Source organism: Neorhizobium turbinariae, assembly GCF_023223505.1.
Lineage (GTDB): Bacteria > Pseudomonadota > Alphaproteobacteria > Rhizobiales > Rhizobiaceae > Neorhizobium > Neorhizobium turbinariae.
Map to the genome: position 1 here is coordinate 1 of NZ_JALPRY010000018.1, position 57,671 is coordinate 57,671.

Below are 57,671 nucleotides of genomic sequence, written 5' to 3' on the forward strand. Positions count from 1 at the left end.
CGGATGAGGGGCAGGCTCATCTTGGCAGGATGAGCGCAAGTTAATGAGGCAACGGCCAGTTCAGCGACCGCGGCCCGGAATGAAACGGAAAACGCCGCAAGCGGCCTAGAGTTCGACGACCTTGCCGCCTTCGATCGTGACGCGGCGGTCCATGCGGCCGGCAAGTTCGTGGTTATGGGTGGCGATCAGTGCGGCAAGGCCAGACTGGCGAACCAAGGCCTCCAGGGCATCGAAGACATAGGATGCCGTTTCCGGATCGAGATTGCCGGTCGGCTCATCGGCCAGCAGCACACGCGGGGCATTGGCGACGGCGCGGGCAATCGCGACACGCTGCTGCTCGCCGCCCGACAGTTCGGAGGGGCGGTGATCGGCGCGGTGCCCGATGCGCATGTAATCGAGAAGCTGCCCTGCCCGCTCCTTGGCCTCCGCCTTCGAAAGCCCGGCGATGAGCTGCGGCATCATGATGTTCTCGACCGCAGAGAATTCCGGCAGCAGGTGGTGGAACTGGTAGACGAAGCCGATTTCGGAGCGGCGGATGGCGGTGCGTTCGTTATCGGGCAGGCCGTTGCAGGACTGGCCACCGATATAGACCTCGCCGTCATCCGGGTGCTCGAGCAGGCCAGCGAGATGCAGCAGCGTCGACTTGCCGGTGCCGGACGGCGCGACAAGCGCCACGATCTCACCGCTGCGAAGCTCGAAATCGGCGCCCTTGAGGATCGTCAGCGTCGTTTCGCCCTGGCCATAGTGACGTTCGACGCCAGAAAGCTTCAGGACGGTTTTGCGAGGTGGCATCGGGCGTTCTGTTCCTATTCGTATCGGAGGGCCTGGACGGGGTCGAGCCTGGAGGCTCGCCATGCCGGCAGGATGGTCGCGATGAAGGAGAGCGTCAGCGCCATGAGGACAACCGATACGGTCTCGCTCAGGCTCATTTCAGCGGGCAGCTGGCTCAGGAAATAAAGTTCGGGATCAAACAGCACCGTGCCGGAGACCCAGGAGAAGAACTGGCGGATCGACTCGATGTTGAGGCAGACGACAACGCCGAGTAGGACGCCGGCGAAGGTGCCAACGATGCCGATCGCAGCACCCGTCATGAAGAAGATGCGCATGATGGCGCCCGATCCCGCCCCCATGGTGCGCAGGATGGCGATATCGCTGCCCTTGTCCTTCACCAGCATGATGAGGCCCGAGATGATGTTGAGCGCTGCGACAAGCACGATCAGCGTCAGGATCATGAACATCACGTTGCGCTCCACCTGGAGGGCGGAGAAGAAGGTCTGGTTGCGCTGGCGCCAGTCGGTGATGAAGATCTGCCGCCCCGCCGCCGCCTCGACGAGTGGCCGCAACCCGTCGACATTGTCGGGATTGTCGATGAAGAGCTCGATCGACTGCACAAGCCCGTCGGCGTTGAAATAGATCTGCGACTCCTCGAGCGGCATGTAGATGATGGTCGCATCATATTCCGACATTCCGATTTCGAAGATGCCGGACACCGGATAGGACTTGACGCGCGGCGTGACCCCCATCGGCGTCACGTCCCCTTCGGGCGAAATCAGCGTGATTTGGTCACCGGCATTCAGCCCGAGTTGGGCGGCAAGGCGCGAGCCGACCAGCACGCCCTCGCCCGAGGCGAAACCGACCATGTCGCCCGACTTGATGTTGGTCGAGACCTCGGTGAGTTTTTCGATGTCTTCGGGACGCACGCCCCGAACCAGCGCGCCGGAGCCTGCACCACCGCGACCCGATGCAAGCGTCTGCCCTTCCACGAGCGGCAGGGCCATGCGCACGCCCGGGACGGCTGCGAATTTTTGTGTGAGCTCCGCATAGTTCGTCAGCGGGCCGTCAATCGGCTGGACGATCATGTGGCCGTTGATGCCGAGGATGCGTGAGATGAGCTCGGTGCGAAAGCCGTTCATCACCGCCATGACGATAATGAGGGTGGCCACGCCCAGCATGATGCCGATGAAGGAAAAGCCGGCAATGACGGAGATGAAGGCTTCCTTGCGCCGGGAGCGCAGGTAACGCCAAGCCACCATGCGCTCGAATGCCGAAAATGGTCCCGCAGATGCAGCGCGTGCCGCCTCGCCACTTCCAGTCTCTGCCGCGACGCCCGCCATTCCGTCTCCTTCAGCGCGTAGGGCGCGCAATAACCCGCGCCCATCTCGTGATCCGAACCCGCCGGATCAGCGACCGGCGAGCTTGTTCATTGCCGCTTCGACGGTCAGCGTTTCGCGCTCGCCCGTCTTGCGATCCTTGACTTCCACTTCGCCGTTGGCGGCGGAGCGAGGTCCGACGATCACCTGGTACGGCACGCCGATGAGGTCGGCGGTGGCGAACTTGGTGCCTGCCCGCTCGTCCGTGTCGTCGTAGAGCACGTCCTTGCCGATGGTCGCGAAGCCGCCATAGAGCGTTTCACAGATCCGGTCGCAGGCTTCGTCGCCGGGCTTCATGTTGATGACCATCACGTCAAAGGGAGCGACGGAGGCCGGCCAGATGATTCCGTTCTCGTCATGCGATGCTTCGATGATGGCGGGAACAAGGCGTGTCGGGCCGATGCCATAGGAACCCATGTGGACAAGGTGTTCCTTGCCGTCCGGACCCTGCACCTTGGCGCCCATCGGCTCGGAATACTTCGTGCCGAAATAGAAGATGTGGCCGACTTCGATGCCGCGGGCCGAAAGACGATCGCTCTCGGGGATGGCGTTAAAAGCTTCCTCGTCATGCATCTCCGACGTTGCGGCATAAACCGAGGTCCACTTGTCGAAGATTGCCTGCAGCGCGGCGACATCATCGAAATTGGTGTCGGTGCCGGGAATGTCGAAGTTGACGAAATCCTTGTGCGAGAAGACTTCCGACTCGCCCGTGTCGGCGAGAATGATGAATTCGTGCGACAGGTTGCCGCCGATCGGGCCGGTATCGGCACGCATCGGGATGGCGCGCAGGCCAAGCCGCGCGAAGGTGCGCAGATAGGCGGTGAACATCTTGCGGTAGGAGTGCTCGGCGCCTTCCTTCGTCAGGTCGAAGGAATAGGCATCCTTCATGAGGAATTCGCGCGACCGCATGGTGCCGAAACGCGGACGGATCTCGTCGCGGAACTTCAGCTGGATGTGGTAGAGGTTGAGCGGCAGGTTCTTGTAGGACTTGACGTAGGACCGGAAGATGTCCGTGATCATTTCCTCGTTGGTGGGGCCGTAGAGCATCGGCCGGTCCTGGCGGTCCTTGATGCGCAGCATTTCCTTGCCGTAGGCATCGTAACGGCCGCTTTCCTGCCAGAGTTCGGCCGACTGCAGCGTCGGCATGAGGAGCTCGATGGCGCCGGAACGGTTCTGTTCCTCGCGGATGATGTTGTTGACCTTGTCGAGAACGCGCTTGCCGAGCGGCAGCCAGGAATAGATCCCCTGGCTCTGCTGGCGGATCATGCCCGCACGCAGCATCAGCCGGTGCGAAACGATCTCGGCCTCCTTAGGATTTTCCTTCAGGATGGGCATGAAATAGCGGGAAAGACGCATCGACATATCCGAGGTTGCCGGGCCAACTCCACCGAACCGGGAATCGACCATTTTCTTGAACAATATGGGCAGGCTACATAGCCCTTCTGAGGTGCCATGGGAACCCGGCTCGCAAGGATTTGCACGGGCCTGATGCCGCTGCCCAACCACCTGCCAAAGACAGGATGACGGAGATTTGGTGACGAAGCTGACACGAAGCTGTCAACATGAAAATTTTTGCGGACTGTGTCTAATTTACAAAAATAGCTGGTGACAAGGCATATACTTTGGGCTAGGTTCAGCTCACAAAACAGGCAAGGAGTTCAATTTCTTGCCACCTTCGCGGTCAAGTCTTGGGAGGATCAGGTCTTAGGCGCGTTTATTCGCAGCCCCGGCAACGGTAAAAGATCACGCGATACTAAAAACAAGGCTTCCATGCCTTGTTTTTTTTTGCCTTCTCGCAGCCCCTCCCCGCGATCAGCCAGCCACGGCTGGATGAGCGTGCGTTCTCGCGCCGCAAGATGTTCTCGAAGGTTAGTTCGGCCGGTAACTGGGCACGATATTGGGAAGATCGGTGATCCCGATACCCAGGTAGGTCGAGGCCACGTGGTAGCTCGCGTAGAGTGCCGCTGAAATGAGCGTGGTCAACAGCACGACCCGCCCGCCCCGAAACTTTGCCGGCGCACTTTCGATCGTCCCGTTGGTCACCTCACCTTCATCGCCCTGGCTGCGATAGCCGAGCGGCAGCACGATAAAAAGCACGGTCCACCAGAGGATGAAATAGATGGCGGCGATCGTGAGCAGCGGCATGGTGTTACTCGGGGTTCAGGTAAAGCAAGGCGCCTTATAGGCGTTATGGCCGGCAAGCTCCAGTGCCCGCCGGTGGACCGGATGCCGCATGCATGCGCGGAAACAGCGAGGCCGGATGGCGATAACGAGCTACCGCAACTGACAGATTGATTCCGGAGATGGAGTTAAGTCGTTGACGGAACAGCCATCAGACCTGTTCGAGCTCCACCAGCGTGCCGTTGAAATCCTTCGGGTGGAGGAACAGGACCGGCTTTCCGTGGGCGCCGGTTTTCGGCTCGCCGTCGCCCAGCACGCGTGCGCCTGACGCCTTCAGCCGATCGCGGGCGCCGAGGATGTCGTCCACTTCGTAACAGATGTGGTGCATGCCGCCGGACGGGTTCTTGGCAAGGAAGGCGGCGATCGGCGAGTCTTCGCCCAGCGGCTCCAGCAGCTCAACCTTGGTGTTTGCCAGTTCAACAAACACCACCGTCACGCCATGTTCGGGAAGCCGTTGCGCCTGCGAGACGCGGGCCCCCAGCGTGTCGCGATAGGTTGTCGTGGCCGATACCAGGTCCGGCACTGCGATGGCGATGTGGTTCACGCGTCCAAGCATTTGTTTTCCTCCCAAAGTCTCCACGACGATCCCCTCACCAGCAAAATCTATGACTTAGCTGAAGCTAAGATCATGATTTTGTAACCTCTCCCACAGGGGGAGAGGACAGGTGCCGAGCCTGCCGCCCCGGTCTCTCCCCTTGTGGGAGAGAAAGCGACTTCGAGATCTTAGCCAAAGGCTAAGTCTCAGAAATCGCAAGTGAGGGGGCAAAATCCAACCTCATACCTTCGTGACGAACACCGTCACGACCGGCTTCTTGCCCCAGGCCTCGTTGGCAGCACCACGCACCGCGCGGCGAACCGACTCGCGCAGCATGTCGAGATCCTTGCGGCGGGCGCGCGGAATGCTTTCGATGGCGCCGAGGACGGCGTCATAAAGCGTATCTTCCATATCCTCGCCCTCGTCGTCGAACTCCGGCAGGCCGAAGGCCACAACGTCGGGATCCGTCAGGAAGTCGTAGCGGTTGTCGAGCAGCACATTGACCGAGACATGACCGACAAAGGAGAGCTTGCGGCGGTCGCCGATGCCCATTTCCTCGAAGTCGCCGATCAGCTTGCCGTCCTTGAAGATCCGCCCATGCGGGGCGTCATCGATGATCTCAGCCGGACCCGGCGCCAGACGCAGGATATTGCCGTTGCGCACGCGCGGGATGGTCTTGATGCCGGCGGAGGCACCAAGCTCGGCCTGCGCCATCAGGTGGGCGGCTTCGCCATGGACGGGCACGAGGATCTGCGGGCGGGTCCACTCATACATCTGCAGCAATTCATTGCGGCGCGGGTGGCCCGACACATGCACGAGGCCATCGGCGTCGGTCACGACCTTGATGCCCTGCTCGATGAGGCCGTTCTTGATGTCGAGGATGGCCTTTTCATTGCCGGGGATCGTGCGGGATGAAAAGACAACGGTGTCGCCCTTGGAGAAGGCGACGTTGCGCATCTCATCACGAGCGATCTTGGCAAGGGCCGCGCGCGGCTCGCCCTGGCTGCCGGTGAGGATCACCACCACCTTGTCGCGCGGGATGTAACCGAACTCGTCTTCGGCGATGAAGGGTTTCAGGCCTTCCATGATGCCGATGTCGCGAGCCACGTTGACGACGCGCTTCAGCGACGATCCGAGCAGCAGCACTTCGCGGCCCGCCGCTTCCGCCGCCTGGGCGATGGAGCGGATGCGGCCAACATTCGACGAGAAGGTGGTGATCGCCACCCTGCCCTCGGCCGCCTCGATGATCTTGCGCAGACCTTCGGAGACTTCTTCTTCCGATGGCGAGACGCCTTCGCGCATGGCATTGGTGCTGTCGCACATCAGCGCCAGCACGCCCTCGTCGCCGAGCGCGCGGAAGCGGGCCTCGTCGGTCAGCGGGCCGAGCGACGGCGCATGGTCGATCTTCCAGTCACCGGTGTGGACGACATTGCCGAGCGGCGTGCGGATGACGAGCGACATCGGCTCAGGGATCGAATGGTTCACGCCAACCGCCTCAACCTCGAAGGGTCCGATGTTGATCTTGTCGCCCGCCTTGAAGATGTTGACCGGAATATCGGCGCGCGAGCCTTCGTAGTCGCGCTTGGCTTCCAGCATGCCGGCGGTGAAGGGCGAGGCATAAACCGGCACGTTGAGGCCCGGCCAGATGTCGTTCATCGCGCCATAGTGATCCTCATGCGCATGAGTGATGATCATGGCCTTGAGGTTGTTGCGCTGGGTCGCGAGATAACGGATGTCCGGCAGGACGAGATCAACGCCCGGCAGATCAGGACCCGGGAAGGTAACGCCACAGTCCACCATGATCCACTGGCGCTTCTCCGGCGTTCCATAGCCGTAGAGGGCGAGGTTCATACCGATTTCGCCCACGCCGCCGAGCGGCAGAAATACCAGTTCTTCTTGGTTTGCCATTTCTTCTTCTATTCCATTCTTTGAAAAAAGACATCACCGGCGGCAATCGGCAAGGCCGCGCCGTCTTCAGTGGCAAGCATCAGAAATCCACGTTCATCGATACCTGCGAATGTACCAACAAGCGAGCGGTCCGGCAGGTTCACGGTGATTTTTTCGCCCAGGCCGCAGGCAACCTCGCGCCAGCGGCGGATGATGTGTGCCAGTCCGCCGACCTCAGTCCATGATTCCAGAACCTGCGCCATCTCGTTGTAAAGATGGGCGAAAAGCTCTTCCGGCGAGACGGCAGCACCGTGATCGGCAAGGCGTGTGACCGGATAAGGTGAACCCTCCGGCATGTGGCGAATGTTGATGCCGATGCCGATCACCAGGGCACGCCGGCCATCCGGCAGGGTCTCGGCTTCAAGCAGGATGCCGCAGGTCTTGCGGCGACCGATGAGGATGTCGTTCGGCCACTTCACCTCCAGCGGCGCGCCATCCGGAGGCAGCACCTTGGCAATCGCCGCATGCACGGCCACGGCAACCGCGAGCGGCAGGGAGGCCATGTGTTCCGGCGAGGCAGGATTGATGAGAAGCAGGGAGGCGTAGAGATTGCCGGGTTCGGACGTCCAGGCACGCCCACGGCGGCCGCGGCCGGCCAGCTGGCGGCTTGCTGTCAGCCACAACAAACCGGGATCGCCCGCGCGAGCGCGGGCGAGACATTCGCTATTGGTTGAACCGACCTCGCCCAGCGCCTCGTGGCGAAACGCATCGAGCGAAAAGCGGCTCCGGCTTGCCGTCATCCTCAGAAGAAGGACTTCGCAGCAGCGTTTGCAGCGTTCCCGATCGGACCGCCAAACAGCACGTAGGCCGTGACGAAGAGGCCCGACAGGCCAAAGACCAGGCGCAGCTCGCCGGAGATACGGGCAAACTCGCCCTTGGCTTCGTCGAACCACATCACCTTGACGATGCGCAGGTAGTAATAAGCGCCAACAACCGAGGACAGGACGCCGACGACGGCCAGTGCATAAAGCTTGGCCTCGATGGCGGCCACGAAGACGAAGTACTTGGCGAAGAAGCCTGCAAGCGGCGGGATGCCGGCCATGGAGAACATCAGCGCCGTCAGCACGATCGCCATGAAGGGCTTGGTGGAGGACAGGCCAGCGAGATCATCGACGTTCTCAACATTCTCGCCTTCCTTGCGGCGCATCGCCATGATGCAGGCAAAGGTGCCGAGCGTCATGATCATGTAGATGGTCATGTAGAGCACGACGCCAGAAACGCCCGTCTCGGAACCTGCAGCCAGACCAACAAGCGCGTAGCCCATGTGGCCAATCGACGAATAGGCCATCAGGCGCTTGATGTTGCGCTGGCCGATTGCCGCGAACGAGCCGAGCAGCATGGACGCGATCGACACGAAGACGATGATCTGGCGCCAGTCGGCGAGGATCGGCATGAAGGCATCCGACACGAGGCGCACGAGGATCGCCATGGCGGCAACCTTCGGGCCTGCGGCGAAGAAGGCCGTGACCGGGGTCGGCGCACCTTCGTAGACGTCCGGCGTCCACATGTGGAACGGCACGGCCGAGATCTTGAAGCAGGCGCCGGCGAGCACGAAGACCATGCCGAAGACGAGGCCGAGGTTGCGCGTTTCCGCGTTCAGCACGCTGGCGATCTCGTCGAAGCCGGTGTTGCCGGTGAAGCCGTAGACCAGCGACATGCCGTAGAGCATCATGCCGGACGACAGGGCGCCAAGGACGAAGTACTTGAGGCCGGCTTCCGTGGAGCGCAGGCTATCGCGGTTGAAGGCAGCGATGACGTAGAGCGCCAGCGACATCAGTTCGAGGCCGAGATAGACCGAGATCAGGTCGTTTGCCGAGATCAGCAGCATCATGCCGAGCGTCGAAAGCACCAGCAGCACCGGGAATTCGAAGCGGTTGAGCTGGTCCGACTTGGCGTGGCCAACGGACATGACCATGGCGGTGATCGAGCCGATCAGCGCCAGCACCTTCATGAAGCGGCTGAACGGATCGAGGATGAAGGCGCCGCCATAGGCCTCGCCCTCGCCCGACATGAAGATGAGCCAGAGCGCGGCAACCGCCAGAAGCGCAACCGCGAGACCGGTGACGGTCGTCGACGACTTGTCGCCCGAGAAGACGCCGATCATCAGGAGAACGAGCCCACCCACGGCCAGAATAAGCTCCGGCATGGAGAGCTGCAGGCTGAGCGATAGTATTTCAGCGTTCATAACCAGTCTAATCCCGTCTCAGCGCGCGTTGAGCGCAAGGTTCTGCGCAGCCTGGAGAGCCGCAGAGTAGTTGTTGACAACGAGGTCTACCGAGGCCGCCGTCGCGTCGAAGATCGGTGCCGGATAGAAGCCGTAGAAGATGGTCAGCGCGATCAGCGGATACAGCACGATCTTTTCACGGGTGGAAAGATCGAGCAGACCCTTGAGGCTTTCCTTCTCGAGTGCGCCGAAGATCACCCGGCGGTAGAGCCACAGCGCATAGGACGCCGAAAGGATGACGCCGGTCGCGGCAAAGAGAGCCACCCAGGTGTTGACGCGGAACACGCCGATGATCGTCAGGAACTCGCCGATGAAGCCGGAGGTGCCCGGCAGGCCGACGTTCGCCATGGTGAAGACCATGAAGGCGACGGCGTATTTCGGCATGTTGTTGACAAGGCCGCCATAGGCCGCGATCTCGCGGGTGTGCAGGCGGTCGTAGACGACGCCGACGCAAAGGAAGAGCGCGCCCGAGACGATGCCGTGCGACAGCATCTGGAAGATGGCGCCCTGCAGGCCCTGGACGTTGGCGGCGAAGATACCCATCGTCACGTAGCCCATGTGGGCGACGGAGGAATAGGCGATGAGCTTCTTGATGTCGTCCTGCATCATGGCCACCAGCGAGGTGTAGATGATGGCGATGACCGACAGTGCGAAGACCAGCGGCGCGAAGTAATCGGACGCGAGCGGGAACATCGACAGCGAGAAGCGGATGAGGCCGTAGCCGCCGAGCTTCAGCATCACGCCGGCCAGAATGACGGAGCCTGCCGTCGGTGCCTGGACGTGTGCGTCCGGAAGCCAGGTGTGGACCGGCCACATCGGCATCTTGACCGAGAAGGCTGCAAAGCAGGCGAGCCAGAGCCAGGTCTGCATGCCGGCCGGGAAGCCGTATTTCAGCAGCGCCGTGATGTCGGTCGTGCCGGCCTGCCAGTACATCGCCATGATGGCAAGCATCATCAGAACCGAGCCGGTCAGCGTGTAAAGGAAGAACTTGTAGGATGCGTAGACGCGATCCTTGCCGCCCCACACGCCGATGATGACGAACATCGGGATCAGCGTTGCTTCGAAGAAGACGTAGAAGAGAACGATGTCGAGCGACACGAAGACGCCGATCATGACCACTTCTAGAAGCAGGAAGGCGATCATGTATTCCTTCAGGCGCTTCTCCACCGCCTCCCAGCTTGCGAGCACGCAGAAAGGCATGAGGAAGGTCGTCAGGATGACGAAGAGCATCGAGATGCCGTCAACGCCCAGATGATAGGCGATGCCGGTGCCGAGCCATTCCTTCTTCTCGACCATCTGGAAGCCCGGGTTCGAATTGTCGAAGCCGATCCAGATGAAGAGCGAGACGATGAAGGTGAACACCGTGGTGAACAGCGACACGTTCAGGATGTTGCGGCGGCCGTAGGGGCCGTCTTCCCGCGTCAGAAGCAGGAGAAGAACGCCAACCAGCGGCAGGAAGGTGACCGTCGAGAGAATGGGCCAGTCGGTCATTAGAAAGAGCTCCCGAGCATCATCCAGGTAACGAGTGCGGCGATGCCGATCATCATTGCGAATGCGTAGTGGTAAAGGTAACCGGATTGCAGCTTGACGACCCGGTTGGTCACGTCAGCCACGCGGCCGGCAACGCCGTTGGGGCCGTAATTGTCGATGACGGCAACGTCACCCTTCTTCCAGAGGAACCGACCCAGGGCCTTGGCAGGGCGGACGAACAGGAAATCGTAGATCTCGTCGAAGTACCACTTGTTGAGCAGGAACTCGTAGAGGATCCGCTGCGATTCAGCCAGGCGGCGCGGCGTCGACGGAGACTTGATGTAGAAGTACCAAGCGGTCACGAGGCCGATCAGCATGGCGACGAAGGGGCTCAAGGCGACCCATGCCGGCACGTGGTGGAACTCGTGCAGAAGCTCGTTGCTTTCAGCGGTGAACAGCGCACCCTTCCAGAACACGTCGTATTCGTGGCCGTAGAACAGTTCCTTGAAGATGAAGCCTGCAGCGATCGCGCCAACACCCAGGATGTAGAGCGGGATCAGCATGACCTGCGGCGATTCATGCACGTGGTGCATGACGTCGGCCGAGGCGCGCGGCTTGCCGAAGAAGGTGAGGAACATCAGGCGCCACGAGTAGAAGCTCGTGAACATTGCCGCGACAACCAGAAGCGTGAAGGCAAAGCCGGCAGCCGGCGAATGCGACGCGTAGGTTGCTTCGATGATGAAGTCCTTCGAGAAGAAGCCGGCAAAGCCGAGCGAAGTGAACGGAATGCCGACGCCGGTAATGGCGAGCGTGCCGATCAGCATCATCACGAAGGTCGTCTTGATGTGGGGGCGCAGGCCGCCCATGTAGCGCATGTCCTGCTCACCATCGACGGCATGGATGACCGAGCCGGCGCAAAGGAACAGCAGGGCCTTGAAGAAGGCGTGCGTGAAGAGGTGGAAGATCGCCGCACCGTAGGCACCGACGCCCAGCGCTACGAACATGTAGCCCAGCTGCGAGCAGGTCGAGTAAGCGATGACGCGCTTGATGTCGTTCTGCACGAGGCCGACAGTTGCCGCGAAGAAGGCGGTGATCGCACCGATGATGGTGACGAACAGGAGCGCATCCGGCGACAGTTCAAAGAGCGGCGACATGCGGGCGACGAGGAAGACGCCGGCGGTCACCATGGTTGCGGCGTGGATGAGAGCAGACACAGGGGTCGGGCCTTCCATGGCGTCCGGCAGCCAGGTGTGCAGCAGGAACTGTGCCGACTTACCCATGGCGCCCATGAAGAGCAGCAGGCAGACAACCGTCAGCGCGCCGCTCTTGGTGACGGTCATGCCGAAGATGTTGGCGATCGCCTGCGAGGCTTCCGGAGCACCTTCTGCCGGCAGGTAGGTCGCGGCAGCGGCGAAGATGGTCTCGAAGCTGATCGAGCCGAACAGCACGAAGATGCCGGAGATGCCGAGGATGAAGCCGAAGTCACCGACGCGGTTGACGATGAAGGCCTTCATGGCGGCAGCCGAAGCCGACGGCCGCTTGAACCAGAAACCGATCAGCAGGTACGAGGCCAGACCCACGCCTTCCCAGCCGAAGAACATCTGCGCCAGGTTGTCCGACGTGATGAGCATCAACATCGCGAAGGTGAAGAGCGACAGGTAGGCGAAGAAGCGCGGACGATGCGGGTCGTGGTGCATGTAGCCGATGGAATAAACATGCACGAGGGTCGACACGGTGTTGACCACCACGAACATGATCGCAGTCAGGGTATCGACGCGGAAGGCCCATTCGACATCGATGCCGCCGGACTGGATCCAGCGCATCACCGGAACCTTGATCACCTCGCCGGCATCGCCGTGAGCGAGTGCGACGTTGAAGAAGACGATCCAGGACAGGACAGCGGCGACGATCATCAGGCCGCTGGTGACGTATTCGGATGCCTTGGCACCGATCGAGCGACCGAAGAGGCCGGCAATCAGGAAGCCGATCAGGGGAAGGAAGACAATTGCCTTGTAGATCATGACCCGATCAGCCCTTCATCATATTGACGTCTTCGACCGCGATCGAGCCGCGGTTACGGTAGAAGACGACAAGAATTGCAAGACCGATGGCGGCTTCCGCAGCGGCGACGGTCAGAATGAACAATGCGAATACCTGGCCGACGATGTCGTTCAGGAAGGAGGAGAAGGCCACCATGTTCAGGTTGACCGAGAGCAGAATGAGCTCGATCGACATCAGGATGATGATGACGTTCCTGCGGTTAAGGAAGATGCCGAACACGCCAAGCGTAAAGAAGATGGCGCCGACCGTGAGATAATGGGAAAGACCGATTTCCATTTTCCTGTTCCTTTATCCGCCTCAGATGCCCTGGCCCGGCTTGACCTTGACCACTTCGACAGCGGTCTTGGGCGTGCGCGCAACCTGAGAGGCAATATTCTGGCGCTTGACGTCCTGGCGGTGACGCAGGGTCAGCACGATAGCTCCGATCATTGCGACCAGAAGGACGAGACCAGCGATTTCGAAGAAGTAGACGTAGTTCGTGTAGAGCACGTCGCCGAGCGCCGCCGTGTTGGAGCGTACCGCCGGGTTCGGGATCGGCATGGTGATCGCCTTGGTCGCTTCCGGCGTGATGACGCTGCCGCCGATGACGACGATCAGTTCGGCCGCCACGATGATGCCGACCAGGATGCCGATCGGTGCATATTGCAGCACGCCGGAGCGGAACTCGGCGAAGTCGATTTCCAGCATCATCACGACGAAGAGGAAGAGAACCGCAACGGCTCCGATGTAGACCACCAGCAGGATCATCGCCAGGAACTCAGCCCCCGTCAGCAGAAACAGACCGGCGGAGTTGAAGAACACCAGAATAAGGAACAGCACCGAGTGGACCGGGTTCTTGGCCGAGATGACCATGAACGCCGACGCCACCGCGACGAACGCAAAGAGATAAAAGAAGATAGCCTGCAGACCCATCGTGGTGCCTTTTCCGTCATCAGCCGGGCAAAGGCACAAGAGCCCTACCCTTCGAAACCCGGTGGACCGATGCTCACCGGGCATTTCATCCAGATCATGCCGGTGAAGCACTGCGAAGCAGCCTCACCGGAAAAAGCGTCCCGCCTCAGCGGTAGGGCGCGTCCAGCGCGAGGTTGCGCGCAATCTCGCGCTCCCAACGATCGCCGTTCTCCAAAAGCCGTGCCTTGTCGAAGTAAAGCTCTTCGCGGGTTTCCGTCGAGAACTCGAAGTTCGGCCCTTCGACGATCGCGTCGACCGGGCAAGCCTCCTGGCAGAAGCCGCAATAGATGCACTTCACCATGTCGATGTCGTAACGGACCGTGCGGCGCGTGCCATCGTTGCGGCGCGGGCCGGCTTCGATGGTGATGGCCTGGGCCGGACAGATCGCTTCGCACAGCTTGCAGGCGATGCAGCGTTCTTCCCCGTTGGGGTAACGGCGCAGCGCATGCTCACCGCGGAAACGCGGCGAGTAATGCATCTTCTCGAACGGGTAGTTGATCGTCGCTTTCTGCCGGAAGAACAGGTACTTGAACGCCAGAGCGAAAGCGCTGACGAATTCCTTCAGGAAAAGCGAATTGGCGGCTTGGGCCAAACTAGCCATCGTTATTCTCCGATAAAGCCGAGCGTGAAGGAAGGCACCATCAGCCGGCCCACCCCGTCAGCTTCAAAACAAATGCAACAATGATCAGCATGATCAGCGACAGCGGAAGGAAGACCTTCCAGCCGAGGCGCATGAGCTGGTCGTAGCGGTAGCGCGGCACGATCGCCTTCGCCATGGCGATACCGAAGAACACCATGATGACCTTCAGCAGGAACCAGATGATGCCCGGGACCCAGTTGATCAGCCAGAAGTCGAACGGCGGCAGCCAGCCTCCAAGGAAGAGGATCGTCGTCAGCGAGCAGATGAGCATGATGGCGGCGTATTCGCCGAGCATCAGCATCATGTACGGAGCGGACGAATACTCGACCATGTAACCGGCAACCAGTTCCGATTCTGCTTCCGGAAGGTCGAAGGGCGGACGGTTGGTTTCTGCCAGGCCCGAGATGAAGAAGATCACGAACATCGGGAATAGCGGCAGCCAGTGCCAGTCAAGGAAGGTGTTCGGCAGACCCATCATCGTGCCGAGGCCCGTCTTCTGGGCGTAGACGATGTCGGTGAGGTTCAGCGAGCCGACGCAAAGTAGAACGGTGACAATGACGAAGCCGATCGAGACTTCGTAGGACACCATCTGTGCCGCCGAACGCAGCGCCCCGAGGAACGGGTACTTGGAGTTGGAAGCCCAGCCACCCATGATGATGCCGTAGACTTCCAGCGACGAGATCGCGAAGACGTAGAGGATGCCGACATTGATGTTGGCAACCGCCCAGCCGTCGTTGAGCGGGATGACCGCCCAGGTGGCGAGAGCCAGCGTCACGGAAACGAGCGGCGCCAGGAGGAAGACGATCTTGTCGGCGCCAGCCGGAATGACGGGCTCCTTCAGGATGAACTTCAAAAGGTCGGCGAACGATTGGAACAAGCCGAACGGACCGACGACGTTTGGACCGCGGCGCAACTGCACGTTTGCCCAGACCTTGCGGTCGGCGAGCAGGATGAAGGCGATAAAGACGAGCAAGCAGACCAGCAGCAGCAGCGACTGCCCAATCATGATCAACGCCGGCCAGACGTAGCTCGAGAAGAATGAGTCCATGTTCAAATTACTCCGCCGCAGCCTGGAAATTGTTGCGGGCCAACGCGGAGCATTCCGCCATGACGGCAGAAGCGCGCGCGATTGGGTTCGTCAAATAGAAGTCTTTGATCGGCGACGCAAACCCGGACTTCGTCATCTCACCGGCTTTTTGGCCAAGTGCGGCAATTTCATTCACGGAGCCAGCGGCAATCTCGTCAATATCGGCGAAATGCGGGTGCGCTGCGTAGAGCGCCGCACGCAGAGCCTGCAGCGAATCAAACGGCAGCTTCTTGCCGAGAACGTCCGACAGGGCGCGAAGGATGGCCCAGTCTTCACGTGCCTCGCCCGGAGCAAAACCAGCGCGGTTGCCCATCTGGACGCGGCCTTCGGTGTTGACCCAGGTACCGGACTTTTCGGTATAGGCAGCGCCCGGCAGGATCACGTCTGCGTGGTGTGCACCGGCATCGCCGTGGCTGCCGATATAGACGGTGAACTTCGCGCCCTTGCGGGTGAAGTCGAGTTCATCGGCGCCAAGCAGGAAGAGGACGTCCATGGTGGCGAGCTGGGTGGCGGCATCCGCGCCGTTCGCACCCGGCACGAAGCCGAGATCGAGGCCGCCGACACGGGCAGCGGCGGTGTGGAGCACGCCGAAGCCATTCCACTCTTCCGTCAATGCGCCAACAGAACCGGCGAGCTGGGCAGCGGCAGCAAGGATCGCTGCGCCATCCGGACGGGCCAGAGCCCCCTGCCCTACGATGATCATCGGGTTCTGTGCACCGCGCAGCTTGTCGACGAAGCTGTTGGCTCCAGAGGAAAGCTCGGACAGTGTGTCCGGACCTGCGCCGAGATAATCATAGGCATAACGCAGTTCGCTTGCTTCGCCGATCACGCCGATCGGGAAGTTGCCACGGCGCCAGCGCTTGCGGATACGGGCGTTGAGGACGGCTGCTTCAAGGCGCGGGTTGGCGCCGATCAGCAGCAGCGCGCCGGCCTGCTCGATACCTTCGATGGTCGGGTTGAAGATGTAGCTTGCGCGGCCGAGCGACGGATCAAGCGCCGTCCCGTCCTGGCGACAGTCGAGGTTCTCGGATCCGAGCGAACGGATGAGCTCCCTGAGCGCGTACATTTCTTCAACAGCGGCAAGATCACCGACGATCGCGCCGATCTTGTCCGGGGTCGTGCCAGCGACCGCAGCCTGGATGGCGCCAAAGGCTTCACGCCAGGTGGCAGCCTGCAGGCGGCCGTCCTTGCGGACGTAAGGACGGTCGAGGCGCTGGGTCTTCAGGCCGTCCCAGATGAAGCGGGTCTTGTCGGAGATCCACTCCTCATTCACCTGCTCGTTGACGCGCGGCATGATGCGCATCACTTCGCGGCCACGGGTATCGACGCGGATGGCCGAGCCGAGCGCATCCATGACGTCGATCGATTCGGTCTTGCCGAGTTCCCAAGGGCGGGCGGTGAAGGCGAAGGGACGCGAGGTCAGCGCACCGACCGGGCAAAGGTCGATGACGTTGCCCTGCAGTTCCGACGTCATGGCGTGTTCGAGATAGGTGGTGATTTCGGCATCTTCGCCGCGGCCAATGAGGCCAAGCTCGGAAATACCGCCCACTTCCGTCGTGAAACGGACGCAACGCGTGCAGTGGATGCAACGGTTCATCACGGTCTTGACGAGCGGGCCGATGTACTTGTCTTCGACGGCGCGCTTGTTTTCGGTGTAGCGCGAGGAATCGATGCCAAAGGCCATCGCCTGGTCCTGCAGGTCGCATTCACCACCCTGGTCGCAGATCGGGCAATCCAGCGGGTGGTTGATGAGCAGGAATTCCATCACGCCTTCGCGGGCCTTCTTGACCATCGGCGTGTTGGTGAAGACTTCCGGAAGTTCGCCGTTCGGACCGCCGCGGATATCGCGCACGCCCATGGCGCAGGAGGCCGCCGGCTTCGGCGGGCCACCCTTCACTTCAATGAGGCACATGCGGCAGTTGCCTGCCACCGACAGACGCTCGTGAAAACAAAAGCGCGGAACCTCGGCGCCGGCTTCCTCGCATGCCTGGAGCAGCGTGAAATGATCCGGAACCTCGATCTCTTTGCCGTCTACCTTCAGCTTAACCATCGTCTCACTTACGTCCTTAGTTCCTCCCCTTGGGCTGGATCAGCCAAGGGAGACAATCTCTTACTTCACCAGAGCCTTTGCCTGGCCGACCCAATCGTCCCGGCCAATCCGCCCTTCAAGTCCCAGTTCCTGCTCGAACCGGGCAACATCTTCATCCGTCCATGCCGCGATCTGGGCAATGTTTGCGACGCCCTTGCCCTTCAGCACCGTTTCAAGCTTCGGGCCGATGCCGGAGATGCGCTTCAGGTCGCTTCCCACGCCGCGCCTGGCAGTCTTGGCCTTCTGCGCCGCTTCGCTCTTCAGCTTCACCGCAACAACTGCAGGCTTTTCAGCCTTCTTCCGGACCGGCGCCTTTGCCTTCACGACCGTGGCCGTCACCTCGGGCGTGGTCGGCGCGACGGTTTCCCTACGTGTCGACGGGCGAACCTCGGGCGTCACCGGCGCCTGCCGGTTGGTCGCCTCAAGCGCCGTCTGCATCACGCCGAAGAAGGCGTTCGCCATCTGGCTCGCAATGCCGAAACCGATCGCAGTGGCCGCGGCCATGGCAGCAGCGGGCTGTGCCAGGAACGGGTTGTTCGCCAGCGCTTCGGAAAAATGCGCCGCATCGGCAAACGGCAGGCGCGCGGAATCAGGCGCCGAACGATCCGTCGCCTCCCGATTCCGTTCGTTGCCGCTGGTGATCACGGTGCTTACTCCGCAGCTTCCATGACGGCGCCCTGCGCCGTGGCGTTGTGGGTGTACTGGTCGATGCGTGCTTCGATCTCGTCACGGAAGTTCCGGATCAGGCCCTGTACCGGCCAAGCAGCCGCGTCGCCAAGGGCGCAGATGGTGTGGCCTTCGATCTGCTTGGTGACCTGGAACAGCATGTCGATTTCGCGTTTCTGGGCATTGCCCTTCACCATGCGCTCCATGACGCGCCACATCCAGCCGGTGCCTTCGCGGCACGGCGTGCACTGGCCGCAGCTTTCATGCTTGAAGAACTGCGACAGGCGGGCGATCGCCTTGATGATGTCGGTCGACTTGTCCATGACGATGACGGCGGCCGTACCGAAGGACGACTTCTTGTCGCGCATGCCGTCGAAGTCCATGATCGCGTCGCCCATGTCCTCACCACGGATGACCGGACAGGAAGCGCCGCCGGGGATGACGGCGAGCAGGTTGTCCCAGCCGCCTCGGATGCCGCCGGCATGCTTGTCGATCAGTTCGCGGAACGGAATGCCCATGGCTTCTTCGACGGTGCACGGCTTGTTGACGTGGCCGGAGATCATGAACAGCTTGGTGCCGACATTGTTCGGGCGGCCGATCGACGAGAACCAGCCGGCGCCGCGGCGCAGGATGGTCGGGGCAACGGCGATGGATTCAACGTTGTTGACCGTGGTCGGGCAGCCATAGAGGCCCATGTTGGCCGGGAACGGCGGCTTCAGGCGCGGCTGGCCCTTCTTGCCTTCCAGGCTTTCGAGCAGCGCGGTTTCTTCACCGCAGATATAAGCGCCGGCGCCATGGTGGACGTAGATGTCGAAATCCCAGCCGTTCTTGTTGTTCGGGCCGAGCAGACCTGCGCCATAACATTCATCGATGGCGGCCTGCAGCGCTTCGCGCTCGCGCATGTATTCGCCGCGCACATAAATGTAGGCGGTGTGGGCACCCATGGCGAAACCGGCGATGACGCAGCCTTCGATCAGCGTATGCGGATCGTGGCGCATGATATCGCGGTCCTTGCAGGTACCGGGTTCGGATTCGTCGGCGTTGACGACGAGGTAGTGCGGACGGCCGTCCGATTCCTTCGGCATGAAGGACCACTTGAGACCGGTCGGGAAGCCTGCGCCGCCGCGACCGCGAAGGCCGGATGCCTTCATCTCGTTGATGATCCAGTCCCGGCCCTTTTCGAGAATCTGCTTGGTGCCATCCCAGTGGCCACGGCTCATCGCGCCCTTCAAGGACTTGTCCTTGAGGCCGTAGATATTGGTGAAGATGCGATCCTGGTCTTTAAGCATGGCTTATTCCGCCGATTCTGCGATTAGGTCGAGGCGCCCGTCCATATAAACCGGATTGGCGGCGCCTGCGAGCGTTGCGGCAATATTCGGAGCAACCTTCACGTGTCTTTCTCCGTCTTCTTGCGCGAGCGCTTCGGCTTCAGGTCGCCGGAAACGGCGCCGGGCTCCGGCGGCGCTCCCTCGGCGGCGCTGCCGGCGCTCTTCGGATCCGGCTCGCTCTTGGCGGTGGCGGACAGCGGCTGCTGTTCGGCGGCCTTCGCCTGAGCCTCGGCACCTTCCTTGTCAGTAACCGGCGTCTTGACGGCCGGATTGACTTCCGTTGCGGTGTCCTTCGGACGGCCGGCTTCGGCGGGCGGCATGGTTGCGCCCTCTTCCGCCGTCGGCTGCGGCTCAAGGTTCGTGCGAACCGGCTTTACGTCTTCCAGAAGCGTCTGCGGGCCACCTTCCGGTGCGGAGAAATAGCGGTTGATCTGCGGGCCGGGCTTGATCTCGTCACCGCGGCCAGCTTCAAAGGCGTCGATGATTTCTTCAAGACGCTCCGGCGTCAGATCTTCATAGGCATCCTTGAAGATGATGACCATCGGCGCGTTGACGCACGCGCCCTGACATTCCACCTCTTCCCACGACAGGGTCCCGTCGGCGTTGAGCTCGAGCGGATCGTGGTGGATCTTGCGCTGGCAGACCTTCATCAGGTCTTCTGCACCGCGCAGCATGCAAGGCGTCGTGCCGCAGACCTGGATATGGGCGCGCTTGCCGACCGGCTTCAGCTGGAACTGCGTGTAGAATGTCGCGACTTCGAGGACGCGGATGAACGGCATCTCCAGGCGGTTTGCAACATATTCGATGCAAGCCTTGGTGACCCAGCCGTCCTGCTCCTGCGCCCGCATCAACAGCGGGATGACGGCAGACTGCTGCCGCCCTGCCGGGTATTTCCTGATCGTTGCCTCGGCCCAGACGGCATTCTCGTCATTGAACGCGAATGCTGCCGGCTGCACCTGGTCTTCGGCTAATCGACGAACGGACATTCTTTTCCACGCCTTATCAGTTTACGTATCCACACCGCGATCTCGTGACCGTCACGAATTCGCAAGCGTAGGCAGACTTGTCTTTCTGCATGAACACAATGACCTTGGTTCCGCTCTGAACCGAGGCCTTGATCTCGTAACCCTGCGAAACGAGATCACCCATGGACTTGGAGCCCGCACTCGCCGTTGAGCTGCCGACCGGCGGCGCAAGTTCGCCGTCCTGCGCAAGCGCAGCGGTCGAACCTACGAGCAGAGCGGAGATCAGGGCGATGGTGCGGATCATCAGCGATCCACCTCACCGAACACGATGTCGAGCGAGCCCAGAACCGCCGTTACGTCGGCGAGCTGGTGCTTCTTGCACATGTAGTCCATCGCCTGAAGGTGGGCGAAGCCCGGAGCGCGCAGCTTGACGCGGTACGGCTTGTTGGTGCCATCAGCGACGAGGTAGACGCCGAATTCGCCCTTCGGCGCCTCGACAGCCGCATAAACTTCGCCGGCCGGCACGTGGAAGCCTTCCGTGTAGAGCTTGAAGTGGTGGATCAGCGCTTCCATCGAGCGCTTCATCTCGCCACGCTTCGGCGGCACGACCTTGCCGTCGACCGAGGAGACCGGACCAGTGCGCTCGCTGCCAAGCAGCCGGTTGACGCACTGCTTCATGATCTTCACCGACTCGCGCATTTCCAACATGCGGATCAGGTAGCGGTCATAGCAGTCGCCGTTCTTGCCGACCGGAATGTCGAAATCCATTTCGCTGTAGCATTCGTAGGGCTGCGCACGACGCAGGTCCCAGGCAGCGCCGGAGCCGCGCACGAGCACGCCGGAGAAGCCCCAGCTCCACGCATCGGCAAGCGAGATCACGCCGATATCGACGTTACGCTGCTTGAAGATGCGGTTGTCGGTCAGGAGCGCCTCGATGTCGTCCAGCACCTTCAAGAACGGATCGCACCAGTTGCCGATGTCCTCGACGAGTTCCGGCGGGAGATCCTGGTGGACGCCACCCGGACGGAAATAGGCAGCGTGCATGCGTGCACCCGAAGCGCGCTCGTAGAAGCTCATCAGCTTCTCGCGCTCTTCGAAGCCCCAGACCGGCGGCGTCATGGCGCCGATGTCCATGGCCTGGGTGGTGACGTTCATGATGTGGCTGAGAAGACGGCCGATTTCCGAATAAAGGACACGAATCAGCTGGCCACGGATCGGAACCTCGAGCTTGAGCAGCTTTTCGATCGCCAGACAGTAGGCGTGCTCCTGGTTCATCGGCGCGACGTAATCAAGCCGGTCCAGGTAAGGAAGCGCCTGCAGATAGGTCTTCGACTCCATCAGCTTTTCGGTGCCGCGATGCAGGAGCCCGATATGCGGATCGACGCGTTCGACGATCTCACCATCCAGTTCCAGAACAAGTCGCAGAACGCCGTGCGCGGAAGGATGCTCCGGACCGAAGTTGATCGTAAAGTTGCGAACGTTGTGTTCAGTCATACCGCTTGCTCCATGCCCGACGGAAACACCGTACGAGGCGGGAAATATTGATGCCGGCGCAGGCGCCAGCTCTTACGACTTCGCCTTTTCGTCACCGGGCAGGACATAGTCCGTGCCTTCCCAGGGCGACAAGAAATCGAAGCTCCGGAACTCCTGGCGCAGTTCGACGGGCTCGTAGATTACCCGCTTGGCGCTATCGTCGTAACGAACTTCAAAATAACCGGTCGTGGGGAAGTCCTTGCGGAGCGGATGCCCTTCGAAACCGTAGTCAGTCAGGATTCGGCGCATGTCGCCGTGGCCGGCGAACGGAATGCCGTACATGTCCCAGGTTTCGCGCTCGAACCATTCCGCGCCCATGTAAACGGAGGTTGCGGACGGCACGAGTTCGTCCTCGCCCACCATGAGCTTGACGCGCACGCGCAGGTTCTGGCGTGGCGACAGCAGGTGGTAGACGACATCGAACCGCTTTTCGCGCGCCGGGTAATCGACGCCGCAGATATCGATGAAGCTCACGAATTCGCACTGCACATCATCGCGAAGGAAGGTGAGCAGCGGCAGGATGCTTTCGGTCGTCGCAATCAGCGTGAGCTCGCCATTGGCGATCACGGCATCTTCCACGAGAGAAGAGCGTGCTTCGCGCACATAGGTCGAAAGCTCGGCCAGGGCTTCAGTCATGTGTACGGTCCTCGAGCCTTAGCGTTCGATCGTGCCGGTGCGCCGGATCTTCTTCTGCAGCAGGAGCACGCCGTAAAGCAGCGCTTCTGCCGTGGGAGGACAGCCCGGAACATAGATGTCTACAGGCAGGATGCGGTCGCAGCCGCGCACCACCGAGTAGGAATAGTGGTAATAACCACCGCCGTTGGCGCAGGAGCCCATCGAGATGACATAACGCGGCTCCGGCATCTGGTCATAGACCTTGCGGAGCGCAGGCGCCATCTTGTTGGTCAGCGTGCCGGCAACGATCATCACGTCGGACTGGCGCGGCGAGGCGCGCGGCGCAACACCGAAGCGTTCCATGTCGTAACGCGGGCCGGAAACCTGCATGAGGCCTTCGACGGCGCAGCAAGCAAGGCCGAACTGCATCCACATCAGGGACCCGGTACGGGCCCAGGTGATCAGCGAGTCGGCCGTGGTGACGAGGAAGCCGCGATCGGCCAGCTCGTTGTTGATTTCACCGAAGTAAGCATCATCGCTGCCGATGGGCTTGCCGGTATTGGGATCGATAATCCCCTTGGGCTGTGGCGCAACGAGGGTGCTGCCGCTATCGACTACTCCCATTCCAGCGCTCCTTTCTTCCATTCATAGATGAAGCCGACCGTCAACACGCCCAGGAAGACCATCATGGACCAGAAGCCGAACCAGCCAAGCTCCCCAAACGAGACCGCCCACGGGAACAGGAAGGCCACTTCGAGGTCGAAGATGATAAAGAGGATCGAAACCAGGTAGAACCGGATGTCGAACTTGATGCGCGCATCATCGAACGCATTGAATCCGCATTCGTAGGCCGACAGCTTCTCCGGATCGGGAGCCTTGTAGGCAACTGCAAAGGGCGCCACCAGAAGCGCGATTCCGATCACCAAGGAGATTCCGATGAAGATCGCGATCGGGACGTAGGAAGTGAGAAGTTCACTCATGGCATTCAATCCCAGCCTGCCAAGAAGCGTCGGGCGACACTTTGGAGACGCAATGCGCGGGCAAGCAAACGTGCATTGCAATAATTACGCCGTGACTAGCGCAGGCGACGCCACCGCGCAAGCACTTTGAACAACAGATCTTGTGCCATTTCAGCACAAGCGGGAGGGCAAAAGAAGACGTCCACAGACTTCACGGCGAAAGACCCACCGCGAGAGGGCGCAGCAGGAACCGGGTCCTATAAAGAAGAGACCAAGGCAGCAACCGGGAGGCAAACAGCAGAAAGCGGCCGCACGGGATCGTGAAGCCACTCGAAAAGGAAGATACCGGATCTGTGAAAAGAATGGCGCGAGTGACGGGGCTCGAACCCGCGACCTCCGGCGTGACAGGCCGGTACTCTAACCGACTGAGCTACACCCGCGCAGAGTGCCCAGAGGGGCGGCCCGCCCAGGCTCGGAAGCCCGGACGGGAGAGTTTCGAGGAAGAGAATGGCGCGAGTGACGGGGCTCGAACCCGCGACCTCCGGCGTGACAGGCCGGCACTCTAACCGACTGAGCTACACCCGCGCATAGTGCCCAGAGGGGCGGCCCGCCCAGGCTCGGAAGCCCGGAAGGGAGAGTTTCGAGGAAGAGAATGGCGCGAGTGACGGGGCTCGAACCCGCGACCTCCGGCGTGACCGGCCGGCACTCTAACCGACTGAGCTACACCCGCGCAGAGTGCCCAGAGGGGCGGCCCGCCCAGGCTCGGAAGCCCGGAAGGGAGAGTTTCGAGGAAGAGACTGGCGCGAGTGACGGCGCGCGACCCCGCGACCTCCGGCGTGACAGGCCGGCACTCTAACCGACTGAGCTACACCCGCATCCTTCTCGAGAGGCAAGCCCCTCGCCCGTCGGCCTCGACCGGTCGGGTGAGCGGGTCTCTAAGAGGTTCGGCTGCAGGTGTCAAGCAGGTTTCCCGACAAAAGAATGAGGCCGATGCGCTTTCCCCATGCACAGGCACAATCCGGTGGGGCATGTGCAAAAATTTCAAAAAAACATCATCTAGGCTCTTGCGGTTTTTCTGCGATCCGAATAGATCACGGCCACCGACGCGGCGGGCTTCACCAAGCCTCAGCACAGCGGACGGGCGATTAGCTCAGTTGGTAGAGCGCTTCGTTTACACCGAAGATGTCGGGAGTTCGAGTCTCTCATCGCCCACCATTTTTCCTCCTCTTCTTGAATATTCTTCGCCCGTCCAAACGCGCAGCATCGTGTGCTTTGCGCGTGGACGTATTTTTTTGCTGTCTCGGTATCCCGCGCGTCACCTGATCGCACCCTCCTCAACAGAATCAGCAACGTAACGCCACCTGCCTCGGTGATTCACGCTGCCTGACGGCACGCGCCTCCCGTTTTTTTCCACGCCCATCCACGGCTCCTTACACTCGGCTCCATCCGGGCATGCCTGCCCGCACATCCAAAGGAACGCTCATGCTGGATCTCAGTCTTTCAACAACGGGCCTGCCCTGCCGCCGAACGGGGGCCTCTGCAACCGGGGCCTTTGCCGCACTGGCACTGGCCGCGACCCGGCGCGTCGATATCGTCAGCCTCGGCGACAGCAACATCCGTTCGGGCGGTTCCGGCTGGGACGACGGAATCGCCTACGCCATGGCGCAGCGGTTTCCACAATACGCTACTCATCTCGGCATCGTCGGCAGCGACAACGACGGTTACCTTGAGGCCGATGGGTTGTTTCCGAGCGGCGTCTTTGGAGCGGCGTCTTTGGAGCAACGACCGGCATTCCCACCGACCTTGCCCCTTTCGCGCTGCCGAGCACCGGCAACATGGGCCCGTACCAATATTATACCGGCGCGAATGTGAGCACTGCGGGCAACGGGCTGGTGCTCGATGCCGGCCACCCGATCGGTGTGACCGGGATGCTGCGCGCGCATTGTGGGTTCGGCACCTTTGTTTCGGGCGGCGGAAGCTTCAAGCCATCCTGGCGGCGCGACAACAGCCCGTTCAGTGGGCTCATCGAGGGAACAAGTGTTTCAGCCCAAACCGGGGCTTTCGGTTCGACCCGCACGACACTCGATCTTCCGGCAGATTCGCTGCGCAACTACCCCGTTCGCGCCCAGTGGTCCCGGCCTGCATCCGGTATCGATACGATGGAGCCGAACTTTCTGCTGTTGTGGCAGCGAATCGAACGACCGGACCGTACCGCCGGCTGGAGCCATAACACGCTCTATGGCGTCGGCGGCCAGTCGCTGTATGACATAGCCGCCTGGCTCATTGCCCAGAGCGATGCGTCGCTCACCAACTATTTTGCGCTGCTGCGGTCCTTCCACACGGCGGTCGGCCAGGATCCGGTGATCGTCATCCGCATCAATTCCGGCGCGAACGATCGCAATGAAACGGCCATGCCGTCACTTGGCCCGGCGCCCTCGTCTGATCCGGATAGTGCGCAGGCTTATGTGGACAATCTCGCGGCAATCGTGCTTCGCATCGAATCGATCTTTTCGATGAACGGCTGGGCGCTTTCTGAACTGCATTGGCTGATCACGCCGACGCACCGGCTAAGCGATCCCGATGACGCCGAGCTTGTGTCCTACCGCGACGCGGCCAAGGCATGGGCCGCGGCCCGGGCGCGGACATCGGTCGTGGATTTCGCCGGGATGATGAGCGCGGCCGAGGCAATCGCTTCAGGATGGTACGACGCCGGCGGCGCAATCCACCTCACGCAGGCGGGCTACCGCGCGCTTGCGGTGCGCGAACTCGCCAGCGGACTTTAGAAAATCAGCCTGCAGCGACCGGGTGGGAAGCTGCAGGCTGCGCTCCTTGCTTCAAGCGATCTCAACCATCGGCACTGTGCGCCGCGGCGCGCGGGCGGCCTCCGCCATGTCCCAGGCCCGCGTTCGGCCAGCGATCCTTGATCCGGACCGCCGGGTTACCCGCGTAAACACCATTCTCTAGCAGGTCACCGAATGCGACGGCACCGGCGCCTAGCACGCTGTTGTCTCCCACCGTGACGCCGGGACCTACGATCGCCTTAGAACAGATCCAGGCATTGCGGCCGATCGTGATCGGCTTCGTGACCAGCGGGAAATCGGGATGTGTATAGTCATGCGTGCCAGCGCAGAGATGGGCGCCTTGGGAGACAAGTGCCTGACGCATCAGCGTCACCTGTGCGGTGTTGTAGATCTCGGCACGGCCGCCGATGATGGACCGCTCCATCATCACCAGGTTGGACGGGAGCCAGATCCTGGCGCTTCCATGAACATTGGCGCCCTTCTCCATTCGTGCGCCGAACGCCCTGAGAACCAGACGGCGCCAGCCGCCAAACTGCCTCGGCGTCCAGGCACAGGCGAGAAGCCAGACGATGTTCCAGCACAACCGCAGCAGTCGATGTCGCAGAGGGTATGTCGGCCCTCCGTCAAACAGTGTTTTGGTAGAGCAAGATGCCTGCATTGGATCAGCCCCTTCCCACTGCTCGATGGAGAACGTCCAGGAGGCTCTGTGCCGCAGCATCGATCTGGAAATGCTTTTCGTAACAACGCCGCGCAGCCACCCGCATCCCCTGCTTCCGGTCCCCTTGAAGCTGAAGCCACTGTTCGAGCAGGCGCGAGACACCGTCGACGGTATCAACCTCGACCAGCCCGCCGCCACTTGCCTTCACCTGTGGCCAGATGTTCACCTTGTCAGTGATCAGCACCGGCACGGCGCAGACCAGTGCCTCGGCAACCGCGATGCCGAAATTCTCCTGGTGGGAGGGCAGGATGAAAGCATCCGCGCCACGGAACGCGCCCCACTTCGCATCCCCTTGCAACATGCCAGTCCAATGCAGGCGGGAGCCGACGCCCAGGCGATCCGCCTGCGCCTGCAGGCGTGGCCGGAGACCGGACTGGTCCGGTCCCGCCAGAACAACCTGAAGGTCCGGCGCATGGCCGGCGATCCGCGCGAAAGCCTCGATCAGGAGGTCGCAGCCCTTCTTCTCGTGAATGCGGGACAGGAAAAGCAGGTAAGGACGGCTGTTCAAACGAGGCACGGCGGCTTGGAATGCGCATAGTTGTGCCTCCGACGATGGAGGCGGCTCGGCGATGCCGTACCGCACGACTTCTTCGCAGTAGCGATAACCGCTGAAGGTGCCACTGGCCAGACGGCGCTCCTCCTCGGTGGTGAAAAGGACGGCGCGGGCATCCCGAAGCGCCCGCCCCTGCGCCAGCGTCCACACCACCTGCTTTGCCAGTTGCTTGGCTGGATAGGCATGGCCAAACCAGGGATCCATCATGCCGTGGACGATCTGCACATATGGCAGGCCCGCCTGCCGCAGCGCCAGCCACCCGCCCAAGGATGCCCAGTTCCAGAGGCCGTGGATCACGGCCACGTCGAAGCGATGGGCGTTTCGACGGATCCGATCGGTGAGTTGAAACGGAAATCCCCTGCGGCCGTGGCCACCGCAGGCGTGGACAGGCAGGCTGACCTCTCCCAGGAACCTCTCGGAGGGATCATCAAGGCTGACGATTTCGCTGCGGTGACCCCAGTCACCCATCTTCTCAGCGCTGAGCCTCAGGCCCTCGATCGGGCCGCCGCTTTTCGGATCAACCGTCGCGATGATGTTCAGCACGTTCATGCCGCCCCCACCAAAGAAGTTACAGCCGCGGCGAAAGCTGCGCTGTCTCCGCGCGCGCTGCCCGCCAAGCTGCGCTCAGCGAAGGTGGACCAGAGGGCTTCGTCTTCCGCCAAAAGCTTCATGAAGAAAGCTGCACCCTCAGGATTGTCCGGCTCGACAACAAAGCCGTTGTAGCCGCTGCGGACCAATTCATCGCGCGCGCCACAGCGATCCGACACGATGACCGGCACGCCAATCGCCTGCGCTTCGATAACGACATTGCCGAACTGTTCCTCGGTGCTGAGCAGGAGCAAGGCGAGCGTGGACCCAAGCCGCTTGGCGATGTCGGGCGACTGCAGGAAACCGTCGAACACGACCTCCGTTTGCAGACCCATAGAATTGACCTTCTCCCGGAGATCCGCCTCCAGCGGACCCGATCCGCAGATGCAAAGCTTTTTTGGGTGCGCGGTCATCCGGCGGTATGCCGCGTAAGCCTCCAGCGTGACGAAAAGATTCTTCTTTTTGATCAATCTGGCGATGACGGTGAAATGCCGATCGGCAGAAGGCGTGCCCGACGGTGCGGGATCGCTAGCTCCCTGCTCCCGCACTCTTGCCAGCGAAAGGGTGTTGTAGCCCGGTTCGACACGTTTGATACCGAGCCACCGGAGATAGTCCTGCGATCGCTTGCCGGCGGCGATCGCACCATTATACGGCAGCATGAACAGGCGCTTTCCAAGCTCACGGCCGATATGGCGTCGGCTGTCGTCGAACTTGGAGCAGGCCATCGTATAGACCTTCATGTCACTCAGCCGCATGAGGACCACCGCGAGAAAAATTGCGGGCATCTCGTAGTGGCTGAGAAAGACGTGGGTCGCGCGCTCCCGGCGACAGGTCCTCCAGATCCTCCACGCCGTCACCCAGGTGGAACGGCTTGCTGGCTTCTCCGGGTATAATGTCATTTTCCTGAATAATGCGGCTGGCGCATCCCAGCCGTAGGTCGGGCTGGTGCCAAAGAGTTCGACACCGATCATTTTTGCGCCGGTCGCCGCCACGGCTTCGCATCGATCCACATGCATCGGCCCAAAATTGTCCCAGACGAAAGCGATGACGGGCCGGTGCGTGTTCTGCATCTATCGCCCCGGCGCTGGAACGATGGTTGAAAACGGCATCCTCTTTTGTGGCGTGGCGTGAAAGGCGTAGAGGGCAGCGACGAGGCACGCCGCCTCCGCCACGGCGAGCGCTACACCGGCACCCGACAGGCCTGCCGCCGCCGCACCCAGGAAGATCAGCAGAGCATTCAAGGGTGTGAGCGCAACCAGAAGTGCCGCAAAACCACTATGCGAGTTCGTCGCCATCAGAAGATTGGCGGCAACGCTCCATCCGCCATGGGCAACCATTCCCAGGGCCATCACAACCATGAAACCCTTGCCTGGCTGGATGCCCGCGGTCCACCAGGCGATCACGTCACTACCAAAGAGGGCGAGAACGGCAGCAGAGGGTAACAGGATCAACGCAACCAAAAAGCCGTTGAGGTGAACCAGGTGTTGGCGCCGCTCACGCGAACCAAGGGCAGTCGCGGAGGCAAGCGACGGCATGGTCGCCCGGCTGACGACGCCGATACATTGGATCGGAATGCGGCTCACCGTGCGCACCGTGGCGAAGACAGCAGCGGCAGCCGGCGAAAGCAACGCGCCGATGATCAGCACGGATGTTTGCAGCATGATCGACAGGCTGGCGGCAACTGCCATCCCACTGAGCGCCGGCTTCACGAGCCTGCGAAGTTCAGCCAAGGAAACCGCCCTGAGGCTCAATGCCAACCACGGCACGCGGTGCTTCAACAGGGCATGGACCACCAAGATGTTGACCAACCGACCGGCGATCATCACCAGGCAGGCTTCCGCATAGTCCCCGCCGGCCCGAACCACCAGCAGCGTCACCATCAGCTCGGCAAAGGTCAGAATATCATAGGTCAGGGTGCCGACGGCATACGCTCCATTGGCGCGCAGGACCGCGAGACTGACGCGGGAAATCAAGGCAAGCCCGGAGTAAAGGAGCAGCAGGTGCAGAACAGCAACATGATCCGCCAGCCACGGTGCACCTGTGATCGCCCAAAGCGCCAGACCTCCAATGAGGTTGATCGCAGCCGCAACGGAAGCCACGAGGGCGGATAGCGCGTTGAACAACCGGCGGACGCCATCCTTTTCGCCGCGTGCTGCCCGTGCTGTCATCTCGCTGGTACTGGCGGCCAGGAAGCCCAGGTCGGTGAGAGCGAGATAGGCAGGGATGGTCGTCAACATCAGCCAGGTGCCGTAGCCGCTCGCGCCCCATGCCCCGACCATCACCGGTATGCTGACGATCTGGCCCACGGCAACAAGAACAAGGCCCAGGGCATTGGCGGCAGAGGCACGGGAGATTTCGCCGGTTAGGCTCATGCGCGGAAGACCTCCGCGAGTGCCTTCATGGCCGTAATCTTTGAGAGTGACTGCGCCAAGCCTGCCTGCGATCCGGAAAAGTCTGCCTGTTTCCTGGAGGCCGCAAGAATCGCCTCAGCAAGTTGCGCCGGATCATCAGGAGGCACGATGTACGCGGAACCCATCAGGAGGCCGGCGAGCTCGGTTCCCGCGTCCGCCGTGACCAAGATCGGTCTGCCGCTCGCCACCATCGCGTTCAGCTTCGAAGGTAGGCCCATGTCCGCCACGACTTTCTCCTGCGGCAAGATATGGAGATCCGGCATGTTCATGAGTTCGTTCAGCCGCGACCGAGGCTGGAACGGCATGAATCGAACATTCGGCAGCTCTCCCGCTCGGGCCTCGAGTTCGTTCCGCAACGGCCCCTCGCCCACGAGGACGAAGTGGATGTGAGCGTCATCACGAAGCCGTGCGGCGGCGTCAATCAGACCATGCAATCCCTGCTTTGCGCCGAGCGTCCCGGCATAGAGAACAACAAAGTCACCGGCATCGAAGCCCAACTGGCTCCTGTAGGTACTCGTCCGTTCGAGCGGATAAATCTCTTCAAGATCAACCCAGTTGCGAACGAGCGAAAGCTTGGCGGGTGCCACGCCGCGCGCGAGCAGTCTCGTCCTCATATGTTCGGAAATGGTGACGAGTTGATCGACGCCTGCCATCGTCATCTTCTCGAATGTCTCGGCGAGGCGCCTCACCCAGTGCCGCTCCCTCAGGTGCCCGACAGCAAAGGCTGCATCCACTTCGAGATCCTGGACATGCAGGATGACCTTGGCGCCGACCAGCCTGGCAGCGACGATCGCCACGGGAGCGGCGAGTAGCGTCGGCTCGATGCAGAACACGATCTGCGGCCGCCGGCGGAGGATCTGCCAGACCGCGATGGGCGCCGAGGTGACTGCGAAGGAAAGCGGCGCGAGAAGCCGCCAGATGCCCTGCATCCGGTCCCTGAGGATGAGCGGTGTGCGGAAGACTCGAATGCCATTGTCTTCTGTCCGGGAGTAGCTATTGCGGTAGCCCTTGGAGACCTGCCAGGCCGGATAATGCGGCGGCGTCGTGACGACGGTGACATTCCAACCTTCGTCGGAGAGATGCCGCGCAATCTCCCCCGTGTACTTGCCAACGCCGACAAGTTCCGGCGTGTAGTTCATGCCGTAGACGACAATGCTCCTGGCAGGTGCCGTGGCTGCTGCCGTGGCCCGGCCGTTTGTAGCGACCGCTGCATTCCCATCAAGACTGTCAGCGGTCGTCAATGTCATCCAGCATCTCCCTGGCTACGTTCAAGATATTCGCCCTTGAGGAACGCGGCGTAAGCATCTGCCACCCCCTCTTCCAATCCGATCTTCGGTGACCAACCCATTCCACGCAGCTTGTCGGCGCTCATCAGCTTGCGCGGCGTGCCGTCGGGCTTGGTCAGGTCGTGGACAATTTCACCCTCGTATCCGACGACCTGGCAGACGAGCTTCGTGAGATCGAGGATAGTGATGTCTTCGCCCGAGCCGACATTGACGTGGGTGTCGTCGGAATAGGTCCTCATCAGATGTACGCAGGCATCGGCACAGTCATCGACATGCAGGAATTCACGCCGCGGCGTGCCAGTGCCCCAGACGGTTATGGAGGTAGCACCACCGACCTTTGCCTCATGCGCCTTGCGGATCAGCGCCGGCATGACATGGCTGGACTTCAGGTCGAAGTTGTCGCCCGGGCCATACAGGTTGGTCGGCATGGCGGAGATGAAGTCGCGGCCGTGCTGGCGCCGGTAAGCCTGGCAGAGCTTGATGCCAGCTATCTTGGCGATCGCATACCATTCGTTGGTGGGCTCGAGCTCGCCCGTCAGAAGCGACTCTTCGCGGATCGGCTGCTCGGCAAACTTCGGATAGATGCAGGAAGAGCCGAGGAACAGCAGCTTTTCGACGCCGACCCTGTGGGCCGCATGGATGATGTTGGCCTCCAGGATGAGGTTGTCATAAAGGAAGTCGGCTGGGTTGGTATCGTTGGCAAGGATGCCGCCGACCTTGGCCGCCGCGAGGAACACGGCGTCCGGACGGTTCTTTTCCATCCAGGTCTCGACATCGGCCTGGCGGGTCAGGTCCAGTTCCGAGCGGGTGGCGGTCAGGAGCTCGCAACCCTCCGAAGCGAGCCGCCGCACGATGGCCGAACCCACCATGCCGCGATGGCCGGCGACATAAACCCTCTTGCCCTTGAGGTCATAAGCCATGCTCATCCCTCCAGGCTGACGGGCAGGTTGAGCCCGTGTTCCTTGAGGAGCGCATGGCGGCGCGCGGCCTTGTGGTCTTCGGCGACCATCTCGGCGCACATCTCGCGGGCGGTGATCTCCGGCTCCCAGCCAAGCTTCTGCTTCGCCTTGGCGGAAGAACCGAGCAGCGTATCCACTTCAGCCGGGCGGAAGTAGCGCGGGTCGATCCGCATCACGACGTCGCCTACCTTCAGCGCCGGCGCCTTGTTGCCCTCGATCGCGGCAACCGTGGCAATCTCGTCTACGCCCTCGCCGGTGAACTCCAGCGTCAGCCCAAGCTCGCTCGCAGTCCACTGGATGAACTCACGCACCGAATATTGAACGCCCGTGGCGATGACAAAATCTTCCGGCTCGTCCTGCTGCAGCATCATCCACTGCATGCGGACATAATCCTTAGCGTGGCCCCAGTCGCGCAGGCTGTCGATATTGCCCATGAAAAGGCAGGATTCGAGCCCCATGGCGATGTTGGAAAGGCCACGGGTGATCTTGCGGGTGACGAAGGTCTCGCCGCGGCGCGGTGACTCGTGGTTGAAGAGAATGCCGTTGCAGGCATACATGCCATAGGCTTCGCGGTAGTTCACCGTGATCCAGTAGGCGTAAAGCTTGGCAACCGCATAGGGCGAACGCGGATAGAACGGCGTCGTCTCGCGTTGCGGTGTTTCCTGCACCAGGCCATAAAGCTCGGATGTCGACGCCTGGTAGAAACGGGTCTTCTTCTCAAGGCCTAAGAACCGGATTGCCTCCAGGAGGCGCAGCGTGCCGATCGCATCAACATCGGCGGTATATTCCGGGGCCTCGAAGCTGACTGCCACGTGCGACTGAGCCCCGAGGTTATAAACTTCATCCGGCTCGATATCGCGGATGAGGCGGGTCAGATTGGAGGTATCTGAAAGGTCGCCATAATGCAATTTGAACTGCGCGTCCTTCATATGCGGATCTTCGTAGATATGATCCACACGCGCCGTATTGAACAACGAGGCGCGGCGCTTGATGCCATGCACCTCATAGCCCTTGGCCAGCAGAAACTCCGCAAGATACGAGCCGTCTTGACCGGTCACGCCGGTAATCAGTGCTCTCTTTTTCATGGTGTTACTCATTCTTGTGCCTGACGCAGGTCCACGACCGTCATATCCGGATCCTCGTGATGATATGCGTTGTGCGGGGACGCGTAGTATTGAGACGATCCATATTCGCGATAGAGCTTCATCTTGCGGCTGTCCACTTTGTTGAGGATGACGCCGAGGCACAGTTCCTTCAGTTGCGGTTCCGCCGCCAGTATCTCGGCGACAAGCTTGCGCGGCGTCTTTCCCCATTCCACCACGAGCACGAAGGCATCGAGATGCGGCATGACCGCTCTCGCATCGATGATCGGGGCGACGGGCGGCAGATCCAGGAGGACATAGTCGTGTGCCGCGGCAGCCTGAGCCAACAGGCGAGCCATGTGACCCGAGGCGAGAAGCTCGGACGAGCGCGGGATGCGACGCTTCATCACCGTCGGCAGAAAGAGCGCACCGCTCTCCGGATCCCTCAAGGCCCGCGAAGAGGGCGGGTCGCGCGACAACAGGACCTCAAGCAAACCTTCTTGCGCGTGCTGGGCGATCGCCCGAGTCGCTCCCGGATTGCGCAGGTCGGCATCGATCAGGATCGTGCTGGCGCCTTGCGCGAGCAGTTTTGCTAGGTTGATTGCGACCGTGGATTTCCCCTCACCCGCGACCACAGAGATGATGCCAATCACCTTGCCGCGCTTCGAGATCTCGAGTTCAGCAGCCAGTCGGACGTTGCGCAGCGTCTCGGCGAAGGGTGACAGCGGGAACTCCGTCGCGAAATCGGCGATCGGATCCTTGCTACGGATCTCGTGCTTCCCGGACGGTGGCTTGGGTAGACTGTCGGCAAGCGGTGCGACATGGGAAAGGTAACCGAGAAACCTGAGGCCAAGGACCTGTCTCACCTGCTCGCCGGCGCGGAAACCACGATCGGAGGCTTCGCGAAAAGCAGCAGCACCCGCACCGGCCGCACATCCGAGCACGACGGAGACTGCAAGCACGAGCGGGATCCTTGGCTCGCTCGGCGTCACGGGCGGCATGGCGCGGGCGATCACACGTGCTTCGGTGACCGGGAACGACTGCTGCTGGACCGCCTCGTGATAACGCTGCAAGAATGTCTGATAAAGGTTGCGATATGTGGCAGCCGTCAATTCCAGTTCGCGCAGTTGCACCTGGGTTTCGCTGGCGGTCAGGCTGACGGCTGTCGCCTTTACCAGCCCCTCACCGATCTGCCGTTCGCGGGACGTCGCGACTGCCAGATCATTCTGATAGCTTTGTGCGATGCGCTTCAACTCATCGAACATCAACCGCTTGTATTCGGCCATTTCCTCCTTCAGCCGCTCAGCTTGCGCATGGGTGTCACCGGAGCGTCGGACGATCTCGGAATGGCGCCTCGATGCCTCGAGAAACTTCTGGCGCAGCGTGTTGATGACCGGGCTGTCCAGAGCATCGCCCACAACGGCCTCCTCCGCACCACTCTCCACCACCGCCTGGATCGCCTCGACGCGTGCCTGGGCCTTCTCCGTTTCCGTGCGGGCGGCGTTGAGCGACAGGCTGATATCGACGAGCTTCTGGTCGGACAGCAGCGTGTCGTTCGCCACCAGCAGCCCATTGGCTGCCCGGAACCGCTGCACGGCCGCATCCGCCTGCAGCGACTGATGGCGCAGGTCCTCGATGCGTTGCTGCAGCCAGTCGCCGGCGCGGCGTGTCGCACTCGTCTTGGCCTCGAGCTTGTCGGCCAGATAATAATCCGCAACGGCGGTGGCGACGGACGCGGCAAGTTCCGCAGAATTCGCCGTGAACGAGATCTCGATCACATAGGAGCGCCCGACCCGGGCAATTTCCATGTCGCGGCTCATCACCTCCAGCGCCTGCCGCCGCATCGCATCTGGACCAGGCGGCGGGAGCGCAGGACGAAAGAAGGTGAGAAGGCTCCGGGGCACGCGCAGGAACGGGTTCGGCGCGCCACGCATGAACTCCGGATTGTCCTGGAGCTTCAAGCCATCGATGACTGCAAAGGCGATCGCTTCTGATTTCAGAAGCTCGACCTGGCCAAGGAAAGACGCTTCATCATCCAGAACACCTGCAACCGAGGACAACTGCTCGACGACCTGGCTGTTGACGCCATCGATGAGCACGCTGGTCCTGGCGGTAAATCGCGGCACTGCGGTGAAGCAATAAAAGCTGCCGAGCGCCAAGAAGAAAATAAGACAGAGGCCGAAAACCCGCCACTGACGGCGAGCGACAGAAATCACGTCGGCAAGATGAAACGCCGGAGCCTGCGGCTCCGAGTGGGCATTGACCTGAAGCGAACGCGATACATGCCTCTGGTTCATCACTCGGTCCGCTGAACAAAGACTGAGCCAAAATTAACTGTGTATTAATCATGACGCACTTTTAAGTTGCTTGCAACCCTTTACAACCAGACAGCCCCTGCAAGTAGAAGAATGGGCATTGGACGTTGCGCCAAAGCGTTATTGCTGGCGAAATTTACTGCCTTGAAAGCTGTGCTCCCAATCGGGCGCTTGCTATTCCTTTGGAAGGCGACCATTCCCAACGCTGCGACAGGTGAGACTGAAAGAACTTATGGGCAGGTTTACTGATTGGCTGCTGCGCCGAGGTTCGGCGCCGGTGACAAAGACGACGCGCCGGCGGATCGATCTCGGACCAGACGAGCCGCTTTATCCGATTTATGCCATTGGTGATGTACACGGCAGCCTCGACCAGTTGATCGCGGCGGAAGAACGTATTGCGCGGGACATCCAGAAGACCGGCCAGCCCGGCCCGGTTGTGCTTCTCGGAGATTATGTCGACCGGGGACCAAACTCAGGCCAGGTGCTCGACCACCTGATCCGGCCGAGCGAACTCAAGCTGCGGCGCGTGCCGATCTGCGGCAACCATGACGATCTGTTCGCGCGGTTCCTCGATCAGCCGGAGGCCTATTGGGACTGGCTCGGCATCGGCGGTGATCGGACGCTCACCTCCTATGGTATCGACCTGACCTTCCTCGGCAACAACAAGAAGACCCGGATGGAGCGACTGTCCTACTCTCTTGCCGATGCGGTGCCACCGGCGCACAAGGAATTCCTGGCGCAACTGCCAACCTCGTTGCGGATCGGGCGTTTTGTTTTCGTACATGCGGGGATCAAGCCCGGTGTACCGCTCGATCAACAGGATGACGAGGACCTGATGTGGATCCGCGATCCGTTCCTGGCGGAGGGTCCGAAGATGCCGTTCCTGGTGATCCACGGCCATACGCCGCAGCCGGAACCCGACAGGGGTCCGGGCCGGATCGGTATCGACACGGGGGCATATTATTCGGGGAAGCTGACGGTGCTCAAACTCCACGGCGAGCAACTCAGCATCATCTGACGGATCAGGCGCGCCGCCTGTACCACCAGAACAAGACGGGCTTGATGACGCCGCCGAAGAGACCTAGCGCGGCAAGCGAAAAACCGAAATAGAGCTTGCCGCTGCGGCGATCGATGGCGCGGACGATCTTTCGCGCGACCGCCTCGGCACTCCATGCACCAGCCTTGCCCATCAGCCGTTGCGCCTCGATCGGCCGCTTCGGAAGCTCGCGTTCAAGCTGCGGCGTTTGTGTATCGGGCGGGAAGCAGATGCCGACGGTGATGCCGTGGGCTTGCCCCTCTTGCGCCAGTGCTTCGGCAAATCCGGTTAGTGCAGCTTTCGAAGCGCAGTAGGCGGAATAACCGTGAATGCCGATGAGGCCGGCGCCAGAGGAGACGATCATGATGCGCCCCTGCCCGCGATGTTTCATACCGGTGTAGACCGAACGCACGGCGTTGACAGTGCCAAGCAGGTTGATGCGTATCTGCTCATTGAAGCGCTCGCTGGAGAGGTCTTCGAAGACCGCCGGTTCGACGATCCCGGCGCAGGCAATGAGGACGTCGCAAGGGCCAAGCCGGCTCTCGGCTTGCTGAACAGCGTCACGGATTGCCGCTTCATCGCCGACATCCGCCGAGGCGATCTGGATGTCGTCGGGAGCGCTTTTGGCAGTCACCAAGAGATCATCACGCGCCACCTCGAGCTTTGGTCTGTCCCGCGCAATCAAGGTCACGCGCGCACCGCGACTTGCGTAAAGCCGCGATACTTCAAGCCCTATGCCGCTTGAACCTCCGGTGACGATGACATGCATGATCCACCTGCCGGTTCAACGCTGTTGGTCAGGATTTGCCCGCTGCCTGGATAAGTGGAGCAAGCTGCATCACCTTGTCCATGTCGAGCGAAGCCAAGCCGAAATTGCGCTCCTGCAGGTCCTTCAGCCTTTCGGCAGTGACTGCGACCGAACGACGGATCTGTTCTTCGGTATGATCGCAAGTGATGAAGAACCGCAGCCGCGCCATGCCTTCTGGCACGGCCGGGTGGATGATCGGCAGCACGTTGATGCCCTGCTCCAGCAATTCGTTGGAAAGCTGTACGGCGCGAAGAGAGTCTCCAACGATGACCGGCACGACGGAGAAGCCGAGGCTCAAGCCCGTATCCAGTCCCGCCGCACGGGCACATTCGAGGAAGAGCGCGCCGTTGCGGTGCAGCTTCTCGGTGCGCTCCGGCTCGGAACGCAGGATCTGCAGCGAGCAGCGAGCCGCTGCGGCCAGAACCGGAGCCAAGCCAACGCTGTAGACAAAGCCTCCCGCTTCCGCCTTAAGGATGTCGATCAGGGCCTGCGAGCCCGCGATGTAGCCGCCGCAGCTCGATGTGGTCTTGGAGAGCGTGCCCATCCAAATATCGACTTCTTTCGGGTCGATGCCGTAGTGCTCGAAAGTCCCGCGTCCGGTCGCGCCGAGGACACCAAGCGCATGCGCCTCATCCACCATCAGCCAGAAGCCGTAGCGGTTGCGCAGTTCGAGCAGCGCCGGCAGGTTGGCGATGTCGCCATCCATCGAGTAAACGCCTTCAACGATGACCATGATGCGTCGGAACTCGGTCGAGAGTGTCCGCAGCACCGATTCAAGGTTCTCGACGTCGTTGTGGCGGAAAAGTCGGCGTGTCGCGCCGGATTGCTTGATGCCTGCCAGCGCGCTGTTGTGGATGAACTCGTCGTGGATCACGAGATCCTGCGGCCCCATCAGACAGCTGATGGAAGCGACGTTGGTGAGGTAACCGCTGACAAAGGTGACGGCTGCATCGACGCCGTAGACGGAGGCAAGCTCCATCTCGAGTTCGGTATGTACCGGACGCTCGCCAGCAACCAGGCGGCTGGCGGAGGCCGAAATCCCATACCGATCAACGGTGGCCTTGGCCGCTTCCAGCGTGCGCGGATCCGTGTTGGTTGCAAGGTAGTCGTAGGATGCGAAGTTGATGAGTTCGTGGCCGGCGACAACGGTCGTCGCCCCTGCCGCCCGGTCATGCGAGCGGTAGAAGGGGTTCGCCACGCCGATCATTTCCCCCGCCGCGCGCTGTACGTTCACCCGCTGGTATTCCGGCAGTTCCTCGAAGGACTGGACCTGACGTGTCGGTGCCTGCGGCAGGCGGCTCAACCTTGCGGCGCGATTGCGCCCCGAAGCCTCGCTCGTCTGGCGCAGCTTGTCCAGCAGGCCGCGCTTGCCGTCAGGGCCGAGCCCTGCGGCCTCGTTGTCCCCATTTTCACTCATCACTGTGCCGCTGCTTTCTGCTGTTGCGACGTCGAGTGGCTCTTGACCAGCCGGTCGACGACGGCATTCTGGCCCTGAGGTGCCTCATCGCCATCCGCATTCTGTCGGGACACGCGCTCGCGCAGACGTGCAACGACATCACCCACGGTCGTGTCGTCGCCGACACCGCTCAACGGAATGTCGAAACCAGTCTTCTGCTGGAAGCCCATGCCAAGTTCCATCGCCATCAAGCTGTCGAGGCCGATCTCCTTCAGCACCTTTTCAGGCGTGATGGTATCTTCGGTGACGCGAAGGATGGTCGCGATTTCGCCCGCAACCAGCTTGTGCAGGATCTGCTGCGCTTCTTCGGCAGACTTGCCGCGGATCATCTCTTCGAGGTCGATCGTGTCGCCATCCGAGGACGTCGCGTTGTTGCCCGCCGAACGAACGATGGTCTCGAAGAAGGCCGTCTTGGCGATCGGCAGCATCTGGACCGCGCCCCAGTCGATCTCGGCGATCATCACCGCGGCCGCATCAACATTGCCCGTATCGGCGAGCATGTAGCGTTCGACCTGTTCCAGCGCTTCGCGCGCCTTCATCGCGGTCTTGCCGATGCGCTTCGACAGGATCTCGTTCACCTCGGCATTGCGAGCAAGGAAGCCGGTATCGGCAATGGCGCCGAAGCCGACAGCCAGCGCCGGAAGACCAGCGGCACGCCGGGTGCGGGCCAGACCTTCAAGGTAGCCGTTAGCCATGACGTAGTTCGCCTGTCCGGGATTGCCGAGCATGGTGGTGGCAGACGAGAAGAGCAGGAACAGCTCCAGATCATCCTTGGCCGTGAGCCGGTGCAGGATCTCCGCGCCCTTCACCTTCACGTCCACGACGGGCTTGTTGCGCTCCGGCGTGAGGTTCGAGATCAGCGCGTCATCGAGCACCATGGCGGCGTGGATGATACCCTTGACCGGGCCTTCGGTGCGCAGCAGTTCCAGCAGGACCGAAACCGCCGACTCGTCGGTGATGTCGCAGGCATGCACAGTCGCATGCACGCCCTTGCGGTGCCACACCGAGATCGCCGCCAAAGTTTCCTCGTCGGCCATGCCTCGCCGTGAACAGAGCGCGATGCGCTTGACGCCACGGGTCACCAGCCACTCGGCCGCAGCCAGCCCGAAGCCGCCGATACCACCGGCAACCAGGAAGGTGCCATCCGAGGAGAAGCGAAGCGCCTCGTTTGCCGGCACGAGAACCTTGTCCTTGCCGGCAACCGGCGGACGCACGACGATCTTGCCGATATGGCCGGCATTCTGCATGAGACGGAAGGCGCTGCCGATCTCATCATGGCTGAAGGCTCGGTACGGAAGCGGCGTAAGCTTGCCCTCGCTGAAGAGCCGGCCGATTTCGCCGAAGATCTTGCGCGTTACACCGGCGACGTTCACCAGCAACTGGTCGGCATCGATCCCGAAATAGCTGATGTTGCGGCGGAACGGGCGCAGGCCGATCTTGCGGTCGGAATAGTAGTCGCGCTTGCCAAGCTCAAGGAAGCGACCGAACGGCTTCACCAGTTCGATGCTGCGTTCCATGGCTTCCGAGAACAGCGAGTTGAGGACGAGATCGACGCCCTCGCCGTTCGTCACTTCGCGAACGCGGGAAACGAAGTCCAGCGAACGTGAGTCGAAGATGTGGTCCGCACCCAGCGCTTCGAGGAAGCGGCGTTTCTCTGTCGTGCCGGCCGTTGCGATGACTGTTGCACCACGCAGCTTGGCGATCTGCAGGGCAGCAAGCCCCACGCCACCGGCTGCGCCGTGAATGAGGATCGTCTCGCCCTTTTCGATATGGCCGAGATGAACCATCGCATAATAGGCGGTGAGGAAGGCAACCGGCACCGTTGCGGCCGCAGCCGACGACAGGCGGTCCGGAAACTTCGTTACGCCATCACGGCGGACTCGTACGTGGGTCGAGAATGCCGCCGGGGCGATACCCATGACCCGGTCACCCGGCTGGAGATCGTCGACATCCAAACCAACCTCGAGCACGCGGCCCGCAAGTTCCATGCCGATGGTGGCGCCGGCAAAACCGTCTTCAAGCGCTTCTTCGGGCAGTAGGCCCATGGCCCACATGACATCGCGAAAGTTCAGGCCGGTCGCTTCAACGGTGATAATCACCTCATCCTTGTCGGGCGACGGAAGATCACACGCTTCCCAGGCAATGCTTTCGACACGGCCGCTCGACAACTGGCGGATGGTCGCGGCTTCGAAGCTCGACGTCGTCGCTTCGGTGGACGGGAACGGCCCGGTGGCTGCGCGAAGTTCGCGCAGGTTGCCCGCCGTCATCTGCCATTCGCGGTTCGGCGTCGAAACGGCCAGCAGTTCCTGGACCGCATTCCATGTTCCCGCGTCGCCGGATGCGGCATCCAGCAAATGCACGTCCAAGGCTTCGTATTCGTTCTGGACAACACGTGCGAATGCCCAGAGGCCGGCATTCGCACCATTGGTGTCCTCACCTGCCAGCGGCGATCCGCCCGGCGCCACAACAAGAAACCGTGGTTTCGAACCGGTTTCTGTTCCGCGCGACACCCTGTCGGCCAAGGCACCCAGCCGGCGCAAGCGCGCCTGAGCCAGAACCGACGCATCCTGCGATGCGACGCGGTCCGCCAGATAGACGAGACGCAAAGGCTGGCCGTGGAACTGAGACAGAGCCTCGTCGAACTGTTCCTGCGTTGCATCGGCATCGATGACACTGACATCGCAGCCGTCGAAGGCCACGGAGACGTCTGCAAGCTCCGAGAGGATCAGAACGCGGCTACCATCTGCCAAGGCCGCGGCGGCCTTCGTCGGACGGGACTCCGATGCCGCTGCTGCGAGCACCAGCGCGCCTTCCGGATAACCTTGTTCGCGCGCGTGCGGCTTGGCAAAGCCAAGCGATGCGATGACATCGGCGAGTTGCCGGTCGGAACCCAGCCGGCCAACGGGGAAGTCCGGTGAGTTGCTGTTTTCGAACCACCCTTCTGACTGGCCGAAGACAAAATCGTTGAATGCCGAAGGCGCACGATCTGCGAAGACCACGGCGCCGCCATTGGCGGCCGCGTTGCGGACAGCGGCGCGAATCTCCTCATGAGACGACAGCAGTTGCTGGCTCTGGGGACCTGCCGCCACGACGATATCGGCAACCGGCTGGCTGTAGAGCTTGTCGCATTCCGGCAGCAGGACATGCACGTCCTGTTCGAAAGCAAGCTCGAAGGTGCGGCGGACGTTTTCGCGCGGCTCGGCAATGATGAGCGCTGCACCATGTGCCGCTGCGGCTTGCGCCAGGCGACGGCTCAACGCGAGCGACATGACGCCCGTTTCAAGGATGTAGCGGACGCCACCCTTGCGGCTGGCCAACAGCTTCTCGACGCCCTCGACAACGGCCGTGAAGGCTCGCTCCGCCAGCGGCGAATGGACAAGCACGTGGTCGATCGTCGCTTCGCTGGCATTTGCCGTGCGCGCCGGCTTGTCGCCGGCAGTGCTGAGCGGTCCAGCGGCCAGTTGTTCAAGCGCATCGCGGTACGCATTGTTGACGAGCACGGCTTCGGCAATGCGTCCGGAATCCTCGCGGTAGATCTCCTGGAGCAGTTCGCTGACCGGCGGCAGGGTGAACTCCTGCGGCAGGACCCATTCGCCCTCGTCGGCGGTTGCGATGCCGGCATCCTCCAGGATGAACAGGCAGTTCGTCAGGAAGGCGCGGAACTCCCGGTCCAGCGGCAGGCGGCGGGTGGACACCACGCCGCGGTGGTCTGCAAGCTTCAGCGCGATCTCGTGGCAGGCACGGTAGATCGCTGCATCAAGCAACAGTGTCGCGTTGTCAGATGCCTTGCCCTTGCCGTTGCGGAAGATTGCCGCCGCATCGACCTTGCCGAATTCGCGAGCAGCACCGACGGAAGCGGGCACGCTTTCGTAGTGGAAGGCGACCGATGCCAGCGTGTGATGGCGACGCAACGACGTGCGGCGGAAACGGCAATCGTCCAGGCTCGCAATGCGGTTGCCTTCGGTATCGAACAACTGGAACCGCGCCTTGATGGAATAGGCGCTGAACCGCTCGATCTCGATCATGGCGCGGGCGATCTGGCCGCCGCCGGTCACATGGATCGCACCGAACCGGACCGGGATATAGGGCGATCCGACATCGCCGCCCGACAACTGGCCGAACAGCGCGACGAGACCGTGGAACACCGCGTCGGTCGAGAACGGGTTGAGGTTGTACTGGACGTAAGGGTGTGCGGGAGCCGCTGCCGGCTTCAGATCCACCTCGACGATGGTCTGGCCATAGGCGACCGCCTTGTTGAGGAGGCGGAAGCGAGGGCCGTATTGCAGGCCGAATCGTTCAGCCGTTTCATAGGCTTCCTCGGCAGAAAGAAGCGTTCCCCTTTCGCCCTGCGGCGCAACGATGGCGCTGCCAACCACGGCGCCGGCAGCATGACGGCTACGGGCCACGGCGTGGACCGTCCAGTCGTCGCTGCTCAGGCGTTCACGCGAGCGGATCTCGATGTACCCGGTTTCAGGCGACAGCAGGGTCGAGAGTTCGACCATCCGGTCGGGGCGCAGTTCGAGAGGACGGACAATCTCGAGGTTCGAGATCTCGACTTCCGGAGTTCCGTAATAACGCTGTGCCGCCGAAACCGCGATTTCGATAAACCCGGCGCCCGGCATGATGGCGCGTGAATCGACCACATGCTCCGCAAGGTCCGGAAACAGGTGCGCGTCGATGTGGTTCTTCCAGTGCGCACTGTTGGGGTCCGTGCGCCAGCCGAGCAGCAGGTAAGGCAGCTTGCTGTTGCGGCCGAAGATATCCACCTCGTCGGTGGTCGACGGCATCTTCAGTTCGGTTTGTTCGAACGGCAGCGCCGGCAGGTCGACATGTGCGTTGCGCTTCGCGTTACCGCGGACGGACTGAACGGGTGCGCCATGGGCGACGGCACGGGCAAAGGCCTGAGCGACCGGATCGCGACCCGGAACGCCGGTCTCGCGCTGCAGCGTTCCAACCACGACGGCGGAGGCAGAAACGGACTTCGCCGTTTCGCCGACATAGCTCGACAGGATCGAGCGTGGCGACACTTCGATGAAGAGGTTGCAGCCCATGGCAAGGGCGGTCTGGCATGCCTGCTTGAACAGCACAGGCTCGCGGACGTTGCGCCACCAGTATTCGGCGTCCAGCCCGCGACCATCCAGCAATTCCCCGCTGACGGTGGAGATGAAGGCGCAGTTGGTCTTTTCAGCCTGAATGGCCGGCAGGTCTGCCAGGAACGCATCCCGCGCGTCGTCGATGATCGGGTGATGGAACGGGTAGTTGATGTCGAGCACATGCGCGACGATCTGCGCCTTGCGTGCTGCATCGCGGAACGCCTGGATCTGGTCGCCCGGACCAGAAAGGGTCACGGAATTCGGGGCATTGATCGCGGCAACGCAGATGCCATCGAGGCCACGCGCACGGGCGAAATTCAGCGCCGCTTCCTCGTTGAGGACCACGGCCGCCATCTTGCCCTTGCCGGCAAAGACGTCCTGGTAGCGCGAGCGCTTTGAGACGATGGCAACCGCTTCGGCCGCCGTCAGTGCCTTGGCAGCATAGGCCGCGGCCAGTTCGCCAACCGAGTGACCAAACACGGCTTCCGGCCGGATGCCGCTCGCATGCATGCAATCGGTGAGGGCCGCCTGGACCGCGAACAGCAATGGCTGGGCGATCTTGGTATCCGCCAGCCGGGTAGCGAGATCCGGCGCAACAATGATGTCCGTGAGCTTTTCGCCCAGATGATATTCGAAGAGCGCGCTGAAGGACTGGAAGGACTGGCGGAACTGCGCGTTTTCCCGATAGGCGTCCACACCCATGCCGGCCCATTGTGCGCCGTTGCCGGAAAAGACGAAGGCGATCTTGGCCGCGGACAGCGGTGCTTCGCCGATTTCGCCCGCCGAGGCCTCACCCGCGAGATGCGCTTCAATGGCCTTGCGGACGCCATCGGCATCCTTGGCCGCGACAGCGAACCGGTGCCGCAGAGCTTCGCGGTTGGCCGGAGCGGCCGACACCATGAGCGCCGCCTGCTTCGCATCAGCGTCCGAGAGCCGCTCTTCGTACTGCTCAAGCAGCTTGGACAGAGCAGATGCGGTATGTGCGCTGACCACGAACAGGCCCGGCTCGACCTTCGCCGGCGCATCCACCGCCTTGACAGGATCGGGATCGCTGATAACGACGTGGGCGTTCGTGCCGCCGAAGCCGAAGGAGTTGACGCCCGCAAGCCGTGGCTCCTTGGCGGGCAGGAGCTTGATGGTCGAGGTATTGACGCGAACATTGAGGCCGTCGAAGTCGATGTCCTCGTTAACCTTCTCGATATGGAGCGATGCCGGGAGGAAATTGTTCTCCAGCGCGATCATCGCCTTCAAGAGGCCGAACAGGCCGGAGACCGGCTCGGTATGACCGATATTGGTCTTGATCGAGCCGATCGGCACCGGCGCGCGACGCTTCTTGCCGATCACCTCACCGATCGCCCAGACTTCAGCCGGATCACCGACGCGCGTGCCGGTGCCGTGCCCTTCGATGAAGGCAAGCCGGTTCACGTCGATATTGCGGCCTTCGTAGATCGAGCGCAGGAGGTCAGCCTGGGCTTCACGCGACGGCAGGCTGATGCCGTTTGTTCGACCCGAGGAGTTGACGGCCACGGCGTGCAGGCGACTGCGGCTGCGGTCCCCTTCCCGCTGGGCGCGGTCGGTGCGGCGCAGAACAAAAACAACGCCACCTTCGGCGCGAACATACCCATGCCCGTTCGTATCATAGGCCCGGCACAGACCTTCCGGTGACAGCATGCGTGCCTGCGCGAAGCCCACGAAGGACAGCGGGTGCACCAGGAGGTTGACGCCACCGACGATCGCCGTGTCGATGTCGCCGTTTTCCAGCGCCAGAACGGCCTGATCCAGCGCCACCAGCGACGAGGAGCACGCGGTATCGATTGTCATGCTCGGCCCCTTGAGGCCGAAGATGTGCGAGATTCGGTTGGAAACGATGGAAAGCGTATTGCCCGTCATGAAATACGGGCTGCCGGAGGCCGGATCTTCGGACGCGAGATTGCCGCTCTCGAGGCTGGACGCGCCGACGTAAACACCAACATGCTCCTTGGCCAAGGTGCTGGCCGGAAGGTTTGCGTCTTCGAGGGCTTGCCAGACGAGGTTCAGGAGCACCCGCTGCTGCGGGTCCATCTGCATCGCTTCACGCTGCGAAAGCCCGAAGACCGCAGGATCGAAGGCATAGATATTATCGAGGACGCCCGCCGCGAAAGTGTAGGTCTTGCCGGGGATGCCTTGATTGGGATGCCAGAAGCGAGCCTTTTCCCATCGGTCCGATGGAATGTTCGTGACGGTGCACCGCCCCTCGCTCAAGATGTCCCGCAGTTCGCTTACAGAGTTGGCACCTGGCGCTACGCAAGCACGGCCGATGATTTCAATCGTCATGGTCACTCGGTGTTTATCAGACGTGAACGGCCAAAGCCGTCACGTAACTTTAACACATACTTATCTGCGCTTGTCACCCCAAAACGGGTGACAGCTCAGATGCATCGGTAGTGAGAGTGTACCTGAACGAGAATGACGGTCAGGTCAATTACCGATACCGTTGGCGACAGTAATACCTTGTGCAACGACGGAGACCGGCCGTGACACGAGCGCCAGGAACTTGGCAAAGTCGACCGCGTTGTGACGCGCAGCGTAGATCACGTCACGGCTCTTGATCGGGAAGGTCTGGCCTACGAGCAGGCTGTCGGGCCGGCTCATGTCGAAGCGGTAGACGAGCGGGTAACGCCCGAACTTGTCCGACTTCATGCCCTTAGCCAGCATCTGGTTAAACCGGGCGTTGCCGATTAAAGCCGCAATGATCTCAGGTTCCTCATAACGGAAGAGGAAGTAGCCCTTCGCATTAACGGCTGCGTCGTCGCCACCGCCACCCAATGCCACAGCTTCAAGCAGGTTGAGGTCGTTTGCACCAAATTCGATGCGCGCATTCTGCTTGACGGCGCCGAGCAGCGTGAAGGTGCGCGGATCACGCGTCACGAAGATCTGGTCGCCCGGCTGGACGTAGATGTTCTCCGACGGGTTTTCGATGACAGATTTCAGGAGCGTCGTGCCGCTGCGGCCATTGCGCACTAGAGTCACATATGACTCGTAGGGCTGCGCGACAGGACCACCCGCCTTTGCAATCACGTCGGTGATGTGCTCGCCGGTCAGGTTGAGCGGAACCTGGGCGGAACGCCCGACGGCGCCGGATACTGTCACCATACGCGACGACGTGTTGACGCTGTTGACGATGACGTCCGGCTCGACGGCCTTGTTGCGAAGCGCCGCGAGGATCGTCTGGCGGGCTTCCTCCAGCGTCTTGCCGGAGAAGCGGACGAGGCCCACATAAGGAATGGCTGCCTGACCATCAGGCTGGATGACGACGTCGAGGCTTGTCTGCTTCGAATCCTGCGTCGAGAACAGGCCATCGGAACCGGCCTCGAAGATGGTAATTTTGAGAACATCACCAACGCCGATGACTGCTCGCCCGGCGCCACCGCTGCCGAAACCGAATCGGCGCTTGAGGGCCGAACCGAAATATTGGGACACGAGTTGAGCCGACGTGTTGTCCACATCGACGATCTCGAAGACTGCAGCATTCTGGCGGCCAATTTCAGCGCCCGATTTCCCGCCGTCGGTATTGATCGCAGAGGCCAGAGGGCCCTCGCCCGGCACTGCCTGGCAACCTGCCAGGGCGGCGCACACCAAAACTGCAGTCACTCGCATCAAAATTCCATTCTCCAATCGTCTCGGATCGCATCTATTCCGGAGGAGGAACAGCCCGAGGGGAATCCGACCGCACCTGCAAAGCATAAGAGGTGTTCAACAACAAGCCGGATTGCGCCGGCACCTCCCAAATAAAAAACTTGTGCGGTTTTAAAGCCATAGTCCCAGGAACGGTAGCCGATGGCCACGACAATGAACAAGTTGAGTTAAATACCGTCTAAGTCTTATGGTTAATCCCTGCCGGATCACGAGCATCTTCGCCGACCAGTTCCAGCCGGTGAACTCCTGTGTTAAGGCGTCGCCCCAGATATCCCGCCCATCGTGAAATGGACACCATGCCGGAAGAGGACAAGGCAGTATTGATCCCCGCCGACTTGCGTCGCAGGCAGGGTTCAACCATTCGCATTGCTGTCCTCTTCATCTTCCTGGTGCTCGTGGGGCTGGCGACCGTGGTGCTGTCCGTTAACGATGCCCGCAACTACCGTCGGCTGACAAAGGCGCTTGGGCTCGACCAGTACAGCTTTTTCTCCACCCCGCCGGCAGATGTGCGGATCGACAAGCAGAAAGCGCTTGAGCCCGCAGAGCGCTATCCGCCCTGGCTCCTGAAGATGGCGCTCGAACGCCAGGCGGTGTTTGAACGCGTCGATCCCCTTCCCGCGGAAGAGCGGTGCCAGCGGCTTGGCGCGGCGACCGACGTGGAGCCGGAGTTCACGACGCGCGACCAGAGCTGGGAGTGCATCCTGTTCAAGGAGTTCGGCGCGGCCGATCCGCCAGCCTCGTTCTTCATCCAGGCTCGTGGCGTGATGCCGGACCAGATCCGTAGCTTCCGGATCAAGCTCAACCTGACTGATCCCGAGGTGGAGCCGCAGATGCTGCAGGAGACGACATCCGCCCTTGGCGAATTCGGCCTGCCGCTGACGCCCGAGACGCGTGAATATGTTGTGGACATGCTCTCCACGCATCGCGAGTTCTCGTCGCTGCTCGAGAATTACCGGATGACGTTCGCGCCGGAGATGATGGACCCGAATCGCTACAACCTGCTTCTGCTGCAGCGTCCGCCGACGGCCGAATGTGGCTCGCCACCGGCAACGGAGAGGGCAAGCGAAGTGCTCTACCCACTCTCGGTCGGCTGCCTGCCGTTGAAGCATCCGGTCAAGCTGCCTTAGACACGCTCCAGGTTATTAGACACGCTCCAGGTTGATCAGGTCGAGGTCTGCCTCCACTTCGCGCCGTGCCGTTTCCACCAAGCTCTTCTGGTGAGTGAAAAGGATGGTCTGGAAGCAGTTACCCGCCGCAGCAAGCGTCCGGATGCCGGCGGCGGTGCGTTCATCATCGAAGGTCTGGAAGATGTCGTCGAGGATGAGCGGCGCTGGCTCGTTTCGGGAGCAGTAGTCTTCCAGGAACGCCAGGCGCAATGCCAGGTAAAGCTGATCGCCCGTCCCTTCGCTCAGACCTGCGAGCGGCACCTGCTCTCCCGTCTTTCGCTCCACAGCCAGTTGCAACTCGTCGCGCTCATCATAAAGCTGGACGAGACGTGCAAAGCGCCCGCCGGTCAGGTCGCAGAAGAGCTGGCCAGCGCGCTGCATCACGGGATCCGCCTGGCGTTCGCGATAGGCCTCCATGGAACTTGCCAAGAGCCTGGACGCGAGCTTCAGCACCACCCAGCGACGCGCCAAATCCCTCGCTTCTTCCTCTGCGGCAAGCTTCTGGAAAACGGCGCGTTCGGCGCCGATACCGGTTTCGAGCTCGCGGCGACGGCGTTGGATGTCGGCTTCGGCCGCACGCAAGGCGGCAATGCGGTCGACCTGATGGCTGTCCTTGGCTTCCAGATCCTCGATCTCCAGCGCTGCAGCAACCCGATCGAACTCGGCGAGCGCAGAACGCGCCTCGTCCTCGCTGGTGCCGTCTGCATGTTCGGCAAAACGAGCACGGCATTGGCGGAGGCTGTCTTCGAGCCGCGCCTTCTGCTGCAGGTCTTCCAGAACACGTGCGAGTTCCTCGACCGGTGCCGATACAATTCGCGCCAGCTCCTCCATCTCCGCGCTGATCGCCTCATGCTCGGCCGCGTGCCGTTCGAGCTGGACTTCCGCTTTCGCCGAGGCTGCAACCAGCCCTTGGCGTTTGTTGGCGTCGGTGTTGGCAGCAGCGGCACGTTCGTTCAGCATTCCGATCGCAACATCGGCGGGCAGCGATGCCAAATCCGGGGCAACCGAGGCGCAGAGCGACCTCACCTCCTGTTCAAACGTCTCCATGTCGCGGCTCATGCCACGCACGCGACGATCGCGGTTTTCCCGTTCGGACAGCTGGTCTGGAACACTGCGCCACACATCAAGCGCAGCAAGCGCCATCTCGACCGTCGCGCCATCGGCAAGGCCTGCGAGCACGGCAGCCTGCGAAAAGTCGAGCCGCCAGCGCTCCACCTGCTTGCGGAGGCCCGTTTCCTGCTCCTCCAGCCGCGCCAGACCCTCTTCCGCCGCATGACGTTTTCCCTGGATAGAGCGGCTTTCGGTCCAGCGTTCGGAGAGCTCCGACAGTCGGCGCTCGAGTGCGCGTGCGAGCGCGGCTGCCGGCAAGGCGGCAGAGGCAAGACCAATGGCATCGGCGACGCCGACCAGCACCGGCGTCAGCGCCTCCTGCTTCAGCCTGACGGCCTCCAGAGCGTCGCGTGCATCGGCAAGCGCGGCAGACAGCGCAGCAATCCCGTCGACACTCCTGCGCCACTCGATCATCCGGTCGGGAGTGGCCGGCGAAACCGGTGCGGCGTGGAAGAGGTCCTGGAACTCGGTGAGCGCGTCAGAGGCCGCGATCTCTGTCTCCTTCAGCGTGGCCTCGCAGGCGTCGATGTCACCCTCCAGTTCGCGATGCCGCAGGGTGAGCTGCGCATGGCGCGACACCCGCTCCGCATCGGCAAGCGCGGCATCCGACAGGCGATCCGCCTCGTTGACCGCAGCAGTCACCTCCTCCAGTGCTGATGAGCCGGGCTTTGCCGCGAAAGCTTCGAGAAGCCCGTCGCGCTTCTTGCGGGCCTCAACGATGTCGTCGCGGGAGACCAGATCACCGGACGCCTCAAGACCGGCAAGCTGATTGGCAACCGCCTTGGCTTCGTCGCGAACACTGGCGAGCTTTTGCGCCGCGCGCAGTTGCTCGCTCTTGGCCGCCTCGATCATCCGTTGGTGCGTGGTAAGCGTCGCGAGATCAGGCAGAGGCGCCGAAAGGAGCCGTTCCAGATCCTTCACAGGCGGATCGAGGCGACCGACGGCCATCGCAAGATCGTTTTCGGCACGCGTGACGCGCACCTGCAGCGCCTCGAGGTTGGTCAGTTCGGCGATCTCGGGGCGCAACGCGGCAAGCTGCTCGATCCACGGCTTCGGGTCGATGAGCCGGCTGTCGACCCCCTCGCCCTGCAGCCGCGACAGAGCGTTCTGCGCATCCTCGGTCTGCTGGCGCAACTGCTTCAGGTTGCGATCGAGGTCGGTCCCCTCTTCCACCAGCTTGCGCAGCCGCGTCAGGTCCGGATCGGTCGGCTGGGCTCGTTTCAGGTCTTCGGGTGACGCAAAGCCCAGCCGCCGTGCCGACTGCAGAAGCTTGTTATCAAAGTCATCCACCTCGCCGCGCACCCGCGCGATATCCTCGCGCGCCTTGACGTAAGCCCCCTTGTCTGCATGAGCGGCAACGATCTTGGGGGCGGCGGCAATCAACGCCTCGTCGACATGCAGCGCGCCCAGTTCATCTCTGAGACGCGAGAGTTCGGCCTCAGCCAAACGCCGCGCTTCGACATTCTGCCGTGCCTTTGCCAGGACCTCTTCAAGTCTGTTCGCGAACCCTGCCGGCAGTTCGGACAGTGCCTGGTAATCGGCAAGCTGGGCCCGTTCCTTGTCAATCTCACGCAGCACCGGTTCAAGCCGCAACAGCTTGCGCAACTGGTCGAGCCTGCGCTTGGTTTCCTGCCGTTCACCAAGGACCGCGGCGAGTTGGGTCTCGATCTCCGTCTGCTCGGCGAGCAGCCTCTTCCAGTCGCCAGACTTGAGCTCGATGTCGCGCTCGGCCTTGCGGGCTTCGTCGTGGGCGTCGAGCACCTGGTAGAACAACCGATCCTTCGATCGACGCGGTCCGTAGATGCCGTCCGCCTCCGCTTCCAGCGACTTGCGCAGGTCGGTCAGCCCGGTGAGGCCCGAGGCGGCCGAGAACAGCAGGCTGCCGATCTCGCCGCCGCTTTTCAGCATGGTTTCGCCACCGGCACGCAGGGAGGTCGAATCAAGGCCGAAGGCGCGTTGGAAGACTTCGCGCGACAGCGTGCCGAGGAACGGCGCCAGCGCATCTTCCGGCAGCGGTTCCTCCGCGTCACTTTCGGCAAGAAGGGTGTTCTTGCGACCGCGCCGGCGGCGGAAGGCCAGCGTGGCGCCGTCACGAGTGGCGATCTCCGCACCGACCCTCAGCGATGTCGGGTCATGCAGGAAGCTCATGCCTGCCGTTGTCGGGAAACCGAACAAGAGGTCGGAGATGGCCGAGAGCGCGGACGACTTGCCGGCCTCGTTCGGACCGTAGATCACATGCAGCTTGGCATCGGGACGGAAGACCAGCTTGCGGTCAGTCAGCGCGCCGTAACGGAGCAGATCAAGATGATTAAACCGCATCAGCCCCTCGCCGCCCGCGCATAAAGAAGATCACGCGCTTCGGCGAGCAGTGCATCCACATCGTCTCCCAGTGGCAGGTCAGCAGCACCAATGCCGCCCGGCAGGCGGGAGACGATCTCGCTGATCCGAGCCTGCGCTTCTGCCAGTACCTCCTGCGGAAAGCCATCGGCCGGTATCAGTCCTTCGATACCCAAGGCGGCCGTCGCAGCCAATCCTGCCTCGGTTACCGGTTCAAGGCGCAGTTCGAGCTTTTCCAGCCAGATATCGGCATGCGCCCGGTGGCACGCGGCCTGCACCTCGTCGCGAAAGTCACCGCGTCGTGACATGATCTCGCTGCGGAAGCGGTTCCTGCCCTCAAGCGTGATCCGCAAGGCGAGCGGACGCTCTTCCATCGTATCCGTCACGGCATCAAGTGCCGTCTCGATCCGCCGCAGGATGGCGGGCGGTGCATCATCTGGCGCAACCTCCACCTTCAGTTGGCCGAAGCGGGCGCCATCGGTGATGACCCGCTCATGCGTGATACGTCCATCCTCGACGGTGACCAGCACCGCACCCTTGGACCCCTGCTCACGGATCGAACGGCCCTGCAGGTTGCCCGGAAAGACGACCAGCGGATCATCATGGACGATCTCGAAATCATGCACATGGCCAAGCGCCCAGTAGTCGTAACCGCGCGAGCGAAGGTCCTCGATCGAGCATGGCGCATATGGCGCATGCGGCTCTCGGCCGGTGAGCGAGGTATGCAGAACGCCGATGTTGAACCAGCCGGTTTCCGGCTTCGGATAGGCGAGCGCCAGGTTCTCGTTCGCCGACCGCTCGGCAAAACCCTGCCCGTGCAGCGCGACCTTCAGGTGTTCCAGCTTGAAGCTGCCCGGCTTGTTGACGGGGAACTCGCTGACATTCTTCGGCAGCGTGATCGTCTTGGTGATCACGCTCTCGGCGTCGTGGTTGCCCTTCAGCAGGAAAACCGGGATGCGGGCGCGCTCCAGCCTTGCCACCTCGCGGTTGAAGAAAAGGCCGATCTTGTTGTCTTTCCAGTCGCCGTCATAGACGTCGCCGGCAACGATGAAGAAATCGACCGACCGCTCGATTGCCTGGTCGACGAGCGTAGAGAAAGCCTTGCGGCTGGCCTCGATGAAGAGTTCGGCGATGGCGGCATCCTTCAAGGCCAGCCCCTGGAAAGGGCTGCCGAGATGCAGGTCAGCGGCATGAATGAAACGGAAAGAGGTCATCGACTCGCTTGATTGGATTGCCCCATAGAGACAGGTGTTTTAGGCAAATGCCGGGCACGAAGAAAGATCATGCATCCGCAGCCTGTGGATAGCCTCAAGCTACGCCCATTTGGAGAACATTCATGAGAAACCACACCTTCGGACGGACATCATTCAACGTCAGCGAGATTGGCTTTGGCGCCTGGCAGATCGGTGGTTCGTGGGGCGACGTCAGTGAAGCCGATGGTCGCGCCGCCCTCGAGGCAGCGCTTGATGCCGGCGTCACCTTCATTGATACCGCCGATGTTTATGGCGATGGCCGCTCCGAAAAGATCATCGCCAATGTGCTGAAGGCACGCGGTGGCGCCCGCCCCATGGTCGCAACCAAGGCAGGACGGCGTCTCGATCCGCATGTCGCGGATGGCTACACCAAGGCTAATCTGGAAAGCTTCATCGACCGGAGCCTGATGAACCTCGAGGTCGACAGCCTCGATCTCGTCCAGCTGCACTGCCCGCCGACGGAGGTGCTGTATCGTCCTGAAGTCTTCGGCGCGCTCGATGAACTTCGCCAAGCCGGCAAGATCAAGAACTACGGCGTCAGCGTCGAGAAGGTTGAGGAAGCCCTGAAGGCAATCGAATATCCGGACGTCACCAGCATCCAGATCATCTACAACATCTTCCGCCAGCGTCCGGCTGATCTGTTCTTCGCCGAAGCCAGGCGCAAGAACATTGCGGTCATCGTTCGCGTGCCGCTGGCGAGCGGCCTGCTTTCGGGCAAGATCTCCCGCGATACCGCCTTCGCCAGCGACGACCACCGCAACTTCAACCGCAATGGCGACGCCTTTGATGTCGGCGAGACCTTTGCGGGCGTGCCGTTCGAAGTGGGGCTCCAGGCGGTTGAGCAAGTGCGCAAGCTGGTTCCGGCCGGCGCCAGCATGGCGGCCTTCGCGCTGAAGTGGATTCTCATGAACGACGCCGTCACCGTCGTCATTCCCGGTGCCCGCAACGCCGAGCAGGCCAAGGGCAATGCCGCGGCGGCCGAGCTTGCGGCAATCTCGGCCGATGTCATGGCGGCCACGAAAGAGATCTATACGCGGCTGGTTGCGCCGCATGTGCACCAGCGCTGGTAGGCCGTCAGCGCCCCTTCCCGGAACGCAGAAGGCCCGGTCGAAACCGGGCCTTCCAGGAGTGCTAAATATCAAAACGTGATGATTAGCTGTTAACAGCGTCCTTCAGGCCCTTGCCGGCCGAGAACTTGGGAACGTTACGCGCAGGAATGTCAACTTCGGCGCCGGTCGACGGGTTACGGCCCTTGGAAGCTTCGCGGCGGGAAACAGAGAAGCTGCCGAAACCAGCAAGACGGATATCGCCGCCCTTCTTCAGTTCGCTCTGTACGGTTTCAAAAACGGCATCGACGGCAGATGCGGCATCAGCTTTGGAAAGACCAGCCTTTTCGGCAACGGCAGATACCAGCTCGTTCTTGTTCATGTTTCCACCCCTTTCTAGGTTTTGGAACGACTCGAAATCAGTTCAGGGCCGACATTAGGTTTCCGTCCGGCCTTGGCAACCCAAAAGCTCCGCTATTGCCTGAAAAACAAGGGGTCTGGGTGCAGATTTCACAAAAAAAGCCGGCTTTTGCCGGCTTTTTAACAGGTTCGGAAGAGCGGAGGGCAAAGCCCTCTGCTCAATGGGCCACGGTGGCGCCGAGATCGTCCACGCCTTCGACGGTGGCGATCACCGGTGTCTCCACCGTGCCGTCCCATTCGATCGGCTCCGGCTCCCGGGTCAGGGCGTGCCGGATGACTTCGCCCATGCGCGAGACCGGGATGATCTCCATGTTGTTCTTCACGTTGTCCGGAATGTCAGCCAGGTCCTTGGCATTCTCTTCCGGGATCAGAACCTTCTTGATGCCACCACGCAGAGCCGCCAGCAGCTTTTCCTTCAGGCCACCGATCGGCAGGACGCGACCACGCAGGGTGATTTCGCCCGTCATCGCGACATCCTTGGAAACCGGGATGCCCGTCATGACCGAGACGATCGCCGTTGCCATGGCGACACCGGCGGACGGACCGTCCTTAGGCGTTGCACCTTCCGGCACGTGAACGTGGATGTCCGACTTGTCGAACTTCGGAGGCTCGATGCCGAAATCGACGGCGCGCGAGCGGACATAAGAGGCCGCAGCGGAAATCGATTCCTTCATCACTTCCTTCAGGTTACCGGTGACCGTCATGCGGCCCTTGCCCGGCATCATCACCCCTTCGATCGTCAGCAGTTCGCCACCGACTTCCGTCCAGGCGAGACCCGTGACAACACCAACCTGGTCTTCGCGTTCGGCTTCGCCGTGGCGGAAGCGCGGGACGCCAAGATAGTCGTTGATGTTTTCGGCGGTGACGGCAACGGACTTCGTCTTGCCCTTGATGATCTCGGTGACCGCCTTGCGGGCGAGCTTCATCAGTTCGCGTTCGAAGTTACGGACGCCGGCCTCGCGGGTGTATTGCTGGATGATGGCCATGAGGGCGTCATCGCTGACCGAGAACTCGTTCGGCTGCAATGCGTGTTCCTTGATGGCCTTCGGCAGCAGGTGCCGCTTGGCGATCTCGCGCTTTTCGTCTTCCGTGTAGCCGGCGATGCGGATCACTTCCATGCGGTCCATCAGCGGCGCCGGAATGTTCAGTGTGTTCGCCGTGGTGATGAACATCACGTCCGACAGGTCGTATTCGACTTCCAGGTAGTGGTCCATGAAGGTCGAGTTCTGTGCCGGATCCAGCACTTCGAGAAGTGCCGAAGACGGGTCGCCGCGGAAGTCCATGCCCATCTTGTCGATCTCGTCGAGCAAGAAGAGCGGGTTCGACTTCTTCGCCTTCTTCATCGACTGGATGACCTTGCCGGGCATCGAGCCGATATAAGTACGGCGGTGACCGCGGATCTCGGCTTCGTCACGAACGCCACCGAGTGCCATGCGAACGTATTCGCGGCCGGTCGCCTTGGCGATCGACTGAGCCAGCGAGGTCTTGCCGACGCCCGGAGGGCCAACCAGGCACAGGATCGGGCCCTTGATCTTCGTGGCACGAGCCTGCACCGCGAGATACTCGATGATGCGTTCCTTGACCTTGTCGAGGCCGAAGTGGTCGAGCTCGAGGATCTTTTCGGCGTTGTTGAGGTCCGTCTTGATCTTCGACTTCTTGCCCCACGGAATGCCGAGCAGCCAGTCGAGATAGTTGCGGACAACCGTCGCTTCCGCCGACATCGGGCTCATCTGCCGCAGCTTCTTGAGCTCGGCGTCAGCCTTTTCGCGGGCTTCCTTGGAGAGCTTGGTCTTGGAGATGCGCTCTTCCAGTTCGGCCATCTCGTCACGGCCTTCCTCGCCGTCGCCGAGCTCCTTCTGGATCGCCTTCATCTGCTCATTGAGGTAGTACTCGCGCTGGGTCTTCTCCATCTGGCGCTTGACGCGCGAGCGGATGCGCTTTTCCACCTGCAGGACCGAAATCTCGCCTTCCATGAAGCCAAGCGCCTTTTCAAGGCGCAGCTTGACGGAAACCGTTTCCAGCATTTCCTGCTTTTCGGTGATCTTGATCGACAGGTGCGAGGCGACCGTATCAGCGAGCTTCGAGTAATCCTCGATCTGGCTTGCGGCGCCAACCACTTCCGGCGAGATCTTCTTGTTCAGCTTGACGTAGTTCTCG

44 protein-coding genes and 5 tRNA genes (1 of these 49 running past the window's edge) are annotated in these 57,671 nt (G+C 61.7%); 6 read left to right on the top strand and 43 right to left on the bottom strand.

The features are described 5' to 3' along the window. Nucleotides 1-105: 105 nt before the first annotated feature. The 27 genes from M0654_RS15960 to M0654_RS16090 form a co-directional block, all read right to left on the bottom strand. On the bottom strand, nt 106-792 hold the full coding sequence (locus tag M0654_RS15960) for an ABC transporter ATP-binding protein (RefSeq protein WP_248683968.1): 687 nt from the start codon (nt 790-792) through the stop codon (nt 106-108). Nucleotides 793-806: 14 nt separating this feature from the next. Next, nucleotides 807-2,114: a lipoprotein-releasing ABC transporter permease subunit gene (locus tag M0654_RS15965; RefSeq protein WP_118849289.1), complete on the bottom strand. Its 1,308-nt coding sequence runs from the start codon at nt 2,112-2,114 to the stop codon at nt 807-809. A gap of 66 nt (nt 2,115-2,180) precedes the next feature. After that, the gene (gene proS / locus M0654_RS15970; protein WP_118851493.1) at nt 2,181-3,506 is read right to left on the bottom strand and encodes a proline--tRNA ligase; all 1,326 of its coding nucleotides are present in this window, start codon (nt 3,504-3,506) and stop codon (nt 2,181-2,183) included. Nucleotides 3,507-4,019: 513 nt separating this feature from the next. Further along, complete coding sequence (locus tag M0654_RS15975; RefSeq protein WP_248683969.1) at nt 4,020-4,295, bottom strand: DUF1467 family protein; 276 nt, start codon at nt 4,293-4,295, stop codon at nt 4,020-4,022. 187 nt (nt 4,296-4,482) lie between these two features. Further along, nucleotides 4,483-4,887: a methylmalonyl-CoA epimerase gene (gene mce, locus M0654_RS15980; protein WP_248683970.1), complete on the bottom strand. Its 405-nt coding sequence runs from the start codon at nt 4,885-4,887 to the stop codon at nt 4,483-4,485. Between the two features lie 219 nt (nt 4,888-5,106). Then, nucleotides 5,107-6,774: a ribonuclease J gene (locus M0654_RS15985; RefSeq protein ID WP_118849286.1), complete on the bottom strand. Its 1,668-nt coding sequence runs from the start codon at nt 6,772-6,774 to the stop codon at nt 5,107-5,109. A gap of 8 nt (nt 6,775-6,782) precedes the next feature. Continuing rightward, nucleotides 6,783-7,553 carry a biotin--[acetyl-CoA-carboxylase] ligase gene (locus M0654_RS15990; protein WP_248683971.1) on the bottom strand — a complete coding sequence of 257 codons (771 nt, stop codon included), beginning with the start codon at nt 7,551-7,553 and terminating at the stop codon, nt 6,783-6,785. 2 nt (nt 7,554-7,555) lie between these two features. Beyond that, nucleotides 7,556-8,998, bottom strand: coding sequence for an NADH-quinone oxidoreductase subunit NuoN (gene nuoN, locus M0654_RS15995; protein ID WP_248683972.1), 1,443 nt, complete (start codon nt 8,996-8,998; stop codon nt 7,556-7,558). Between the two features lie 18 nt (nt 8,999-9,016). Then, the gene (locus tag M0654_RS16000; protein WP_248683973.1) at nt 9,017-10,528 is read right to left on the bottom strand and encodes an NADH-quinone oxidoreductase subunit M; all 1,512 of its coding nucleotides are present in this window, start codon (nt 10,526-10,528) and stop codon (nt 9,017-9,019) included. Continuing rightward, complete coding sequence (gene nuoL / locus M0654_RS16005; protein ID WP_248683974.1) at nt 10,528-12,528, bottom strand: NADH-quinone oxidoreductase subunit L; 2,001 nt, start codon at nt 12,526-12,528, stop codon at nt 10,528-10,530. Before nuoL ends, M0654_RS16000 begins: the two co-directional genes overlap by 1 nt. A 7-nt stretch (nt 12,529-12,535) precedes the next feature. After that, nucleotides 12,536-12,844 carry an NADH-quinone oxidoreductase subunit NuoK gene (nuoK, locus tag M0654_RS16010; protein ID WP_248683975.1) on the bottom strand — a complete coding sequence of 103 codons (309 nt, stop codon included), beginning with the start codon at nt 12,842-12,844 and terminating at the stop codon, nt 12,536-12,538. A gap of 21 nt (nt 12,845-12,865) precedes the next feature. Further along, complete coding sequence (locus M0654_RS16015) at nt 12,866-13,480, bottom strand: NADH-quinone oxidoreductase subunit J (protein WP_248683976.1); 615 nt, start codon at nt 13,478-13,480, stop codon at nt 12,866-12,868. A 145-nt stretch (nt 13,481-13,625) separates the two neighbouring features. Next, nucleotides 13,626-14,120, bottom strand: a complete 495-nt coding sequence (gene nuoI, locus M0654_RS16020) for an NADH-quinone oxidoreductase subunit NuoI (RefSeq protein WP_118849279.1) — start codon at nt 14,118-14,120, stop codon at nt 13,626-13,628. A gap of 40 nt (nt 14,121-14,160) precedes the next feature. Next, nucleotides 14,161-15,207 carry an NADH-quinone oxidoreductase subunit NuoH gene (gene nuoH, locus M0654_RS16025; protein WP_248683977.1) on the bottom strand — a complete coding sequence of 349 codons (1,047 nt, stop codon included), beginning with the start codon at nt 15,205-15,207 and terminating at the stop codon, nt 14,161-14,163. A gap of 7 nt (nt 15,208-15,214) precedes the next feature. After that, nucleotides 15,215-17,296: an NADH-quinone oxidoreductase subunit NuoG gene (nuoG, locus tag M0654_RS16030; RefSeq protein WP_248683978.1), complete on the bottom strand. Its 2,082-nt coding sequence runs from the start codon at nt 17,294-17,296 to the stop codon at nt 15,215-15,217. Between the two features lie 60 nt (nt 17,297-17,356). After that, entirely contained in the window at nt 17,357-17,980 is a 624-nt protein-coding gene (locus tag M0654_RS16035; protein ID WP_248683979.1) for a 5' DNA nuclease, read from the bottom strand. A 5-nt stretch (nt 17,981-17,985) separates the two neighbouring features. Further along, on the bottom strand, nt 17,986-19,290 hold the full coding sequence (gene nuoF / locus M0654_RS16040) for an NADH-quinone oxidoreductase subunit NuoF (protein WP_248683980.1): 1,305 nt from the start codon (nt 19,288-19,290) through the stop codon (nt 17,986-17,988). 98 nt (nt 19,291-19,388) lie between these two features. Beyond that, nucleotides 19,389-20,315 carry an NADH-quinone oxidoreductase subunit NuoE gene (nuoE, locus tag M0654_RS16045; protein ID WP_248683981.1) on the bottom strand — a complete coding sequence of 309 codons (927 nt, stop codon included), beginning with the start codon at nt 20,313-20,315 and terminating at the stop codon, nt 19,389-19,391. A 16-nt stretch (nt 20,316-20,331) separates the two neighbouring features. Further along, entirely contained in the window at nt 20,332-20,598 is a 267-nt protein-coding gene (locus M0654_RS16050; RefSeq protein WP_248683982.1) for a hypothetical protein, read from the bottom strand. Continuing rightward, nucleotides 20,598-21,788 (bottom strand): NADH-quinone oxidoreductase subunit D, encoded by a 1,191-nt coding sequence (locus M0654_RS16055; RefSeq protein WP_118849273.1) that lies wholly within the window; start codon nt 21,786-21,788, stop codon nt 20,598-20,600. The genes M0654_RS16050 and M0654_RS16055 overlap by 1 nt, the downstream gene beginning before the upstream one ends. A gap of 72 nt (nt 21,789-21,860) precedes the next feature. Further along, on the bottom strand, nt 21,861-22,463 hold the full coding sequence (locus M0654_RS16060; RefSeq protein WP_248683983.1) for an NADH-quinone oxidoreductase subunit C: 603 nt from the start codon (nt 22,461-22,463) through the stop codon (nt 21,861-21,863). An 18-nt stretch (nt 22,464-22,481) separates the two neighbouring features. Then, a complete protein-coding gene (locus M0654_RS16065) occupies nt 22,482-23,066 on the bottom strand; it encodes a NuoB/complex I 20 kDa subunit family protein (protein WP_199925214.1) in 585 nt (194 codons plus the stop codon). Then, entirely contained in the window at nt 23,057-23,422 is a 366-nt protein-coding gene (locus M0654_RS16070) for an NADH-quinone oxidoreductase subunit A (RefSeq protein ID WP_118851491.1), read from the bottom strand. Before M0654_RS16070 ends, M0654_RS16065 begins: the two co-directional genes overlap by 10 nt. Nucleotides 23,423-23,764: 342 nt before the next feature. Next, a tRNA-Asp gene (locus M0654_RS16075) sits at nt 23,765-23,841 on the bottom strand. A 68-nt stretch (nt 23,842-23,909) separates the two neighbouring features. Continuing rightward, nucleotides 23,910-23,986 (bottom strand) — tRNA-Asp (locus M0654_RS16080). Nucleotides 23,987-24,054: 68 nt separating this feature from the next. After that, nucleotides 24,055-24,131 (bottom strand) — tRNA-Asp (locus tag M0654_RS16085). A 68-nt stretch (nt 24,132-24,199) separates the two neighbouring features. Next, nucleotides 24,200-24,276, bottom strand: a tRNA-Asp gene (locus M0654_RS16090). A gap of 264 nt (nt 24,277-24,540) precedes the next feature. Here M0654_RS16090 and M0654_RS16095 point away from each other — a divergent pair. The 3 genes from M0654_RS16095 to M0654_RS16105 all read left to right on the top strand — a co-directional run bounded on the left by M0654_RS16095 (nt 24,541) and on the right by M0654_RS16105 (nt 26,184). After that, nucleotides 24,541-24,616, top strand: a tRNA-Val gene (locus M0654_RS16095). A gap of 267 nt (nt 24,617-24,883) precedes the next feature. Continuing rightward, entirely contained in the window at nt 24,884-25,273 is a 390-nt protein-coding gene (locus tag M0654_RS16100; RefSeq protein WP_248683984.1) for a hypothetical protein, read from the top strand. Continuing rightward, complete coding sequence (locus M0654_RS16105) at nt 25,237-26,184, top strand: GDSL-type esterase/lipase family protein (protein WP_248683985.1); 948 nt, start codon at nt 25,237-25,239, stop codon at nt 26,182-26,184. The genes M0654_RS16100 and M0654_RS16105 overlap by 37 nt, the downstream gene beginning before the upstream one ends. A gap of 61 nt (nt 26,185-26,245) precedes the next feature. Here M0654_RS16105 and M0654_RS16110 read toward each other — a convergent pair whose 3' ends face one another. From M0654_RS16110 to M0654_RS16145, 8 genes are all read right to left on the bottom strand, one after another. Further along, the gene (locus M0654_RS16110) at nt 26,246-26,689 is read right to left on the bottom strand and encodes a DapH/DapD/GlmU-related protein (RefSeq protein WP_248683986.1); all 444 of its coding nucleotides are present in this window, start codon (nt 26,687-26,689) and stop codon (nt 26,246-26,248) included. 175 nt (nt 26,690-26,864) lie between these two features. Further along, nucleotides 26,865-28,022 (bottom strand): glycosyltransferase, encoded by a 1,158-nt coding sequence (locus tag M0654_RS16115; protein ID WP_248683987.1) that lies wholly within the window; start codon nt 28,020-28,022, stop codon nt 26,865-26,867. Continuing rightward, a complete protein-coding gene (locus M0654_RS16120) occupies nt 28,019-29,131 on the bottom strand; it encodes a glycosyltransferase (RefSeq protein ID WP_248683988.1) in 1,113 nt (370 codons plus the stop codon). The genes M0654_RS16115 and M0654_RS16120 overlap by 4 nt, the downstream gene beginning before the upstream one ends. Then, nucleotides 29,132-30,433 carry a lipopolysaccharide biosynthesis protein gene (locus M0654_RS16125; protein WP_248683989.1) on the bottom strand — a complete coding sequence of 434 codons (1,302 nt, stop codon included), beginning with the start codon at nt 30,431-30,433 and terminating at the stop codon, nt 29,132-29,134. Continuing rightward, nucleotides 30,430-31,719 carry a WcaI family glycosyltransferase gene (locus M0654_RS16130; protein ID WP_248683990.1) on the bottom strand — a complete coding sequence of 430 codons (1,290 nt, stop codon included), beginning with the start codon at nt 31,717-31,719 and terminating at the stop codon, nt 30,430-30,432. Before M0654_RS16130 ends, M0654_RS16125 begins: the two co-directional genes overlap by 4 nt. Then, on the bottom strand, nt 31,716-32,678 hold the full coding sequence (fcl, locus tag M0654_RS16135) for a GDP-L-fucose synthase (RefSeq protein WP_248683991.1): 963 nt from the start codon (nt 32,676-32,678) through the stop codon (nt 31,716-31,718). The genes M0654_RS16130 and fcl overlap by 4 nt, the downstream gene beginning before the upstream one ends. Before the next feature lie 2 nt (nt 32,679-32,680). Beyond that, a complete protein-coding gene (gmd, locus tag M0654_RS16140; RefSeq protein ID WP_248683992.1) occupies nt 32,681-33,802 on the bottom strand; it encodes a GDP-mannose 4,6-dehydratase in 1,122 nt (373 codons plus the stop codon). A gap of 8 nt (nt 33,803-33,810) precedes the next feature. Continuing rightward, the gene (locus M0654_RS16145; protein ID WP_248683993.1) at nt 33,811-36,096 is read right to left on the bottom strand and encodes a nucleotide-binding protein; all 2,286 of its coding nucleotides are present in this window, start codon (nt 36,094-36,096) and stop codon (nt 33,811-33,813) included. 295 nt (nt 36,097-36,391) lie between these two features. Between M0654_RS16145 and M0654_RS16150 the strand changes: the two genes are divergently transcribed. Then, entirely contained in the window at nt 36,392-37,132 is a 741-nt protein-coding gene (locus tag M0654_RS16150) for a metallophosphoesterase family protein (RefSeq protein ID WP_248683994.1), read from the top strand. A gap of 4 nt (nt 37,133-37,136) precedes the next feature. On the opposite strand, the gene M0654_RS16155 is transcribed toward M0654_RS16150, so the two are convergent. The 4 genes from M0654_RS16155 to M0654_RS16170 all read right to left on the bottom strand — a co-directional run bounded on the left by M0654_RS16155 (nt 37,137) and on the right by M0654_RS16170 (nt 48,146). Continuing rightward, a complete protein-coding gene (locus M0654_RS16155; protein WP_313791088.1) occupies nt 37,137-37,922 on the bottom strand; it encodes an SDR family oxidoreductase in 786 nt (261 codons plus the stop codon). Nucleotides 37,923-37,947: 25 nt separating this feature from the next. Beyond that, the gene (locus tag M0654_RS16160; RefSeq protein ID WP_248683996.1) at nt 37,948-39,375 is read right to left on the bottom strand and encodes an aminotransferase class I/II-fold pyridoxal phosphate-dependent enzyme; all 1,428 of its coding nucleotides are present in this window, start codon (nt 39,373-39,375) and stop codon (nt 37,948-37,950) included. Continuing rightward, nucleotides 39,375-46,820 carry a type I polyketide synthase gene (locus M0654_RS16165; RefSeq protein ID WP_248683997.1) on the bottom strand — a complete coding sequence of 2,482 codons (7,446 nt, stop codon included), beginning with the start codon at nt 46,818-46,820 and terminating at the stop codon, nt 39,375-39,377. The genes M0654_RS16160 and M0654_RS16165 overlap by 1 nt, the downstream gene beginning before the upstream one ends. Nucleotides 46,821-46,964: 144 nt before the next feature. Then, nucleotides 46,965-48,146, bottom strand: a complete 1,182-nt coding sequence (locus M0654_RS16170; RefSeq protein ID WP_118849255.1) for a polysaccharide biosynthesis/export family protein — start codon at nt 48,144-48,146, stop codon at nt 46,965-46,967. A 332-nt stretch (nt 48,147-48,478) separates the two neighbouring features. On the opposite strand from M0654_RS16170, the gene M0654_RS16175 reads away from it, so the two are divergent. Further along, nucleotides 48,479-49,309 (top strand): DUF6030 family protein, encoded by an 831-nt coding sequence (locus M0654_RS16175; RefSeq protein WP_248683998.1) that lies wholly within the window; start codon nt 48,479-48,481, stop codon nt 49,307-49,309. 15 nt (nt 49,310-49,324) lie between these two features. On the opposite strand, the gene M0654_RS16180 is transcribed toward M0654_RS16175, so the two are convergent. Then, complete coding sequence (locus M0654_RS16180) at nt 49,325-52,777, bottom strand: YhaN family protein (RefSeq protein WP_248683999.1); 3,453 nt, start codon at nt 52,775-52,777, stop codon at nt 49,325-49,327. Then, entirely contained in the window at nt 52,777-54,009 is a 1,233-nt protein-coding gene (locus tag M0654_RS16185) for a metallophosphoesterase family protein (RefSeq protein ID WP_248684000.1), read from the bottom strand. The genes M0654_RS16180 and M0654_RS16185 overlap by 1 nt, the downstream gene beginning before the upstream one ends. Nucleotides 54,010-54,131: 122 nt before the next feature. Here M0654_RS16185 and M0654_RS16190 point away from each other — a divergent pair, with 122 nt between their 5' ends. Continuing rightward, nucleotides 54,132-55,118, top strand: coding sequence for an aldo/keto reductase (locus M0654_RS16190; protein ID WP_248684001.1), 987 nt, complete (start codon nt 54,132-54,134; stop codon nt 55,116-55,118). A gap of 82 nt (nt 55,119-55,200) precedes the next feature. Here the strand turns inward: M0654_RS16190 and hupB are convergent, their stop codons facing one another. Beyond that, nucleotides 55,201-55,476 (bottom strand): DNA-binding protein HupB, encoded by a 276-nt coding sequence (hupB, locus tag M0654_RS16195; RefSeq protein WP_118849250.1) that lies wholly within the window; start codon nt 55,474-55,476, stop codon nt 55,201-55,203. Nucleotides 55,477-55,672: 196 nt separating this feature from the next. Then, on the bottom strand, nt 55,673-57,671 hold the 3' portion of the coding sequence (gene lon, locus M0654_RS16200) for an endopeptidase La (RefSeq protein ID WP_118849249.1). It continues 422 nt past the right edge of the window; only the last 1,999 of its 2,421 coding nucleotides appear in the window; its start codon lies beyond the right edge, outside the window — the gene reads right to left on this strand; it ends in the stop codon at nt 55,673-55,675.

Bases quoted from the DNA above. Each gene is read 5' to 3' on its own strand.
- M0654_RS15960 (WP_248683968.1), bottom strand. From the start codon at position 792: ATGCCACCTCGCAAAACCGTCCTGAAGCTTTCTGGCGTCGAACGTCAC.
- M0654_RS15965 (WP_118849289.1), bottom strand. From the start codon at position 2,114: ATGGCGGGCGTCGCGGCAGAGACTGGAAGTGGCGAGGCGGCACGCGCT.
- proS (WP_118851493.1), bottom strand. From the start codon at position 3,506: ATGCGTCTTTCCCGCTATTTCATGCCCATCCTGAAGGAAAATCCTAAG.
- M0654_RS15975 (WP_248683969.1), bottom strand. From the start codon at position 4,295: ATGCCGCTGCTCACGATCGCCGCCATCTATTTCATCCTCTGGTGGACC.
- mce (WP_248683970.1), bottom strand. From the start codon at position 4,887: ATGCTTGGACGCGTGAACCACATCGCCATCGCAGTGCCGGACCTGGTA.
- M0654_RS15985 (WP_118849286.1), bottom strand. From the start codon at position 6,774: ATGGCAAACCAAGAAGAACTGGTATTTCTGCCGCTCGGCGGCGTGGGC.
- M0654_RS15990 (WP_248683971.1), bottom strand. From the start codon at position 7,553: ATGACGGCAAGCCGGAGCCGCTTTTCGCTCGATGCGTTTCGCCACGAG.
- nuoN (WP_248683972.1), bottom strand. From the start codon at position 8,998: ATGAACGCTGAAATACTATCGCTCAGCCTGCAGCTCTCCATGCCGGAG.
- M0654_RS16000 (WP_248683973.1), bottom strand. From the start codon at position 10,528: ATGACCGACTGGCCCATTCTCTCGACGGTCACCTTCCTGCCGCTGGTT.
- nuoL (WP_248683974.1), bottom strand. From the start codon at position 12,528: ATGATCTACAAGGCAATTGTCTTCCTTCCCCTGATCGGCTTCCTGATT.
- nuoK (WP_248683975.1), bottom strand. From the start codon at position 12,844: ATGGAAATCGGTCTTTCCCATTATCTCACGGTCGGCGCCATCTTCTTT.
- M0654_RS16015 (WP_248683976.1), bottom strand. From the start codon at position 13,480: ATGGGTCTGCAGGCTATCTTCTTTTATCTCTTTGCGTTCGTCGCGGTG.
- nuoI (WP_118849279.1), bottom strand. From the start codon at position 14,120: ATGGCTAGTTTGGCCCAAGCCGCCAATTCGCTTTTCCTGAAGGAATTC.
- nuoH (WP_248683977.1), bottom strand. From the start codon at position 15,207: ATGGACTCATTCTTCTCGAGCTACGTCTGGCCGGCGTTGATCATGATT.
- nuoG (WP_248683978.1), bottom strand. From the start codon at position 17,296: ATGGTTAAGCTGAAGGTAGACGGCAAAGAGATCGAGGTTCCGGATCAT.
- nuoF (WP_248683980.1), bottom strand. From the start codon at position 19,290: ATGCTTAAAGACCAGGATCGCATCTTCACCAATATCTACGGCCTCAAG.
- nuoE (WP_248683981.1), bottom strand. From the start codon at position 20,315: ATGTCCGTTCGTCGATTAGCCGAAGACCAGGTGCAGCCGGCAGCATTC.
- M0654_RS16050 (WP_248683982.1), bottom strand. From the start codon at position 20,598: ATGATCCGCACCATCGCCCTGATCTCCGCTCTGCTCGTAGGTTCGACC.
- M0654_RS16055 (WP_118849273.1), bottom strand. From the start codon at position 21,788: ATGACTGAACACAACGTTCGCAACTTTACGATCAACTTCGGTCCGGAG.
- M0654_RS16060 (WP_248683983.1), bottom strand. From the start codon at position 22,463: ATGACTGAAGCCCTGGCCGAGCTTTCGACCTATGTGCGCGAAGCACGC.
- M0654_RS16065 (WP_199925214.1), bottom strand. From the start codon at position 23,066: ATGGGAGTAGTCGATAGCGGCAGCACCCTCGTTGCGCCACAGCCCAAG.
- M0654_RS16070 (WP_118851491.1), bottom strand. From the start codon at position 23,422: ATGAGTGAACTTCTCACTTCCTACGTCCCGATCGCGATCTTCATCGGA.
- M0654_RS16100 (WP_248683984.1), top strand. From the start codon at position 24,884: ATGCTGGATCTCAGTCTTTCAACAACGGGCCTGCCCTGCCGCCGAACG.
- M0654_RS16105 (WP_248683985.1), top strand. From the start codon at position 25,237: ATGGGCCCGTACCAATATTATACCGGCGCGAATGTGAGCACTGCGGGC.
- M0654_RS16110 (WP_248683986.1), bottom strand. From the start codon at position 26,689: ATGGAGAAGGGCGCCAATGTTCATGGAAGCGCCAGGATCTGGCTCCCG.
- M0654_RS16115 (WP_248683987.1), bottom strand. From the start codon at position 28,022: ATGAACGTGCTGAACATCATCGCGACGGTTGATCCGAAAAGCGGCGGC.
- M0654_RS16120 (WP_248683988.1), bottom strand. From the start codon at position 29,131: ATGCAGAACACGCACCGGCCCGTCATCGCTTTCGTCTGGGACAATTTT.
- M0654_RS16125 (WP_248683989.1), bottom strand. From the start codon at position 30,433: ATGAGCCTAACCGGCGAAATCTCCCGTGCCTCTGCCGCCAATGCCCTG.
- M0654_RS16130 (WP_248683990.1), bottom strand. From the start codon at position 31,719: ATGACATTGACGACCGCTGACAGTCTTGATGGGAATGCAGCGGTCGCT.
- fcl (WP_248683991.1), bottom strand. From the start codon at position 32,678: ATGGCTTATGACCTCAAGGGCAAGAGGGTTTATGTCGCCGGCCATCGC.
- gmd (WP_248683992.1), bottom strand. From the start codon at position 33,802: ATGAAAAAGAGAGCACTGATTACCGGCGTGACCGGTCAAGACGGCTCG.
- M0654_RS16145 (WP_248683993.1), bottom strand. From the start codon at position 36,096: ATGAACCAGAGGCATGTATCGCGTTCGCTTCAGGTCAATGCCCACTCG.
- M0654_RS16160 (WP_248683996.1), bottom strand. From the start codon at position 39,375: ATGAGTGAAAATGGGGACAACGAGGCCGCAGGGCTCGGCCCTGACGGC.
- M0654_RS16165 (WP_248683997.1), bottom strand. From the start codon at position 46,820: ATGACGATTGAAATCATCGGCCGTGCTTGCGTAGCGCCAGGTGCCAAC.
- M0654_RS16175 (WP_248683998.1), top strand. From the start codon at position 48,479: ATGCCGGAAGAGGACAAGGCAGTATTGATCCCCGCCGACTTGCGTCGC.
- M0654_RS16180 (WP_248683999.1), bottom strand. From the start codon at position 52,777: ATGCGGTTTAATCATCTTGATCTGCTCCGTTACGGCGCGCTGACTGAC.
- M0654_RS16185 (WP_248684000.1), bottom strand. From the start codon at position 54,009: ATGACCTCTTTCCGTTTCATTCATGCCGCTGACCTGCATCTCGGCAGC.
- M0654_RS16190 (WP_248684001.1), top strand. From the start codon at position 54,132: ATGAGAAACCACACCTTCGGACGGACATCATTCAACGTCAGCGAGATT.
- hupB (WP_118849250.1), bottom strand. From the start codon at position 55,476: ATGAACAAGAACGAGCTGGTATCTGCCGTTGCCGAAAAGGCTGGTCTT.